The following is a 57,671-nucleotide window of genomic DNA, read 5'->3' on the forward strand; positions in this document are numbered from 1 at the left end:
AAGACGGTGACGACCGGCGTCATGGCCGCGCGCATGCCGTGCTTGGCGACGACCGTCCGCTCGTGCAGGCCCTTGGCGCGGGCCGTCCTGATGTACGGCTCGGCCATCGTCTCGATCATCTGCGCCCGGGTGAGCCGGGCGTACATGGCGGCGTAGAGCGCGGCCAGCGTGACCCAGGGCAGGATCAGGTTGCCGGCCCAGGCGGCGGGGTCGTCGGTGAGCGGCACGTACGCGGGGTACGGCAGCAGCCCGGTCACCCGTACCGCCAGCAGGAGCAGCACCATCGCCACGAAGTAGACCGGCAGGGACGCGCTGGTCAGCGTGGCGATCATCAGCGTCCGGTCCAGGGCGCTCCCCCGGCGCAGCGCCGACACCACCCCGACCGTGACGCCCACGGCCAGCCACAGCAGGGCCGCGCCGACGGCCAGGGACGCGCTGGCGCCGAGCCGGTCGATCAGCAGGTCCCAGACCGGCAGCGCGTTCTGGTAGGAGAAGCCGAGGCAGGGCACGTGGCAGCCGGGGCGCCCGGCGACGATGCCCGCGACGTAGCCGCCGAACTGCTCCCACAGCGGCCGGTCCAGCCCCATCTGCGCGCGCACCTCGGCGACCCGCTCGGGCGTGCAGGTCTTGCCGCACGCCTGGACCGCCGGGTCGGACGGCAGCACGTAGAAGATCACGAAGGTCACCGCACAGATCACCAGCAGCACGCCGGCGACCGCGAGGGCCCGTCTGGCCAGGTACGACGTCATTGTGCCGCCCCCTTCGGGTCGACGGCGTCGCGCAGGGCGTCACCGAGGAGGGTGAAGGCGAGCACGGTCAGGAACAGGCAGGTGCCGGGGACGAGAAGGTACATCGGGTCGACCTCGTACCAGAGCATCGCCTCCTGGATCATCTGCCCCCAGGACGCGGTCGGCGGGCGCACCCCGACGCCGAGGAACGACAGCGCCGCCTCGGTGCCGATGTTGGCGGGCACCGCGAGCGTGGCGTACACGAGGATCGGCGCGGTGATGTTGGGCATGATCTCGCGGAAGACGATGACGCCGTTCAGCGCGCCGCCGACCCGGGCGGCGTCCACGTACTCGCGGTGCTTGACGGAGATCGCCTGCCCCCGGACGATCCGCCCGATGTACGGCCAGCCGAACCCGCCCATCACACACACCAGCAGGACCATCCGGTCGCCGTCGGGCATGACCGAGATGAGGGCGATCATGAAGATCAGGCTCGGGAACGACATGAGCAGGTCCATGGTCCGGCTGATCACCGCGTCCGCCCAGCCGCCGAGGTAGCCGGCCAGCAGCCCGAGCACGGTGCCGAGCAGCACCGACACCAGCGTGGCCAGGGTGGAGACCATCAGCGAGACGCGGGCGCCGTAGACGACGCGGCTGAACACGTCGCGGCCGTTGACGGGCTCGACGCCGAGCCAGTGCTCGCCGCTGACGCCGCCCAGCGCCCCCTTGGGCACGCCCGCCAGCTCCTGGTCGATCGCGGAGGGGTCGAAGGCGTCCGGCGGCCAGCCGTTCAGCTTGGTGAGCAGCGGCGCGGCGAGCGCGACCAGCACCAGGACCGTCACCACGACCAGCGCGAAGCGGGTGGCGGCGCCGCCCAGCAGGCGCTTCCTGACCAGCCGGGCGGGCGGGCCCGCCGTGACGACCGTCGCCGTCATGTCCGGCTCCGCCGGTATCCGGGGTAGCCGTTCCTCACTTCTGCCTCACCCCCAGGACGGCGAAGTCGAGCTGCCCGGACCAGACGGGATGGCCCACCGCGCCGGAGACGTCCTTGCCGACCAGGATCGGCTTGCGGTCCCACGCGTACGGCACCGCCGGCGAGGACTGCATGACCTGCCGGTCGAGGTCGACCCAGGCGGCTTCGGCGGCCTTCGGATCGCTCATGGCCTGGATCTCGTCGATGCGCTTCTGCACCGCCTCGTCGCGGAACTGCCAGACGTTGCCGGAGTTGCCCTTCTCGACGATCGTGCGCCCGTCGAACAGCAGCGGCAGGAACGTCGCCCCGGACGGGTAGTCGGGGCACCAGCCGTAGGTGAACAGGTCGGGCGTCTTGGCGGTGTCGCCGACGGTGTCGTAGTAGACCGAGGGATCGACCGGCGTGAGCACGACCTCGACGCCCGCCCGCTTCAGCGACGCCTGCACGGCCTCGCCGAGCGCCTTGTCGCCGGTCGAGATCGTCATCCGCACGTTCAGCGCCTTGCCGCCCAGCAGGGCCTTGGCCTTCTCGACGTCCCCGGTCGGCGGGAGGTGGAACACGTCCTGCGGCGTGCCGCCCGACAGGGCCGGCGGCAGGTAGGAGGTGGCGATCGAGGTCATGGCCGGGCCGCCGGCGGCGGTCTGGAGCGCCTGCTTGTCCAGGGCGAAGTGCACCGCCTGCCGGGCCTTCAGGTCGTCGAAGGGCGGCTTGGAGGTGTTGAAGCCGATCATGTCGGTGCATCCCGACATGGCGTTGACCAACCGGGACTTCACGTCCGGCCGGGGCAGGATCTTGGCCAGGCTGGCGGCGCTGACGTCGGTGTAGGCGATCGAGGTGGCGTCCTCGCCCCTGCTCTCGATGAGCCGGTCGTCGATCACGCCCTGCCGCAGGCCCTGCTTGACCACGATGCGGTCGGGCGCGGCCTTGCGCACCGGGTCGGTGGCCGCCGACCAGTGCGGGTTGCGCACCAGGACCATCTCCTTGCCCCGGTCGTAGCGCTCGATCTTGTACGGCCCGGAGGAGAAGGGCCGGTTGTCGTACTGCGCGCCGGTCTCCTTCGCGGCCGGCACCGGCGCGAACGTCGGCAGCGTCACCGTGGAGGAGAACTCGGCGACCGGCCGCTTGAGGCGGAAGACGATGGTCCGGTCGTCCGGGGTCTCGATCGAGTCCAGGTGCCGGCCCTTCAGCGGGCCCTTGTAGCCGTCGGCGCCGGCCAGGTAGAGCTGGGCGTAGTTGGGGCCGCCGGGCAGTTCGGGGGCGAAGGAACGCTCCACGTTGTACTTGATGTCCTTCGCGGTGACGGGGGTGCCGTCCTCGTACTTGACGCCGTCCTTGAGGGTGAAGGTCCACACCTTGCCGCCCTCGGAGGCGGTGCCCAGGTCGGTGGCCAGATCCGGGACGATCTCGTGGCTGCCCGCCTTGAAGGTGGTGAGGGTGCGGTAGAGCAGCCGGATGCCGAAGTCCATCTGGGGCATCGTCCAGTTGCGGGCCGGGTCCAGGTGGGAGAAGTCCTGGTTGGACAGGATCGTCAGGGTCCCGCCCCCGGCCGCCGTCGCCGGGGTGGCGGCCTTGCCGCCGCCGCAGGCCGCCACGCCGAGCAGGAGCCCCGCGGCCAGCACGTTACGGAGAGTCACGGATCACTCCAGTGAGGTGAGAGGGCCCGGGCCGGGACCGGCGGGAGAGGGTTCGCCGGCCCCGGCGCCCGGGCGGTCTAGTACTCGGTCTTGACGCTCGCGCCCGAGAAGGTCTGCGCGGCGTGGAGGCTGATGTAGTTGTAGCCGGCGGGCGGGTTGTTGATCACCAGGGTCTCGGCGTTGCCCGACGCGGTGGAGCGCTGGGTGTAGGCCGAGGTGGTGGCCCAGGTGGCGGCGTTGTAGTAGAGGTCGGCGTTCCCGGTGCCGCCGGAGGCGGTGATGGTCAGCCTGGCCGTCCCGGCGGGCAGGTAGATGTAGAGGTAGGCGTAGTTGCCCTGGGTGGCCGACAGGTTGCTGCGCTTGCAGTTCTTGTCGAGCCTGCGGGTGTCGGAGGCGGTGCACTCCGGCGTCGAGCCGCCGCCGGTCGACACCGTGACCTGCTTCGACGTCGTCGCGGTGGCGCCGCCGTCGTCGGTGACGGTCAGCGTGACGGTGTACGTGCCCTGCGCCGCGTAGGCGTGCGACGGGTTGGCCGCGGTGGAGGTGGCGCCGTCGCCGAAGTCCCAGCGGCGGGCGGCGATGGTGCCGTCGGAGTCGGTGGAGGTGTCGGTGAAGGCGGCCGTCAGCCCGCTGGCCGTGGAGGTGAAGTTCGCGGTGGGCGCCTGGTTGCCGGTGCCGCCCCCGGAGCACGCCCCGGCCGCGCAGGCGGCGAGCCAGGTGTACCAGTCGGAGTCGTAGCGGCTGCCGAGCGTGCCGGTCAGGAACGACCGGGCGGTGCTCCACGCGCCGGTCCGGTACGAGCCGAGCAGCGTCGCGATGTCGGCCGGGTGCTTGTCGAACATGTAGCGGACGGCCAGGTAGCCCCACCGGTAGATGCGGGTGGTGTCATGGTCGTAGGTGGTGTTCCACAGCGTGCTCAGCGCGTACGTGCGCTTGCCCGCCTCGGTGATCGCCGCGTCGTAGACGACCTTGCGGTAGGAGTAGGAGACGTACTCGGCGAAGCCCTCGATCCACCAGATGGTCGGCGTGCTCACCCCGGCGTTGAAGTCGCCGTACATGTCGAACCGGCCGTCGAGGTAGTGGGTGTACTCGTGGTTGAGGTTCCAGATCTGGAAGTCGGGGCGCAGCCACTCGGCCTCGTAGGCGATGAACCTGGGCTGGTTGCCCGCGGCGGCGGGGTCGCCCTCCAGGTACATGCCGCCGTTGTTGGTGTCGATGCCGAACATCGCGCCGGCGTAGGTCTGGTAGTCGGTGCTGGAGTCGAAGACCACCACCTCCAGCGTGGTGTTGTTGTCGCTCGCGACCGGGCCGTTGTCCTTGACCAGGTTGTGGAAGAAGGCGTCCTGGTTGGCCAGGCTGGCGCAGGTGGCGGCGAGCTGGCTTGAGGTGACCTCCTGGGCCCGGATCCTGATGCTGGCGCTGCAGGTGTGGGTGATCGGCAGCACGGCGGCCGTCAGGCGGGCGGCCAGGTCGCAGGTGCCGTAGTAGGAGCAGTTGGCCTTGTCGTAGGAGTCGGTCATCTCGGCCACGCCCACCCACAGCGGCGCGGTGGCGCCGGTCATGGCGCTGCGGCCGAGCAGGTTCTTGGCCAGCGGCCGGACGACGGCCTGCAACGTCGTGTGCTGCAGGAAGCGGCCCAGCTCGCGCCCGGCGTTGGAGACGAGGTAGGAGCGGTCGGTGCCGAGCATGCTGAGGTGGTTCGTGGCGAAGGCGTTCAGGGAGTCCAGGACGCTGCGGTCGGCCTGCACGGCGCTGACGAACGCGGGCACCTGGTGGCCGCGGAACAGCACGGTGTAGACGTTGTTGACCGCGTTGAGCATCCACCACGACGCGTCGTAGGAGCTGTTGTAGCCGTCGAGCAGGCGCTTGACCACGTACAGGTAGCGGTCGTTCTGCTCGGCGCTGTCGATGAGGGTGACGGCCTCGCTCAGCACCTCCCCGTTGGCGTCGCTGACGGTCGAGGACCGGGAGTTGCCGAAGAAGGCGTCCAGGCCGGACCGGATCGCGGTGGTGAGCGCCTGGCCGTACGAGCCGACGTCGCCGGAGTTGTACCAGTGGACGTAGTAGCCGGCCCGCAGGTAGAGGACGAGCTGGGCGGTGCCGGTGGTGTTGTCGCCCGGGTAGTTCGCCGAGTCGTCGCGCAGGGCGTAGGCGACGGTCGTCATCTGCGCCTCGCGGAAGGCGTTGTAGGCGTCCGCGCCGGTCAGGTTGAACAGGGTGTTGACGCAGTCGGTGGCGCTGGCCTTGATCTGCTGGACCAGGGCGCTGCCGGTGCGGCTGGTGAAGTCGGAGACGTTGCAGGCGGCGGCCGCGGCGACGCTCTTGCGCGCCGACGGCCTGGCGTGCTCCGGCCGGGTGGCGGGTTCGTCGTAGTCGCGGCGGAGGGCGTCCTTGGCCGCGGGCTGGGGCGCCCGGTCACGGGTGTCGAGCCGGGACTTGGCGACGTGCGGGGCGTCGTCGGCCGGGACCGCGAGGCGGGCGGCCGGGGGCGGTTCGGCCGCCGCGCTCGCCGGTGTCGCGGCGAACGGCGGGAGTAGGGCTAATGCGGCCAGGGGGACGATCATCCGCCAGCCGTGCAGGACCTTGCGCACAAGAACCTCCGGGGGGTATCCGCATGGATGCGAGGTCGGGTACGAGTGTGCGGTCCGTCCGGAGGGCGTGGTCATACGACGCCGCATAAGTGTTGCCTATGGGCGTTCCCAATCCGTCGCCAAGAGCCATCACATGTCACATAATCCTGAGCTATGGACCTGGATCTCCGGCATCTCCGAATGGTCTGTACGATCGCCGAGGCCGGCAGCGTGACCAAAGCGGCCGCACGCCTCGGGCTGTCCCAACCGGCGATCACCACCCAGCTCCGCAGGATCGAGGAGATGGTGGGCGGTGAGCTGTTCACCCGCAGCCGGAACGGCGTCGAACCCACCCAGCTCGGACGTCAGGTCATCGCCCGCGCCCGGATCGTCCTGTCGGAGATCGACTCGCTCTTCGGCGACCTGCACGACGCGAACCCGGCCGTCACCGGGCTGCGGCTCGGGTGCAGCCACCTGGCGTGCGTGGCCAGCGTGGTGGACCGGGTCGGCGAGGCGTTACCCGGCCGGTCGATCTCCCTGCGCATCGAGCCGTCCAGCGTGCAGCTCGCCGACGCGCTCACCCACGGCCAGCTCGACGCCGCGCTCATGGGCATGATCGAGGGGTTCGACGTCCCGCTCACGCCACCGGTCGTCACCCGCACGCTGGTGCCCAGGTATCCCATCTTCGTGGCCATGGCCGCCGGGCACCCGCTGGCCGAGCAGCCCGAGGTGCGCCTGTCCGACCTCAGGAACGAGCGCTGGATCAGCCCGCCCGGCGCCGACGACGGCTCGCTCGCCGCCCTGCGCGCCTCCTGCCGGGCCGCCGGCTTCGAGCCGGACGTGCGCTACGACGCCCCGAGCGGCGCCGGCCGCCCGCTGGTCGCCGCCGGGCTGGGCGTACGCCTGGTGGACCCGACCTGGCCGGTGCCCGAGGGCACCGCCGTACGGCCGCTGGCGGGCGAGCCGCAGGTTGGGCACCTGGTCATGGCCTGGCGCAGGGACCTGATCGGCGCGGACGCGGCGGCGGCCATCTACCGCGGGCTCGCCGCCGCCTTCGAGGACCACATCGACGACAACCCCCTCTTCCGCCGGTGGTGGGACGAGCACCCGGGCGCCCATCCCCTCCGCTGACGGCCCCGACCGGCGCGCGTGGGCCTCACTCCGCCGTGCGCAGCGGGAAGTGGCAGGCCACCTGGTGCTCGCCGCCCGCCAGCGGCGGCTCGGTCTCGCAGATCTCCTGGGCGAGCGGGCAGCGCGTCCTGAACCGGCAGCCCGAGGGCGGGTTCTGCGCGCTGGGCAGCTCGCCCTTGATGGCGACGCTCGTGCGCGGCGCCACGCCCGGCTCGGCCGAGGGCACGGCCTCGATCAGCGCCTGCGTGTACGGGTGCCGGGCCTTCCTGACGACGTCGCGGGCCGGCCCGACCTCGACGAGCTTGCCCAGGTACATGACGCCGATCCGGTCCGACATGTAGTCCACGACGGACAGGTCGTGGCTGATGAACACGTACGACAGGCCCAGCTCGCGCTGCAGGTCGCGCATGAGGTTGAGCACCTGGGCCTGGATGGACACGTCGAGCGCGCTCACCGGCTCGTCGCACACGATCAGCCGCGGCTCCAGGGCCAGCGACCTGGCCAGCCCGATGCGCTGGAGCTGGCCGCCGGAGAACTCGTGCGGGTAGCGGTCGAGCACCCGTCGCGGCAGGCCCACCTGGTCCAGCAGGGTGCCGATGCGGGAGCGGCGGCCGGCCCGGTCGCCGGCCTGCTGGATCTCCAGGGGCTCGGCCAGGATGGAGTCGATGCGCATGCGCGGGTTCATCGCCGCGTAGCTGTCCTGGAACATGAGCTGGACCCGCCGGTGCATGGCGCGGCGGGCGCGCCGGTCGAGCGTGGCGATGTCGGCGCCGTCCACCACGATCTGGCCGGAGGTGGGCTCCTCCAGGCCGACGATCAGCCGGCCCACGGTCGACTTGCCGCAGCCCGACTCGCCCACGAGCCCGAACGTCTCGCCGGGGCGCACGTCGAAGCCGACCCCCGCGACGGCGCTGACCTGCGGCGCCTTGCGGCCCAGGGAGCCCGTGCCGTCGTAGTTCTTGACCAGGTCGCGGACGGACAGGATCGGCGCGGCCCCGGCCTGCGGCCCGGCCCGGTCGGGCCGCGGCCCGGCGGCCTCGGCGCGCGCCCGCGGCTGGAGCACCGGGTGCAGGCAGGCGTGCTGGTGCTCGCCGCCGGACAGGGTCACGTCGGTGGTGCGGCACTCCTCGGTCGCGAAGCGGCAGCGGGGGGCGAACCGGCAGCCGGTCATCGGCCGGGACAGGTCCGGCGGCAGGCCGGGGATGCTGTAGAGCGCGCCGTCGTCGTGCTCGGCCGCGCCGGGCAGCGACTCCATGAGGGCCTCGGTGTAGCGGTGGCGCGGCTGCCGGAACAGCTCGGCGGTGGTCGCGGCCTCCACCACGCGGCCGGCGTACATGACGGCGACCCGGTCGGCGCGGCTGGCGATCACGCCCAGGTCGTGGGTGACCAGGATGACCGCCATCTGGAACTCCTCGCGCAGGTCGTCGATGAGTTCCAGGATCTGGCGCTGGGTGGTGACGTCGAGGGCGGTGGTCGGCTCGTCGGCGATGAGCAGCCGGGGCGAGCAGACCAGGGCCATGGCGATGACCACGCGCTGGCGCATGCCGCCGGAGAGCTGGTGGGGGTAGGCGTCGGCGATCTTGTCGGGACGCGGCATGCCGACCCGGCGCAGGATCTCCACGGCCCGCTCGCGCGCCTCGGCCTTGCCGACGCCCTGGTGGACCCGGAGCGGCTCGGCGACCTGGGCGCCGATGCGCATGGTGGGGTTGAGCGAGGTGAGCGGGTCCTGGAACACCATGCCCATCTCGACGCCGCGGATCCTGCGCATCTCGGCGGGCGGCAGGGACAGCAGGTCGCGGCCCTCGAACAGGATCTCGCCGCCGACGACGCGGCCGCCGGACGGCAGCAGGCCCATGATCGACAGGGCGGTCATGGTCTTGCCGCTGCCCGACTCGCCGACGATGCCGAGCGTCTCGCCCTGCCGCACCTCCAGGTTGACGTGGTCGAGGGCGTGCACGACGCCCTGACGCAGCGGGATGTCGGTGCTGACGTCGCGCAGGCGCAGCAAAGGGCTCATGTTCCGTTCCTCCTAGCGCCGCCGGAGGCGGACCTCGAAGACGTCCCTCAGCCCGTCGCCGATGAAGTTGAAGGCGAGGACGATGAGGATGATGGCGATCCCGGGCGGGTACAGCAGCCACCAGTAGCCGCTGTAGGTGTTGGCGAGGCCGTCGGAGAGCATCCCGCCCCAGTTCGCCGCGGGCGGCGGCACGCCGAGGCCGAGGAAGGACAGGTAGGCGACGTACAGGATGGCGTCGGCGACCTGGAAGGTGGCGTTGACGATCACGGTGCCGATGGCGTTGGGGATGATGTGCCGCCGTACGGCCCGGCCGCCGGTGCCGCCCATCGACCGCATGGCCTGCACGTACTCGCGCGAGCGCAGGGTCAGCGCCTCGCCGCGGACCAGCCGGGCCGGGCCCAGCCAGGCGAAGGCGCCGATGATGAGGATGAGCATCGGCACGGTCGGCGTGACGATGGTCGCCATCAGCATGAACAGGAACAACGAGGGGATCGACATCATCGCGTCGACCACCCGCATCATGGCCGCGTCCACCCAGCCGCTGGTGAAGCCGGCGATGGCGCCCCAGATCGTGCCCACGACCGTGGCCAGCACGCCGGCGGCCAGCCCGACGACGATGGACGTCTGCCCGCCGAGCAGCAGGCGGCCGAGCTGGTCGTAGCCGACGCCGTCGGTGCCCAGCGGGTGGCCCGGGGTGCCGGGGGCCAGGTAGACCGAGGCGAGGTCGGTGTGCACCTGGTCGGTCCGGTAGAACAGCGGGCCGAGGAAGCACAGGCCGCCCAGCACGATGAAGATGATCAGCCCCAGCAGGGCGAGGCGGTTCTCGGCGAAGACGGTCAGCGCCTGGCGCCACTGGCCGCGTACGGGCGCCTCTTCGGCGGGGACCGGCGTGCCGGCCGCCTCGGCGGGCGCGGTCATGAGCGGGCCGCCGTCCTGAGCCGGACGCGCGGATCGACGGCGGCGTACAGCAGGTCGGCGAGCAGGGCGCCGAGCACGGTCGCGATCGCGATGATCAGCGTGACGCCGAACAGGATCGGGAAGTCCCGCTTCAGCGCCGCCTGCCAGAACAGCTGGCCCATGCCGGGGTAGTTGAACAGGGCCTCGACAACCAGGGCGCCGCTGAACAGCGCGGGCAGGTACATCCCGAGCAGGGTGATGACCGGGAACAGGCCGTTGCGCAGCGTGTGCCGGGCGACGACGCGCGCCTCCGACAGGCCCTTGCTGCGGGCGGTGCGCACGTAGTTCTCGTTGAGGTTGTCGACCATCGAGGAGCGCACGTACCGCGAGTAGACGGCGACGGTCACGATGGCGAGCGTGACGGTGGGCAGGACGAGCCCGGCCGGGTCGGCCAGCACCTCACCGAGGGTGAACCCCTGCGAGGCCTCCGGCGGCAGGATCGGCCAGACCTGCGAGAAGAGAATGATCATCATGAGACCCATGAAGAAGATCGGCGTGGCGTAGGCCAGCAGCGACAGGGTGGTGATCGTGTAGTCGGGCCACCGGTTGCGCCGCATCGCCTGGACCACGCCGAGCGGGATGGCGACGACGACGGCCAGCATCGTCGAGAACAACGACAACACCATGGTCTTGGGCAGCCGCTGGCCGATGGCCTCGGCCACCGACTGGTTGAGCTGGAAGGAGTAGCCGAGGTCGCCGCGCAGGAGGCGGCCGATGAACATGACGTACTGCTGGATCCAGGGGCGGTCGTAGCCCATTTCGTGGTCGAACGCCGCCAGCTGGGCCAGCGTCGCGTCCTTGCCCAGGGTGGCCCGCGCCGCGCCGCCCGGCAGGAGATGCAGGATGACGAACGTGATCATCGTGACCAGCACGACGATGATCAGGGCCTGGCCCAAGCGGGTGATCAGATACCGGGCCACGCGGGGCCCCTCCTTGTTCCAGGGACCCCGGCGACCCCCGCACGGGCCGCCGGAGTCGGGGACGGTCTCAGTTCTTCCAGGACCAGTCCTGGAAGAACATGTTGTTCATCGGGTCCTGCGTGACGCCCTGGAGCCCGGCGCGGTACGCCGAGATCTGGTAGACGGGGTTCGGCATCCACAACACCGGCAGGTCCTGGGCCAGCCGGTCGTTGTACGCCTTGAGCGTCGCCTCGTCGTCGGCGAACTGGGTGGCCTCGATGAGCTTGTCGGCCTCGGGGTCGCTGTAGCTGCCCAGGTTGACTGGGGCGTCGGTGGCGAACAGCCGCTCGCCGCTGGGGAAGGCCGGGTAGTACCAGCTGCCCTGCGAGCCGAAGAACGACATGTCCCACGAGCAGTTGGAGTCCGACGGCTTGCACGCCGGGGTGACCGCGACCGAGTCCGGCACTTCCTTGATGGTGAGCTGGATGCCCAGCTTGGACATCTGCGACTTGATCTCGGCGAACATCTTGGTCGTCGCGGCGAAGCCGGTCTGGCTGGTGACGGTGAAGGCCAGCTTCGCGCCGGACTTGACGCCCTCGCCGCACTGGTCGGCGCCGGTGCCCGGCTTCTGGCAGGTCGTCTGCCCGTCGGGGGTCACCTGCCAGCCGTGGCTCTCCAGGAGCTGCTTGGCCTTGGCCGGGTCGAAGGGGTAGGCGCAGCCTTCGCTGGAGCCGTTCGTGCCGGGCTTGGCCGGGACGGGCCCACAGGTCGGGGCCGCCATGCCGGACCAGATGGCCTTGCTGATGGTCGGCTGGTCGATGAGCGACTGGAGGGCCTGGCGCAGGTAGAGCTGCTTGAACAGGGGGCCGGAGTCGGGGTTGTTGAAGTTGAGCTGGAGGTAGGTGATGGACCAGCCGTACCAGGGGGCGATCTGGTAGCCCTTCGACTCCAGGTACTTCTGCTGCGACAGGTTGGCCGGCGGCACGTAGCCGTAGTCGATCTGGCCGGCGCGCAGCACGTTGAACTCGGCGTCGTCGCTGGTGAAGGGGCGCAGCGTGACCGACTTGAGCTTCGGCTTGTCGCTGCCGGAGTAGTTCGCGCGGGCGGTGAGGACGACCTCGCCGTTCGGCACGTACTTCTCCAGCTTCCACGGGCCGCTGTTGACCTGCCACAGCTCGTTGGTCGCGTACGTCTTGGGGTCCTTCGACGCGGCGGTGAGGAAGTCGAAGACCTTCTTGGCGCCCTCGGGGGTGGTGTCGAGGTCGCTCACCTTGCCGGTGGCCGAGTCCTTGTCCCAGACGTGCTGGGGCAGCGGCACGATGCGGTTGAGCTGGTTGCCGACGAACCACCCGGTGTTGTACGTCTTCGTGGTCGTCAGGGAGAAGGTCTTGTCGTCCTTCACCTTGAACTCGGCGATGTTGTCCGGGAAGCCGCCCTCCCGGTAGGACGCCCACTTGTCCTTGTTCGCGGTGACGAGATTCCACCAGAACTGGATGTCACGGGTGGTGACGGGCTTGCCGTCGGACCACGTGTTGTCCTTCAGCGTGATCGTCAGCGTCTTGCCGCCGTTGCTCACCTCGGGCGGTTCGGCCATCGAGCGCCCGGGGTCGATGTTGTACTTCGCCGAGCCGTCCAGCAGGTACTCGTACAGGTGACGGTACTGGGCGGAGCCGAAGATGACGTTCTCGCCCTGGGTGAAGCCGGGTGCCGAGATCGGCAGGATCCAGTTCGGGGTCCTGAGGGCGACGGTCACGCCGTCCTTGCTCTGGCCCCCGCTCTGGGCGCCCTTCTGCGCGCCGCCGGCGGACCCGCTGCACGCGGTCAGCGCCAGCCCGAGGGCCAGCACGCCCGCCAGGGCGCCGGTGCCGCGGAGCCCGCGCCGGTGGAATCTGCTCCCCATGGGATCTCCTCGGTTGACGTCGCACGGCGCCCTGCGCTTACCGGGGGGCCTGGTGCGTTCGATGCGGAGAATGTATAGATGGTCCCGCATGAAGTCAACGGAACTAATTCGCTTTGTTCGCTGACTTCTTTCGGTTTAGAGTCGAAGTCGCCGGTGCCTCATGATGGGGCTCTGTTGCGACGACGGGCCTGCCGGGGAACCGGCCTGAAAGAGGAGCGGCATGCCGGAGCCATCGAGTCCCGCCAACCTGCGTGAGCAGGCGCTCAGCCTCTTGGCCAGCGGTGCGGCGACGTCGCGCGCCGATCTGGTGGAGACCCTCCAGGTGGCTCCGTCCACGGTCTCCAGCGTGGTCCGGCGGCTGCTGGAGGAGGGCGCCATCCTGGAGGAGGGCGTCGGCCGCTCCACCGGCGGGCGGCGGCCGCGGATCCTGCGGCTGCGCGACGTCCCGGGCGCCTTCGCGGTGTCCGAGCTGGGCGCCCAGCACGCGCGCGTGGGGCTGTGCGCGCCCGACGGCCGACTGCTGGCCGTACGGGAGATCGCCACCGACATAGCCGAAGGGCCCGGCCAGGTCTTCGACGCCATCTGGCGGGCGTACGAGCAGCTCAGCACGGCCAATGCCCCCGGCCAGACGCTGCTCGGCATCGGCCTCGCGCTGCCCGGCCCGGTCGAGTACCCGCACGGCCGGCTGATCGGCCCGGCCCGGATGCCCGGCTGGAACGGCTTCGACGCCCAGACCCACCTGAGAGAGCGCTTCGGCGTGCCCGCGGTCGTCGACAACGACGCCAAGGCCGCCGCCATCGGCGAGTACGTCAGCCGGGGCCGCGACCCCGGCGACATGATCTACGTCAAGGCCGGCACCGGCATCGGCGGCTGCCTGGTCAGCGGCGGCCAGATCTACCGCGGCGGCCGCGGCCTCAGCGGCGACGTCACCCACGTGCGGGTGGCCGACAGCGGCGAGCGCGAGTGCTCCTGCGGCAGCCGCGGCTGCCTGGAGACGGTGGCCAGCGGCGCGGCCCTGGTCCGCCAGCTCAAGGACCGCGGCCTGCGGGTCAGCACGCCGCGCGACGTCGTCGCCGCCACCGTCGACGCCGAGCCGTCCGTCGTGACCCTGGTGCGCCACGCCGGCGAGCTGCTCGGGGTCGCCCTGTCCGGCCTGGTCAACTTCCTCAACCCCGACGCCGTCGTCATCGGCGGCGCGCTGTCCAGCCTCGACGTCTACGTGGCCGCCGCCCGGAGCATGCTCTACAAGCGCTGCCTGCCGTCCATGACCCAGTCACTGTCCATCGAGGCCAGCGCCGCCGGCCCGGACGCCGCCCTGATCGGCCTCGGGCACCTCGTGCGCGCCTCGGCCGACGTCCGTCCCTCCTAGGCAAGGAGTCCCCCGCCCGTGTCCCGTCCCCTCCGCGTCGCCGTCGGCGGCGTGCACATCGAGTCCAGCACCTTCTCCCCGCACCTGAGCACCGCCGCCGACTTCGAGGTCACCCGCGGTGACGCCCTGCTGGCGCGGTACGGCTGGCTCGCCGAGCCGTGGGCGGCCGACGTCGAGTGGATCCCGCTCGTGCACGCCCGCGCCCTGCCCGGCGGGGCCGTGGCCAGGGAGACCTACGACGCCTGGGCCGCCGAGATCGCCGCCGGGCTGGCCTCCGCGGGCCCGGTGGACGGCGTCCTGCTCGACATCCACGGCGCGATGAGCGTGGTCGGGCTGGAGGACGCCGAGGGCGACCTGATCACGGTGGTCCGCTCGGTGACCGGCGGGCAGCCGTTCGTGTCGGCGGCCATGGACCTGCACGGCAACGTCTCCCACCGGTTCTTCGCCGGCTGCGACCTGCTCACCTGCTACCGCACCGCCCCGCACGTCGACGTCTGGGAGACCCGCGAGCGCGCCGCGCGCAACCTGGTGGCGGCCCTGCGCCGCGGGCAGCGTCCGCACAAGGCCCTCGTGCACGTGCCGATCCTGCTGCCCGGCGAGATGACCAGCACGCGCGTCGAGCCGGCCAAGGGCCTCTACGCCCGCGTCCCCGAGATCGAGGCCAGGGACGGCGTCATCGACGCGGCCATCTGGATCGGCTTCGCCTGGGCCGACGAGCCCCGCTGCCGCGGCGCGGTGGTCGCCACCGGCACCGACGCCGCCGCCACCGCCGCGGCCGCCCGCGAGCTGGGCGAGCAGTTCTGGGCGGCGCGCGACGCCTTCACCTTCGTCGCGCCCACCGGTTCCATGGACGAATGCCTCGACCAGGCGCTGATCGCGGTCAAGGACCCGGCCCGGCGCCCGTTCTTCATCAGCGACTCGGGCGACAACCCCGGCGCGGGCGGCGCCGACGACGTCACCTTCGCGCTCGAACGCATGCTGGCCCGTCCCGAGATCGCCGGCGGCTCGGTCCGCGCGGTGTACGCCTCGCTGGTCGATCCGGAGGCCGTGGCCCAGGTCGCCGGCCGCGCGCCGGGCTCGCCGGTCAGCCTGCGCGTCGGCGGCCGGATCGACGCCCGCGAGCCGGGGCCGCTGCCGATCGAGGGTGTGCTGGAGGCGGTCGCCGACGACCCCGACGGCGGGTTGTGCGTCAGCGTGCGGGTGGGCGGTCTGAGCGTGTTCGTCACCTCCCGGCGCATGCAGTACCGCGAGCTGGCCTCCTACGCCCGGCTGGGCGTCCAGGTGGACGACGTCGACCTGGTGACGGTCAAGATCGGCTATCTGGAGCCCGAGTTGTTCGACGCGGCCGGCGACTGGCTGCTCGCGCTCACGCCGGGCGGTGTCGACCAGGACCTGCAGCGCCTGCCGTACGAGCGCCTGGCCCGGCCGGTCTTCCCCCTCGACCGCGACTTCGACGCCGACCTCACCGTGATCACCGGCTCATAGACGCACTGACGCGCCGGCCCCCTCCGGCACCCGACCTGGCAGGGCTTGGAGGGGGCTCCCAGTCGGCTCCAAGCCAGGAACAAGAGGGCTAACTCATCATTTCCGCCTGTGAGCGGATATTTCAGGAAAAGGCTGATGAGGGTCGCCGCGGGTGCGGCGGTCGTCGCGGCGGTCATGCTGCCCGCGCTGCCGGCGGCCGCCGACGGCACCCCCGACGAGCGGCCCGACATCCCGGTGGGCACCTGGCTGGCGGCGCGTACGCAGCCCGCGGTGCAGCTGACCAGCTTCACCTACACGGCGACGGTGTCCGTCCCGTCCAACACGATCAACGAGGCGGCCTACAACCAGATCGTCCAGGAGGCCGTCGCCGCCGTCCAGTCCGGCAAGATCTCCTCCGACGAGCGCAGCATCGGCAAGTGGGTCTTCCAGCAGATCGCCGCCAACGTGGACACCTACGTGTCCTCGACCACGCCGATGCGTACGGTCGAGGCGGAGGTCGGCGGCATGTGCACCGGCTGGTGGGTCACCCCCGACGGCTACATGGTCACCGGCGCGCACTGCGTCCAGGTCGGCGAGACCGAGCTCAGCCAGCTCTTCGCCCAGCAGGCGCTGGCCAAGTTCAACAAGCAGGACGCCAAGGAGATCATCAGCGGCCTGGGCGACCTCAAGAACGACGAGGAGATCCTCAAGCTCGCCCAGCAGATCTACGTCACGTTCAACTCGACCCACATGCAGCTCAGCAACCTCAAGCAGAGCCTGTCGGTCATGCAGAGCCTGCCCGGCGGCGGGGTGGACAAGACGGCCAAGGCGGTCCCGGCCGAGCTGGTGTCGGTCGGCGAGAGCTACCCGGGCAAGGACTTCGCGCTGCTCAAGGTGAACGGCCAGCAGAACCTGCCGACCGTGCCGCTCGGCGACGACGCCGACGTGCGCACCGGTGACACGCTCTACATCAGCGGCTTCCCCGGCCTGGTCACCAACACGCCGTTCTTCAGCCTGGAGTCGAAGCTGGAGCCGGCCCTGACCGAGGGCCCGTACAACGCCAAGCGCACCACGCAGACCGGCGTGCCGTACATCCAGACGCAGGCGCCGTCCTACCACGGCAACTCCGGCGGGCCGGTGTTCAGCAAGGACGGCAAGGTCGTCGGCATGCTGATCGCGGGCACGGTGAGCGAGGGCGGCGAGGCGTCGGAGAGCGAGAGCTTCGTCCTGCCGGTCGGCATCATCAAGGAGAAGCTCGGCGAGAAGAACGTCAAGCCCGCCCAGGCCGTCACGACGACCCGGTACAACGAGGCGCTCAACGACTTCTTCCGGCACTACTACTCCGACGCCCTGCCGAAGTTCCGCGAGGTGCAGGCGCTGTTCCCGAACCACCCGTACGTGGCCAAGTACATCAGCGACTCCCAGCAGGCGATCTCCGCGGGCAAGGACGAGACGCCCAAGCCGATCCTCATGTGGGTGCTGATCGCCGGCGGCGTGCTGCTGCTCCTGGTGCTGGTCGCGGTCGTGGTCAAGGTCCTGCGCGGACGCCGGCGGCCCCAGCCGGCCGTCGTCTCGCCCCAGCCCGGGTACGGCGCGGTGCCGCCGCCCCCGTGGCAGCAGCTGCCCGCGGCCCAGGCCCAGCTCTCGCCGCCGGTGCAGCCGATGCACCAGGCCCAGAGCCCGTACGGCCACGGCGGCGACGGCTACGGCCCCGGCGGGTACGGCGCGAACGGCCACGCCGCGAGCCCGTACGGCTCGGCCCCGGACGCCCACTTCCACCAGCCCCCTCACCAGCAGCCCTCCTACGAGCAGCCCGGCGGCGACCAGACCAGGTCCGTGCGCTACGGCCAGTTCAGCCCGCCCGCGGACCCCAGGTCCGGGCAGGTCGCCGACCTGGAACGGCAGATCGCCGACCTCCAGCGCCGGCTCGGCGACCAGCCCCCGAACGCCTGACGGGCCCGCGTGAGCCGAGTCCCGCCAGACACGTCAGGATGCGTGGCCCCGGAACCCCATGACGGGTTCCGGGGCCACGACGCGTGCCCGCCGGATCCGGGCCGCAGCGCCCGCCGCGGCCTACGATGACCTCGTGGACGTGCTGAGCAGCCGCGTGCTCCTGCGGCCGACCGACCCCGCCCGGACCCGCCGCTTCTACGCCGACACCCTCGGCCTGGCGGTCTACCGCGAGTTCGGCCCCGACGACGATCCCGGCGTGGTGTTCTTCCTCGGCCAGGGATTCCTTGAGGTCGCAGGGCGTTCCGACGGCCCCGCGACCGGCGGCACGCTGTCGATCTGGTTGCAGGTGCGCGACGTCGGGCGCGAGGAGGAGCGCCTGCGGCAGGCGGGCGTCACGGTGCTGCGCGAGCCGCGGCTGGAGCCGTGGGGCCTGGTCGAGATGTGGATCGCCGACCCCGACGGCCATCGCATCGTCCTGGTGGAGGTGCCGCCCGGCCATCCGCTGCGCCGCGACCCGCGGTGAACCGTCCCGCGCTTGCCTCCGGAGCAGATCGTGTGCTAGCTTTAATCCCGTTGCAGTTGTGGTACCCATAAAAGACTTTGTGCGCACCTGACCTAGCTGGACTTTCAGGTGCGTTTTTGTTTTCCGGTCATCTCCGGGATGGGCTCATCGCGGCGACACGGGGATCCGCACGGTGCGGATCCCGTCTCTGCACGTCATCTGAAGGAGATCGTTATGGCTACCGGTACCGTGAAGTGGTTCAACTCGGAAAAGGGCTTCGGCTTCATCGCGCAGGACGGCGGCGGCGCCGACGTCTTCGCCCACTACTCCAACATCGTCTCCAACGGTGGCTACCGTGAGCTGACCGAGGGCCAGAAGGTGGCCTTCGACGTCGTGCAGGGCCAGAAGGGCCCGCAGGCCGAGAACATCGTTCCCGCCTGACCTCACGCAGCCCGTGTCTGGGCCCGCACCCTCTCCGGGGTGCGGGCCCAGACCGCTTTCAGGGGCATTTGATCGGGTATGGACCGATCGGCTTCGCGCGGTTATGTTGCGAGAGCGTCAGGCACGTTGTCAGACGACGCCGGGGAGCACCACCAGGACTGCGTCTGAGAGGACCCTCGCATGTGCGGCATCGCCGGATGGGTGGACTTCGACCGCGACCTGACCGGCGAACGGGCCACCGCCCTCGCCATGACCGCGACCATGAGCTGCCGGGGCCCCGACGACCAGGGCCTGCACCTCGAACCGCACGCCGCGCTCGGCAACCGCAGGCTCGCCGTCATCGACGTCGAGGGCGGCCACATGCCGATCGAGGCCGAGGGCCTGGCCGTCATCACCTACAGCGGCGAGGTCTACAACTTCCGCGAGCTGCGCGAGGAGCTGGCCGCCAAGGGCCACCGCTTCCGCACCAGAAGCGACACCGAGGTCGTGCTGCGCGGCTACCTGGAATGGGGAGAGGGCGTCGCCGACCGCATCAACGGCATGTACGCCTTCGCCGTCTGGGACGAGCGCGCGCAGGAGCTCGTGCTGATCCGCGACCGCATGGGCATCAAGCCCCTGTTCTACTACCCCCTGCCCAACGGCGTGCTGTTCGGCTCCGAGCCCAAGGCGATCCTGGCCAACCCGCTGGCCCCGCCCGTGGTCGACCTCGACGGCCTGCGCCAGCTCCTCAGCATGGCCACCGTCCGGCAGCGGTCGGTCTACAAGGGCCTGTGCGAGCTGCCGCCCGGCCACCTGCTGCGCGTGGGCCGGCAGGGCGCGCGGCTGCGCCGCTACTGGTCGCTGGAGGGCCGCGAGCACACCGACGACCTGGACACGACCGTACGCACGGTGCGCGAGCTGCTCGACGACATCGTCGGCCGGCAGCTGATCTCCGACGTGCCGCTCTGCACGCTGCTCTCCGGCGGCCTCGACTCCAGCGTCGTCACCGCGCTGGCCAGGACGCACGGCCCGATCCGCTCCTTCGCCGTGGACTACGCCGGTTACGCCGAGCACTTCCGGGCCGACGAGTACCGCGGCGACCCCGACCGGCCGTTCGTGCGGATGCTGGCCGAGCACGTCGGCTCCGAGCACACCGACATCGTCCTCGGGCCGGCGGAGCTGGCCGACCCCGGGCTGCGGGCCTCGGTCGTCCGGGCCTGGGACGCGCCGAGCTTCCTGGGCGACATGAACTCCTCCCTCTACATGCTGTTCCGCGCCATCCGCGAGCATTCGACCGTGGCGCTGTCCGGCGAGTCCGCCGACGAGATCTTCGGCGGGTACGCCTGGTTCCACCTGCCGCAGACGGTCGAGGCCGACACCTTCCCGTGGCTGGCGATGGTGATGCGCGAGCAGCAGCCGACCGACATGCTCGACAAGTCGCTGATCCGGCAGCTCGACCTGGACGCCTACACCGCCGACGGCTACCGTACGGCGCTGGCCGAGGTGCCCCACGTGGCCGGGCAGGACGCCCGCGAGCGGCGCATGCGCGAGATCTGCTACCTGCACCTCACCCGCTTCCTGCCCTTCCTGCTCGACCGCAAGGACCGGATGAGCATGGCCGTCGGGCTGGAGGTGCGCGTGCCGTTCTGCGACCACCGGCTGGTCGACTACGTGTTCAACACGCCCTGGTCGATGAAGACGTTCGACGGCAGGGAGAAGAGCCTGCTGCGGGCGGCCGGGGCCGACCTGCTGCCCGAGCCCATCGTGCGCCGGGTCAAGGCCCCGTACCCGGTGACCCAGGACGTGGGCTACGAGCAGGCGCTCCGGGACGCGCTGCGCGAGCTGGCCGCCGACAAGGACGCCCCGGTGCTGCAGCTGCTCGACGCCGACGCCGTCCGCGAGGCCGCCTTCGCGCCGGCCGAGAAGGTGACGACCACGATGAGCAGGTACGGCCTGGAGCTGGCGCTGGATCTGAACGTCTGGCTGACCTCCTACGGCGTGCGCCTGGAGGTGTAGCGGGCACACTGGGCGGATGACGTCCACTGATCATCTGCCGGTCACGCCGTTCGAGGAACAGTTGTGGGCGGCCCACCAGGACGGGCAGACCGCCCTGTGCCTGGGCCTGCTCCGCGACGCCGACCTGGCGTTGCCGATCACCGCCGCCGCCGCGGCCGGGACCGAGCCGCCCGCCTGGGCGACGGCCACGGACTCCGGCCGTACGTGGGTGCTCGCCTTCACCTCGGTCGAGGCGATGGTGACCGCGACCGGCGGTCTGGCCACGCACTGCCGGATCGTCTCGCCCGCCGAGCTGGCGGCCGGCTGGCCGGACCCGCGATGGGGCCTGGCGGTCAACCCGGGCCTCGGGGCCTCGTTCCTGCTGGAGCCCGGGACGCTGGCCAGGCTGGCGGTGCCCACGCTCGTCCAGGACCTGCGGCTCGCGCCCGGGTCGGGGGTGCCGGTGGTGCAGAAGCTGCTGTCCCCGGCCGACATCGCCGACCTGCTGGCGACGGCCGAGCCGCGCGTCTCCGGTTACTGCCACCACGCCCTCGACGTCTCGCACATCGCCACGCCCACGGTGCTGGCCGACGCGCTGAAGCAGCCCGGCATGCTGACCGAGAGCGGCTCGCTGAACATCCTGCGCTGGCATCCCGTCGGCCTCGACCTCTACCGCACCCCGTACGGCGGGCTCGACGAGCAGGGCCGGGACGCGGTGGCCGGCTGGGTGGTCGAGGAGCCGCCGTTCGTGGGCATGGGCCTGGTGCCCAACGTCGACCAGGTCATCCGCGAGTACAAGGTGTACGGCGTCGGCCTGCCGCACGGCGCGGAGATCTGGGAGCTCACCCACGAGGGCACCGAGCACCGGCGCGCGCTCTACCACGGCGACCTGCGGCGATGGCTGCTGATCGGCCGGGAGGCGGCGGCATGACCTGGCACTTCTACCGCGCCCACTGGCAGGGCGCCGACTACGTGGCCAGCCCCGAGCCGCACCCCCTGGAGCTGTGGGTGCGCCTGCGCCTCCCCGAGCCGGCCGACGGCTTCGAGGAGGTCGAGCCCGGCTGTCACGTGCGCACGGTGCCGTTCGCCGAGTGCGCGTCCCTGCAGTTCGTCACCACGGAGTGCACCTGGCGGGGCGAGCGGTTCCAGGTGCACGACGAGCGGGACGGCCTGCTCCTGCTCGAATACCTGGGCGGTTCCGCGCCCGCGGCGCTCGCGCTGGGGCTGGAGCGCGTCGAACGGGGGGTGTACCGGGCGTGGGCCCCGCGGACGGAGATCACCGAGCTCCGCGAGGAAGTTGTGGCGATAAGTCCACAGGATGGGCCTTTTTGAAGATTGGCTCTTGTCTCCTGTTGTTCATGTGACAGAAACTGACCTGAAAGGTGCATGTGACGTAAGAAACACGCGGCATGGGGGCGGGGGTGTCATGGATTCTCCTGACGTGGCGGGGATGCGGGCATACGGCGACGAGCTGCGCGACATGTTCCGCCAGATCCAGGACGTGGGCATGGAGCTGCACCAGCAGGCCAAGGCCGTCCAGGTGACCGAGACCTCGAAGGACGGCCTGGTGTCGGTCACCGTCGGCTCGCGCGGCGAGCTGATCCGGCTCGACCTCGACCCGCGCATCTACCGCCGCCCCGACGCCCGTCAGCTCGCCGACACCATCGCCGAGACCACCCGGCTGGCCGCCGAGCGCGCCCAGGAGCGCGTCACCGAGATCTTCGAGCCGGTGATCCCGCGCGAGGACTTCCAGGCGCATCTGAGCGGCGATCTCGAAACCGTCATGGCCCGGCTCGCCGACCGCATGGGAGGCAGCCGATGAGGCCCTGGGACGGCACCCAGATCATCAAGCCCGTCGTGGACTCGGGCATCTCCCAGTGGACCACCGTGGCCGAGGACTGGGAGAAGGAGTCCGAGCGGCTGGTCGCCGCGGTCGTCGAGGCGCTGGCCGCCGCGCCCTGGGGCAACGGCGCCGAGGGCCAGGCGTTCATGAACTCCCATTTCCGCGACGACGGCCCCAACCGCATGCTCCACCAGTGCGTCGAGCTGTCCAAGCAGATGATGGACGCGTGCGGCAGGCTGCGCGCGAGCATCGACAACACCCTCGGCGTGGACGCCGCCATCGAGCAAGACCTCAAAGCGCGAGAGGTCTGACGCGTGACGCACAGCGCGACCGGCCCCCAGGGGCCGACTTCCCACGGTTCGTCGGGTGTGCCCACCATCCAGCCCCCGGTCCGCATCGACCGGGACGTGGAGCCGGTCTGGGAGACCGAGGTGCTGCCCGACTGGGTGGTCAACTGGTTGATCCCGATGTTGTCGGCCGGTCAGAAGTGGCCGGAGGCGAGCGAGAGCGGGATGTCCAAGCTCGCCCACGCCTACCACGCGCTGGCCGCCGGAGCGATCGGCACCGCGCCGCGCGCCGGCTCGGCCGTGCGCACCGTGGCGACCGGCTGGTCCTCGCCGGCCAGCGCCGACTTCGTCTCCCGCGCCAAGTACCTGTACGGCCACGGCGCCGGCATGGCGGGCGCGGCCGGCCAGTCGCAGAACTACCTGAGCCAGTCGGAGAACTTCGCGGTCGAGACCCAGTACTCCAAGCTGTCCGTCAACGTGGCGTTCTGGGTCACGGTCGTCGCCATCGCCATCGCGCTCTTCGCCGCCTTCTTCACCGCCGGCTCCGCGACGGCGATCATCGGGCCGTACGCGGCCGCGGGCCGCGCGGCGATCAGCCGGATCCTGGTCCGGCTCGCCATGATCGGCGCCAGGGAGGTGGGCGCCGGCAAGCTGGCCCGGGTGACCGCGCTCAGCGGCGCCACCGGGCGCGGTCTCATCGCCCGGCTGCTCGGCTCCGCGATCGGCAAGGAGCTGATCGAGGAGATCGGCGAAGAGTTCTTCATCGACGCCGGCGCCCAGTACCAGCAGATCCAGATGGGCACCAGGAAGGAATGGGACTGGAAGAAGTCCCAGGCCGCGATCATCGGCGCCGGCGGCGGCGCGCTCGCCGGCACCGCGCTGTCCGGGCCCATCTCCAAAGTCACCCGGCACATGCCGGGCTTCCCCGGCCGCGCGATGACCACCGGCCTGACCAACACGATCGCCTCCCCGGTCGGCAGCTTCTTCGCCAACGGCCTGGTGTACGGCCAGTGGGACAACCCGTTCACGGCCGACGCCATCATGGGCGGCTTCATGGGCGGCGCGGGGCGTACCGGGTCGATCAGCCCGTTCAACCCCGAGGTGTACACGACGCTGGCCAACCCGGTCACCGCCCTGGCCTCGGCCTACGACACCGCCGCCCGTACCGACGCCGCCCGCGCGGGTGGCGGCGACCCCAACGCCGGGGGCGGGAACCCGCCGGCCGGCAGCCCGGCCCCTTCGGGCGGCGGGCCCGTCGTCCCCGCCGGGGCGGCGCAGGCCGGCGGGCCCTCCTCCAGCCAGAACGACGACGTCAGGCGCGGCACGTCCGCCGCCCCCGACTCCGACGCCGGCCCGCGCCGCGGCTCCAGCTCGCGGGACGACCGGCAGAACACCGACCGCGAGCCCCGGGCCGAGACCACCGACGACACCACCGACGACACCACCGACGACTCGGCGGCGGACTCCGACACGACGCCGCAGGCCCCGGACCCGAAGGCGAAGACCAGCTCCGCACCGGCTCCGCAGACCACCGCCGCCCCCCAGACCCAGGACGACTCCCAGACCCAGGACGACTCGCAGGACGCCCAGCAGGACGACCAGCAGCAACCGGCCCCCCAGCAGGACGCCCAGCCAGCCCCGGCGGCCCAGCCGGACACCCAGGCGGACGCCCAGACGGACACCCAGCCGAACGCCCAGCCGGACGCACAACAGGGCGCCCAGCAGAACGCCCAACAGGACAACCAGCAGGACAACCAGCAGAGCCCGCAGCAGGACGACCAGCAGGGGCCGATCGCGCAGCAGGGCGACCAGCAGGGAGCGGCCGCCCCGCAGAACGACGACACCCCCGCCACCACGTCGGCCGCCGCCCCCGACGACGCGCCGCCGCCCACGCCCGTCCTGGCGACCGTCCGGGCCCGTAACGCGCTGATGAACTCGCTCACCGTGGACTTCCCCGGCGCGGTCGTCGGCCCGAACGGCGACCTCCTCATCCCCTCCCCCGACGGCAGCGTACGGGTGATCCGCGCCGCCACCATGAGACGCGTGCGCGCCGCCCTGGACACCCGCGCCGACGAGGTCACCGACGCCGACGAGCTGCAGGCCGAGGCCACCGCGCTGGTGCTGCTGGCCCAGGAGACGGGCGAGACCCGGCAGCCCGCCACGAGCAGGCCGGGCACGGTCACGTCGAGGCCGGTCCCGGGCACCCGGCACGTCCCCGACGCCCGGCCGGGCACCTCGCTGCAGCCCGACGAGGTCCAGGAGGGCGCCGACGCCCTGCGGACGTCCCACTTCCTCAACCAGGACGTGCAGGACATCACCTGGTCGGCCGACGGCACGCTCGTCGTCCGGACCAGGAACAACGGCACCCACCACTTCCGCCCGGTCGTCGGCGAGATGACCGAGGGGCTCATGGGCGAGACCGAGCTCTCGACCGGCGAGGACGCCCAGCACGCCCACGTCGTGCACTTCGCCCCCGGCATGAACCCCAGCCAGGTCTCCCGGGTCTGGCTGCACGAGATCACCGACACCCTGCAGAAGCTCCAGGAGGACACCGCCCCCAAGCGGCGGGGCTTCCTGCGCCGCAAGCCGGCGACCAGCGAGCCCACGCAGGACATGTGCGCCCAGGCCCAGCTCAACGAGCTGGCGTTCCTGGCCGAGCAGTGGCACGCCGCGCAGACGCCGCAGGAGCAGCGGCTGCTCGCCCTCGACATCGACGGCGTGTCCCGCCAGCTCACCGACCGCGGCCACACCCCGCCGCTGCCACCGTGGGCCCCCAAGCCGGGGTCCCGGCCCACCCACGCGCCGCCGGTGCCGCAGGGCCGCCCCGCGCGCGAGGAGCTGCCGGCCGTCATCGACGCGCTGCAGCGGGCCGAGCAGGCGCTCAAGGAGCAGATCGCGGCGAAGCGGAAGAGCGCCGAGGAGGCCAAGGAGGCGATCCGCAAGGCGCGGCAGGAGGCACGGAAGGCTGACCGGCAGCACGACCAGGGCCACGCGGAGCGAGCGCGCAAGGCGCGGCAGGAGAGCCGTACCCATCGCGCCACCCGGGAACGGCACACCAGGATCGCCGACGCGTACGAGGTCGCGCTGCGCGAGGCGACCCGGACCCGGCAGACGTACCAGCAGCTGCTCACGGCGTTGAACGAGATCGAGAACCCGAGCGCGCCCGCCGGGCCGGTCGGCATGCGGCCCGTCGCCGAGCGGCTGGCCAACCAGGTCCTGCAGCAGCACGCCGCGTACCTGGACGCGCTGGCCGCCGCGCTGCCCCAGGAGATCAACCTGGCCGCGGCCCAGCCGACGGGCCGGCTGGCCCACATCTCCGCCCTCACCACCGCCGTCAACGACCTGCTGGCCGACAACGGCATCGGCCACAGGTTCACGACGCACGAGCTGGAGGGGGCGATCCGGGCGGACTTCCACAAGGCCGTCTCCGCCGACGGCCTCGTCGTGCAGGTGGGGCACCACGGCAAGGCGGCCGAGGTGCGCATCAAGCTGACGCTCGCCGACCTGGTCGAGGTGCTCGATCCGGCCATCAAGGGGTCGGAGATGATGGTGGGCCTGTTCCACCAGGCCGGCCGTACGGCCTCGGTCACCCAGGCGGGCAGCGGCGGGCTGTCGATGGGCTTCAACACCGGCGTCCTGGCCCAGTTCCTGCCCGAGGACCACGTGGCCAGGATGATGACGGAACTGCTGGGCGTCGGCCTCGGCGCCTCGATCGGGCGCAACTGGTCGAACACCGGCGGAGCCGGCATGTTCGCCCAGACGGGCTCGGTCACCGACAACCGGAGCGAGTCGCTGCTGTTCGACGCCGCCGCCACCTGGACGGCCGAGATCCGCACCGGCCAGGACGAGAACTGGCGGGGCACCGTCACGGTCGACTCCGGCGCTCCCGGCGACTCGTCGAGCCAGCGGTTGTGGTTCTCGCACTCCGCCACCGACCAGCCGCCGCGCAAGCTGGAGTGGATCGACAGGGCCAAGCGCCGCAAGGAGATGCCCAACGTCGTCGTCCAGAGCATGAGCGACCTGGAAAGCGCCGTCGACATGCTCGCGGACGTGCTCGGCGGCGACTACGCCGAGATCGGCACCTCGGCCCGCGACGCGCTGCGCGGGTTCGTCACCCATAACCTGCCCCACAACCTGCGGACCGCGGTCAACGAGGGGCTGGAGCGCGTCTTCACCAAGAACGGCGAGCCGCAGGTCCGGGTACGCGCCGAGAGCCGGGTCGTGGTGGAGCTCTCCCAGCCGGTCGGCGGCTCGACCTCCGAGGAGTGGGAGGAGGAGGTGCTGGTCGACTTCGTCGCGACACCCGCGGGCGCGTCCTCGGGCGCCTCGCTCGAAGGCAACGCCTCGGCCGGGTTCAACGCCCCCGGGCTGGCGGCCGTGGATCTCGGCGGGTACCAGCCCGCGATCGGCCCCAAGGCCAACGGGGCGAGAGGGGCGTCGCGGTCGTACTCGGCCACGGCCAACAAGCAGGCGATCCACCCCAGCGTGCGCCGCATGACCCACCCCAAGCAGAGCTACCGGCTCGTGGTGGTCACCACGTTCACCGTGGAGCGGTTCGGCGAGCCGCCCGTCACGTTGACGCCGGTGCGCAGCACGGCGCTGGCCGACATGCGCGAGAAGGCCGCCTTCCATTTCGGCCTGCCCGTGGACAGCGCCGCGCTGGTCCGCAAGAACGGACAGCCGGTCACCGACGCCAACGGCGTGCCTGTCCTGCGCGGCGACCCCAACCCCGCCCCGCCGCCCGGCCGCAAGCCGGAGCTGCCCATATGGCTGGGCGAGGGGCCGGGGAAGATGCGCGGCGCGGGCCCGGCGCTGGTGGAGGAGATCGAGGGGCTGGCGGAGTTCCGGGAGAAGGTCCTGGAGGAGCTGGCCGAGCGGGGGGTCATCCCCAAGGTCGTGAACGGCGTGCCGGAGTACGCCACCAACGATCTCGCCCGCGCCAGCCAGATCCTCAACCGGCAGGAGCTCCTGGAGCAACTGTCGGAGCAGCGGATCCGCGCCGCCTACGACTCCCTGGCTCAGGACGGCATCGTCCTCGACCTGACGCTGCACGGTCTCAACGCCGCCCCCGAGCACTACATGCTGCACCTGTCGCTGCAGCAGGACTTCGACGACGTGACCTACGTCGGTCACACCGACACCCAGACGGTGGTCAACCTCGACATCGGCTCCGACACCTCGGCCCGCGGCATCAGCAGGTCCAGGACGTACAGCGGCGGCGCGTCGGTCAGCGAGAGCGACGGCCCGGACAAGGGGCACGACGGCCTCACGCACGAGGTGGGCGTCAACGGCGGCGGCAACCGCACCCGTACGGCGGGCTCCAGCGCCGGCGGCACGACCAACATCGTGGGCCTGGCTGAGAGCAGCGGCCCGGTCGCGATCCTGAAGCTGGGCCACCACATGACCGCCGCCCTGCTGCACAATGGCACGACGACGACGATCGCGACCACCGAGGGCTCGGCCCAGCTCGTCTTCGCCGCCGACCTGCTCCCGTCGACGAAGGAGACGCCGCCCGCGCCGATCGGGCGGATGTCCCCGAAGCTCAGGTCCATCGCACAGTTGCTGCACGTGGACGTGGGCCGTCCCCTGGACGCGGCCCGCCAGGTGCTGCCACGCGGCACGACCGCCGACTCCGTGGCCCTCCAGCACCTCATGACGTTCCTGAACGTGCGCAACCTGGTCGCCCATCCGAAGCTGCTGAACCGGCCGTTCACCACGGACGGCGCGATCCGGCCGAACGGCGGCCCCACGCGCTCGTCGCTGTCGGTGTCCGGCGAGATCGGCGAGACCGAGGTGCTGGGCATCATCGACCCCGTCACGGGCGTGATCAAGTTCGGGCTCGGCAGCGCGGGGATCTCGTGGGGCGGCTCGTCCGGTCTGTCCGCGGGGATGTCGACGAGCGCCTCCGACCTCGACGACGGCGGCACGACCAGCGACGGCGGCTCGCTCTCGCTGCCCTCCCGGTCCGGCGGCACGTCCGAGTCCACCGCGCTCACGGACATCTGGGGCAGCGAGGAACTGCTGATCAAGTATGGCCGCCACTACGCGCTGCGCAGCACCGTCGATCTCACCCTCACCGGCTCCGAGAGCGCCGAGCACGGGGTGCCGACCGGCGACCGCATCACCGTCAGCGGGTCCAGGACGGAGACCGTCTCCGGCACCGCGCTGTTCGCGGTGCCCGAGGACGACGCGCTGCTGATGTACGGGGAAGGCGACCTCGACCTGCCGCTCCACCTGGTCGGCGACGCGGTCGAACGGTTCCTCAACGGCAGCCTGACCCTCGACCGGAGCATCGCGGTCCCGCTGGTGCAGCGCTACGTCAAGGACATGGCGCAGTCGGGGGTCACCAACGAGTACACCGAGCGCCACACCCCGCAAGCCCTGCTGACCAAGCTCAAGGAGGTCGCCGACCTCGGCTCCCCCGCCCCGGGAAGCCCGCAGGAGAAGCTCGACCAAGCCCTGGACGACGCCGCCGAGCAGCTCGAACGCTCCAGGGACGTGGTGCTCGCAGCGCCGTACGACCGGTCGGTGGGCCCGAGCGCGACCGAGTCGCTGACCCTGACGGACGAGAACGGCGACCCGGTCGACGTGATCGACGCGGTCCGGAGCGCCGTGCAGGACGCCGTGCCCGGGGCGCTGGACGAGAGCACCACCCTCGCCGAAGAGCTGAACGTCGACTTCTCCGAGGACGCCGCGGTGATCCACGTCGCCGACATGTGGTCGTCGAGGGGCTTCGAACGCAGCTACCACGTCCAGCAGGGCGCGCAGGTGACGCAGGCCGAGGAGGTGACGGTCAGGGTACGCCTCGAACCCGTCGGCGACCCGCGCGCGGCCAGGATGCTCAGTCAGACGTCGCAGGCCGGTCTGATCGTCCAGCACTACCGGTACACCGACCAGACGCATTCGGAGTCGTACAACGGGTCCTATTCGGCCGGCCTCGACTCGTCCACCGGCGACCCGGCCGGCGGCCAGGGCGGCGGCCTGTCCACCGACCGCGGACGCGGGTACTCGGGCTCCACCAACCACCAGAACACGCGACTGCAGCGGATCGGCCTGTTCAACGGGCTGACCCAGGTGGAGCAGCAGATGCGGGTCGTCATCGAGGTGGAGCGCCGTCCCGTGCGGGGAGGCAGGATCCCGGCCGGCGCCAAGAAGGCCGCCGACACGCTCCAGCGCAAGCCGCGCGCCACGCCGCCGGTCGTCTACAACGCCACGCTGGTGCGGCGCATCCCGACCGGCATGACCAGGCCCGTCGGCGAGGATCCGGGGCCGGTCGTCATGAACACCGACCCCCGGCAGGCCGAGCTGCATCCCGGCTTCTTCCCGGCGGCGCTGTGGGAGAGCCCGGCCAAGCCCAGCCTGTACGAGGTCGTCACCGCCCAGCTCACCAAGATGCTGGGCGCGGCGGCGGTGCAGGAACGCCGCCCCGAGCTGATCAGGCGGCTGGCGCCGTCGGCGCTGCTGACCGCGTTCGAACGGATGACGGACCCCTCCGGCGAGCCGATCGTCCCGGTGTCCAGGCAGAAGTTCAAGGACCAGGGCGTGACGGTCACCGCCCACGCCCGCCTGTCCGACCTGACGATCGTGGCCGGGCCGTACGACGGGGAGAAGGGCCAGGTCGACCGCCAGGCCGACGCCCAGAACGTGACCGTCTCCCGCGGGCGGACGACCCCGCTGGGCTGGGGCGTCAACGGGTCGGACAAGTCGACCGGCGTCAACGGCGGCGTCAAGGGCGGCGAGCAGACGTCCGAGAGCGTCAGCGACCACCACGGGGCGCGCCGCGAGCGCAGCATGTTCGAGAAGGGCAAGCTCTACACCGTACGTCTGCGGGTGGACTACGACCTCGGCTTCCAGTACATGGCGCGGCTGCGCGACGGCAACGAGCACCCGGTCGGCGACCCCGTCCACCTGCCGTCCGCCTCAACCGGCGAGGTGGACGTGATCATGTTCGGGGAGGAGATCGAGGAGCTGCGCGAGCGCATGGCGGCGGGCGTACGGCTCGGGCCGCCGCGTCCCGGCGGCCCGCCGCCCGCGACGTTCACCTTCGTGCCCGCCTCCGAGAACCAGAACCCGATCCAGACCCTCCAGGAGGCCCGCCTGGCCGCCCGCGACCGCGGCGAGGTCGCCCGGGTGGCGGTCTGGGAGGCCGACGGCCTCCACCGCTACCGCGTCATGCCCGACGGCTCGCTGTACAGCGAGACCCTGGACGGCGGCTTCGCCGAGTCGATCGCCGGCCTCACGCCCGACCTGCTGGATGCGGCCCGCGGCGTCGGCCTCGACCTGCGCGACGTCTTCATGAACCCGGCCACGGCCGGCACCTTCACCGAGCAGGTCCAGACCGCGCTCGCCGCCCTCGACGCCCTTCCCGCGCCCGCCCCGCCGCCCGCCTGGCCCGCTCCCGCCACCGCCGAGCACGCGAACCCGGTGGGCGGCAGCGTGGCGCAGGGCGTGACGCCGGCCGCCGGGATGCCGTCCCCCGCGATCGAGAACACGCCGTTCAGCAGGTCGTCGCGCCCAGAAGGGGTGCCCGACCTGAGCCTGGACGAGCTGCGCGGCCAGCCCCTGTCCGCCGTCGACCTCGGCGGCGCCGCCGCCCACGTGGGCTGGACCGGGGACGACGTCCTGACCGTCCAGGTGCCGGGCGCGCCCGACCAGCACGTCCGCGTGGAGGTCGGCGAGCCGGGCGAGGGCCTTAACGCGCTCACCGTGCCGCGCGCGGGCACGGCCGAGGAGCCGCACCTGCTGCGGATCTGGGGACGCGTGCATCCCGACCTGGTGTCGTCGGTCCTGGTCCACGATCTCTCGCACGTCGTCCAGGCGGCGACCGCGGCGGCGGCCGGCATGCCGCAGGGCGTGCTCAGGACGTCGCCGCAGGGCGAGCAGACCGAGGGCACCGACCTGTGCCTGCTCCCCCGCATGGACGAGCACGCCCACCTGTCCGACAAGTGGCACGCCACCACCGACCCGGCCCGGCGCGAGCGCCTGGCGGCGGCGATCGACGCCGTCGCCGAGGACATCCGCCGGCGCGGCCACACGCCGCCGGCCCCGCCGTGGGGCACCGGGCCCCGCGCGCCGGCCGCCCCCGAGCCGCAGAGCCGGATCGCCCGTCTGCTCAACGGCGGCTCGGCCACCGGCCTGGACACCTCGCCGCCGGGCCTGGGCAAACTGGCCGCGATCGCCGGCGTGCCCGCCATCACCCCGGGAGCCGCTCCCGCCAACGGCGCCGCCCCGCACGTGGGGCCGGCGGACACGTTCACGGTGACCACCGCCGGCGGCGAGTTCACGCTGACCCTGGCCGAGGCCGCGCCCGGCGCGGACGGGGTGACCGTCGAGTCGAGCGCTCCCGGCCACCTGACGCTGCGGGTGCCCGCCGACGCCGGCTCCAAGGCCACGGCTGCCGTCGCCGAGCACGTCGCGGCCCACGCCGCCACGCTCGCCGACGACCCCGCCACCGGCCGTCCGGCGCAGGCCCGTCCCGCCGAGGGCGGGCGGCCCGGTCCGGCCGAGGCGGCGGCGCTGGCCCGGCTGCGCGGGCTGGCGCGGGCGGTCGCCGAGGCGGGCCCGATCCGCTCGCGCGCCGAACGGGCGGCACTCCAGGAGGAGGCCCGGCGGCTGGGGCTGACCGGCGACCAGCAGGGCGCGCCGTCCAGGCTGGCGGAGCTGTCCCGCTCGGGCGACCTCACGCCCGCTGACGTCACGGCGATCCGCGGCCACGCGACGCTCCCCGAGACGGCCGCCGCCGGAGCCGTCGTACGGGCCGCCGCCCTCATGGGCGGGCGCGTCGTGATCCACGGCCCCGGCCTGCTCGACATCGTGCTGCCCGGCCGGGCGCCCATCACCGTCGAGGTCCGGCGGCCCGGGTCCGGCGAGCCCGACCCCGGCGTGCTGACCTACGACGTGGACCCGGCCCGCACGATCGGCGCGAACGAGCGGGCCGCCGCCGGGACGGCCGCCGCCGCCGTCGCCCGCGCGCTGGGCCTGCCGCCCGCCGACAGCCAGGAGCTGGCCGAGCTGCACGAGGCCGTGCGCCAGGTGCGTGCGGCCAACATCAGGCAGCGCCTGGGCCGCCTGGGCGTGCTGTTCGACCTGATCACCGGGGCCCGCCCGGAGATCCTGCGGCTGCTTCCGCCGCAGGTGGCCGACGAGCTGGCCACCCTGGCGGACGGCCGCCGCCCTCGCGACTGGTCCGCGATCCTGGACCAGGTCCGCGCGCTGGCGAACACGACCGGCTGGAACCCGCCCGAGGGCGAGTGCGTGTGCCCGGACGACGGCCCGTGCGTGTGCGGCCTCCGGCTGAACGACACCCCGCTGGTGACGCCGGACCCCGAGGCGGTGGCGGTGTGACAGGCGGGACGTCGGGCATCATGGGAACCCCGAGGAGAGGACGGCTATGACTTTCGCGGTGGCGCGGACGAGGGACGAGGCGCATCTCTACCTCGACCTCAACCCCTGCGCCTGCGGGTCCACCGACACGACCTGGCGCAACGGGCTGGTCGACGTCGAGGGCGAGCTGGTCAACCGCTACTTCGGCCCGTGCGAGGAGTGCGGCACGCCGCGCGAGTTCGTGTTCGGGCTGCCGGAGCGTCCGGTGCTGCCCGCCGGGTTCCCGACGTTCGGCGGCCCCGAGCCGTCGGAGCTGCTCGACGCGGGCGAGTGGTTGTGGGTGGCCGACCTGACGGCCAGCGACGTGCCGGTGGCCGACCGGGCCGAGGCCCTGCGCACGCTGAGGATCGCCGCCGCGGCGGTGGAGGAGGTCGTCAAGTTCGTGCCGGCGGGCGCGGACGCGGTGCCCGACGACGGGTTCTGGTCCGAACGCGGACAGGGGGTGCGCGCGGCCGAGCCCGGCAGGTTCCAGCTCGACCGGCTGCTGGTCGTCCGCGACACCTACCAGGCGCTGGCGGGTGAGTATGCCTGAGCAGGGTCTGGGCCGCTCGCTCGTCGAGGCGTACGTCTACATCGACCTGGTGGCCCACTCCGGCACGCCGGGCGCCTCGCGCGAGGCCACCGTCGACCAGGACGCCGAGAGCCTGCGGGTGCGGCTCGGCGACGTGGAGGTCGAGGTCCCCGTCGAGGCCGAGCGGGCGGCCAGGGAGACCGGCGCGACGTTCGGCACCGGCCTGTCGGAGCTGCTCGACCCCGGCCAGTGGGTGCTGATCGCCACCACGTACGCGAGCCGGGCCCTGGAGGAGGGCCTGTTCTACGCCGCCGGCCCGGCCTCCCCCGAGCGGTACGACGCCGTGGCGACCGGCTGGCGCTTCGCCGCCGACGCCCTGGCCGAGGCGCTGAAGTTCTTCCCGCCGGAGGCCACCGAGCTGCCGCCCGACGCCTTCTGGAGCGACCTGGGCCGGACCGTGCGCGAGACCGAGCCGCAGCGCCTGACCCGGGCGAAGCTGGAGGACGACCTGGCCTTCTACCGCAAGAGCCTCGACGACTTCGAAAGCCTGCACACAAGGCCCTGACCGGCAGAGTGCGCCCCCCGGAGGGTAAGGCTCTCATTACCGATTGGCTACTCTACTTTTAGTAGCTGAATAACTACTTTCGGTAATGTCCTGCTCCTCCTCAGGGAAGAGGCGCGCCATGCCCCAGTACGCCGCGGTCCCGCGGCTCCCGACCGGCCCCACCGGCCTCGGAACCTCCGCGCTCCACCTTCCGATCCCCGCTCCACCCTCTGCGCCCAGGCAGTTGCCGGTCCAGATCCCGTATGTCGAGCGGGAGTGGGGTGACGGCTCCTACCCGCCGCTCTACTGCCCCGAGACGGTCCGCGACGACCCGGCGCTCGGCGCGGAGGTCGACCGGCGGCTCGTGGCGTGGGCCGAGAAGGTGGGCCTGCACGCCGGGCGGATGGACGAGTTCGCCGCCACCGGGTTCGGCCGGCTGGCGATGCTCGCCCACCCCGACAGCGACGACCCCGACCTGCTGCTGATCGCGGCGCAGATGAACACCGCCTGGTGGGCGGCCGACGACTACTACGCCGACGAGACCGAGCTCGGCGCGAGCCCCACCGAGCTGCCGCCGCGCCTGGCGCTCGTCATGTCGGCCATGGACCCGCCCCCGCCCGCGGGCGTGTACACCGAGCAGCTCGAAGAGGCGATCGAGGCCGACCCCGTGCTGGTCGCCCTGCGCTCGGCCACCGGCCACCTGTCCCGCCACGGCACCCCGTCGCAGGTCATGCGGGCCTGCAACACCACCTTCCAGATGTACGTGAGCTGGACCGCCTACGCCGCCTGGCGCTACCTGGAGACCCCGCCGCCCGTCTGGCGCTACCTCGCGGCCCGGCAGCACGACAGCTTCTACACCTCCATGACCCTCATCGACGTCGTCGCCGCCTACGAGCTGCCCGCCAACCTGTTCTACGACCGGCGCTTCCACACCGCGCTCATGCAGGCCGGCACGGCCAGCGTCATCGTCAACGACCTCCACTCCGTCGCGCGGGAGGCGGCCGACGAGCTGCCCGACTCCAACGTCGTCCTGCTCATCGCGGGCGAGGAGAAGTGCTCCACGCGCGAGGCCACCGAACGCGCCGTCGCGCTGCACAACGACTTCGTCAAAGGCTTCGAGACCAGCCAGCGCGAGCTCGCCGCCGTTCCCTCCGTGGAACTGCAGCGATTCCTGCGCGGCGCCCAGGGCTGGATGGCCGGTTGCCTCGAATGGCACGGCAGCAGCAGCCGCTACCACTCATGACGACCGGCCGCCCCCGGCCGGGAAGGAGCTCTTCCCAGGTGACCGTCAACACCCAGTCCCCCGTCCTCACGAGCCACTACCAGCACTCCGTCGCCAGCTACTGGAACGCCGAGAAGAACCCGGTCAACCTGCGCCTGGGCGACGTCGACGGCCTGTACCACCACCACTACGGCATCGGCGAGGTGAACTGGACGGTACTCGACGGCCCCGAGGACACCCGCGAGGACCGCATCGTCAAGGAGCTCCACCGCCTGGAGACCGCCCAGGCCGACCTGCTGATCAGCCATCTCGGCCCGCTCGAACCCCACCACCGGGTGCTCGACGCCGGCTCCGGCCGCGGCGGCAGCAGCCTGCTGGTCAACATGCGGTACGGCTGCGAGGTCGACGGCGTGTCCATCTCCGAGTCGCAGGTCGCCTTCGCCAACGACCAGGCCAAGAAGCGCGGCGTCGACGACAAGGTGCGCTTCCACTTCCGCAACATGCTGGAGACCGGCTTCGAGACTGGATCGTTCCAGGCGAGCTGGAACAACGAGAGCACCATGTACGTCGAGCTGTCCCTGCTGTTCGCCGAGCACGCCCGGCTGCTGCGCCGGGGCGGCCGGTACGTCTGCGTCACCGGCTGCTACAACGACGCCTACGGCCTGCCGTCCCGGGCGGTCAGCCAGATCAACGCCCACTACATCTGCGACATCCACCCCCGCAGCACGTACTTCGAGCAGATGGCGGCCAACCGGCTGGTCCCGGTCAGCGTCGTCGACCTGACGGCGGCCACGATCCCGTACTGGGAGCTGCGCGCCCGCACCCACCTGGCCACGGGCATCGAGCAGTCCTTCCTCGACGCCTACAAGAACGGCAGCTTCCAGTACCTGCTCATCGCGGCCGACCGCGTCTGATCAACCGGCCACCGCGGCGGCCAGCTCCCACGGGTCGTGGGCCGAGAAGACGCTCACCTGGTCGCCGTGGTCCCGTACCAGCTCCCGCAGCCTGGCCTGGGTGCCGAGCCGCAGGTCGTGATGGACCTCCGAGCGGGTCTGCACGACGTCCATCAGCGGGTGCGGATGCGGGTCCGGCTGCAGCTCGCGGTGGTAGTAGTAGGCGTCGCCGCAGTGCAGCAGCCAGCGGTCCCCCTTGCGGACGGCGACGCCGGTGTGCCCGGCGGTGTGCCCGCCGAGGGGGACCAGCCTGATGTCCTCGGGCAGCCCGTCGGGCTTGATCGAGGCGAAGCCGAACCAGTCGTCGTTCGCCTCCGGGGTGTAGGTCACCCAGTCGGGGCCGTGCGCCCAGTGGGCCGGGCGGTAGCGGTAGCTCGGGGCCTCGGCGAGCGCCGCCTCCAGCTCGGCGGCCAGCAGGTGCACCCGCGCGCCGGGGAAGTCGGGCAGCCCGCCGCAGTGGTCGACGTCGAGGTGGGTGACGATGACGTGGCGCACGTCGTCCGGGCGGTAGCCGAGCCGGGCGACCTGGCGTACGGCGGTCTCCTCCTCCTCCAGCGCGGGCTCGGCCATGGCCACCCAGTCGGCGCCCAGCGTGCCGGCCGGGTCGCGCACATTGCCGAGCCCGAGGCCCGTCTCGACCAGCACGAGCCCGTCGGCCGGGGTCTCCACCAGCAGGCAGTGGTTCACGGCGGGGGCGGCGGGCGGGCCGTCGTAGGTGGCTTCGATCGTCCGTACGGATCCGCAGTTCAGGTGATGAATCCTCATGGGGACGATCGTCATGCTTGAACCGCGGTTCAAGTCAACTCGTCAGCCGCCCGCCATCATGTCGCCGAAGGCGCGGGCCGCCGGGCCCGAGGTGAACAGCCGGTCGAGCCGCGCCCTGGCCAGCCGGCGGCGGAACGGCCCGGCCAGCGTCTCGTCGCCGGCCTCGTGGGTCATCTCCGTCATCCAGCGGGAGAACTCCTGGTGGTGCCACACCCGTTCCAGGCAGGTGGCGGAGTAGGCGGCCAGCGGCTCCTCGTCGCCCTCGCGCAGGGCGGCGCGCAGCGCGCGGGCCAGCACGTCGGCGTCGGCGACCGCCAGGTTCATGCCCTTGCCGCCCATCGGCGTGATGATGTGGGCCGCGTCGCCCACCAGGAAGAGCCGGCCGTAGCGCATCGGGTCGACGACGTGGCTGCGCATCTCGACGAACGCCTTCTCCCCGATCGGGCCGTCCGGCAGGTCGTCGTCGGCCAGGCGCAGCCGCAACTGGGCCCAGATCCGCTCGTCGGGCCAGTCGGCGGCGGTGGCGTCGGGGGTGCACTGGAGGTAGAAGCGGCTGGCCCGCGGGCCGCGCGGGAAGTGGGCGGCGAACCCGTGGGCCGTGATCGCCATCAGCGGGTAGCCCGGCGGCGGGACGTCGGCGAGCACCGTCAGCCAGCCGATGCCGTAGTCGTGGGAGTAGGTGGTGAGGGCGTGCGCGGGCACGCCGGCCCGGCTGACGCCGTGGTGGCCGTCGCAGCCGGCGACGTAGGAGCAGGCGATCTCGTGCGTGACGCCGCCGGCGTCGCGGTAGGCGACCGTCGGCGCGGCCCCCTCGACGCCGCGCGGGGTCACCTCGGCCGCCTCGAACCGCAGGTCGCCGCCGGATTCGAGGAGGCGCGCCAGCAGCCTGCCGACGAGCACCTGCTGCGGCACGAGCCGGCCCGTCCGGCCCTCGGTGATCGCGGGGACGTCGAGGAAGCGCCGCTCGCCGTCGACGCGGAACTCGAACCTGGTCTCCTGCGGCATGCCCGCCAGGACGGTGTCGGCCAGGCCCCACTCCTCGAAGACGCGAGCGCCGTGGTGGTCGAGGATGCCCGCGCGCTGGCGCTGCTCGACGTACGGGCGGCTCTGCCGTTCGAGCACCACGCACTCGACGCCGGCCTGGCGGAGCAGGCTCGCCAGGGTCAGCCCGGCCGGACCGGCTCCGATGACGACGACCTCGGTGTGCTCTCGCCTGCTGGTCTCCCCGGACATGGCGGTCCTTTCGCCTCGGTGACGCGCAGTGGTACCCGGCCAGGATGATCACGATGATAGTCCGTGCGGTCACCACCGCACCGGGAGACTGAGCACCCCGTGGATGTCGGTGCCGGCGCGCACCGGCACCTCCTCGGGCGCGACGGCCAGGCGCAGGCCGGGGAAGCGGGTGACCAGCGCGGGAAGGGCCGTGCGCAGCTCCACCCGGGCGAGCTGCTGGCCGAGACACTGATGGACGCCGTGGCCGAAGGACAGGTGGCCGGTCGCGTCGCGGCGCAGGTCGAGGCGGTCGGGGTCGGCGTACCTGCGGGGGTCGCGGTTGGCGGCCGAGAGGGACACGACGACCGACTCGCCCGCCCGGATCAGCCGGCCGGCCAGCTCGACGTCCTCCAGCGCGGCCCGTACGCCGGTGTGGGCGATGGTGAGGTGGCGCAGCAGCTCCTCCACGGCCTGGGCCGCCCGCTCCGGCTCCGTCCGCAGCACGTCGAGCTGGACGGGGTCGCTGAGCAGCGCGTATGTGCCGAGCGCCAGCATGTTCGCGGTCGTGTCGAGCCCGGCGGCGAGCAGGAAGGTGCCGACGCCGGCCAGCTCCTCGTCGGTGAGGGCGGTGGCGGTCAGGTCGCCGAGCAGGTCGTCGGCGGGCCGGGCGCGCTTGGCCTGGACCAGGCCGTCCATGTACCGCTGGAGCTCGGCGTAGGCGGCCAGCTGCTCCTGCTCGTCGGTGTCCACCCCGGCCAGCGCGGCGGCGTGGTGCTGGAAGGCGTCGCGGTCGGCGTACGGGACGCCCAGCAGCTCGCAGATCATCAGCGCGGGGATGGGCTGGGCGAAGACGCGTACCAGGTCGGCGGGCGGGCCGAGGCGTTCCATGGCGTCCAGGTGGTCGGCGGTGATCTGCCGCACGCGTTCGGTCAGCAGGTTCATCCTGCGGACAGTGAACCTGCCGGTGAGCAGCCTGCGGTAGCGGGTGTGCTCGGGCGCGTCGAGGCCGGTGAGGTCGCCGGGCGGGGCGGCCAGCGGCGGGCCCATCGCGACCGTCGGGTGGTGCAGGAACTCGTAGCGCGAGCTGAACCGCCGGTCCGCCAGCACCGCCCTGACCTCGGCGTGGCCGGTCACCAGCCAGCCGCGGTGGCCGTCGGGGAAGTCCAGCGGGGTGACGGGCGCCTGCTCGCGCAGCTCCGCCAGGCCCGCGGGCGGGTCGAAGGGGCAGCCCGCGGGGCGGGTGACCGGAAGCGTGACGGGGGCGTCGTTCATGAGGATCTTCCTTTCAGTGGGTCGCGGTGAGGGACGGTTCCTGCGCCGGCTTGCGTTCGCCGCGCATCACGACCAGCGCCAGGACGGCGGCGGCGACCACCCCGGCCGCGCTGATCGCGAAGGCGGCCGACATGGCCGAGGTGAACGCCTCGCGGGCCACCTGGGCGAGACCGGCGTCGCCGAGGGCGAGCGCGTCGCCGATCGAGCGCCGGGCCGCCTCGGGCGCGCCCGCCGGCATCCCCCGGGTGTAGGCCCCGGCCAGGACGCTGCCGAGGACGGCCACGCCGAGCGCCGCGCCCGCCTGCTGGATGGTGTCGTTGAGCGCCGAGCCGACGCCGGCGTGCTCGGGCGGGATGGTGCCCATCAGCGCGGCGATGGCCGCGGGCATCGCCAGGCCGCCGCCCGCGCCCATCACGAACAGGGCCGTGCCGGTGAGCAGGATGCCGCTGCCGGAGGAGACCATGGCGAGCAGGCCGAACCCGGCGGCGCAGACGGCCAGCCCGGTGACGATCATCGGACGGTTGCCGAGCCGGGCGCCGAGGCTCGCGCCCAGGCCGTTGAAGAGCAGCGAGGCGACCGCCATCGGCAGGAACGCCAGCCCGGCCGCGGTGGGCGTGTAGCCGAGCACGTACTGCAGGTACTGGGTGAGCACGAGCAGCAGCCCGCCGTTGCCGATCTGGACGAGGGTCAGGGAGAAGCTGCCGCCGCTGAACGTGCGGTCGCGGAACAGGGCGAGCGGGACCATCGGGTGCGGCGTGCGCAGCTCCCAGATCACGAAGCCGGCCAGGGAGAGCACGGTGAGGGCCAGGGCAGGCCAGTTGACGCCGTGCGGCAGCTCGATGATCGTCCACACCAGGGCGGACATGCCGGTCGCCGACAGGATCACGCCCAGCGGGTCGGGCTTGGTCCAGGGGCCCTTCGACTCGGGCATGAGCAGCAGGGAGGCGACGATGGCGAGCAGCGCGACCGGCACGTTGATCAGGAAGACCGCGCCCCACCAGAACCAGGCGATCAGCGCGCCGCCCAGGACCGGGCCGCCGATCATGCCGATCATGGCCACCGCGCTCCAGACGGCCATTGCCTTGCGGCGCTCGGCCTCGTCGAACACGGTGATCAGGATCGACAGCGTGCTCGGCATGATCAGCGCGCCGCCGACGCCCATCGCGGCGCGGGCCGCCACGAGCTGCGCCGGATCGGCGGCGTAGGCCGCCAGCAGGGACGCGCCGCCGAAGAGGGCCAGGCCGATGATCATCACCCGGCGCCGGCCGTAGCGGTCGGACAGGCTGCCCGCGGTCAGCAGCAGGCCGGCGAAGACCAGGATGTAGGAGTCGAGGATCCATTGCAGGTCCTGGGCGTCGGCGCCCAGGTCGGCCGCCAGGGGCGGGACCGCCACCGTCAGCACCATGTTGTCCACGACCAGCACCAATGTGCTGAGGCACAACACCACCAGGATCCACCAGCGGCGGTTCATGGGTTCTCCCCTTCGACTTGCGTACGTCGCTCTCGGAATGCGCACACTGTACGCATACGAAAGAGATGTACGCAAGCAGGTGTTCGCGGATGCGCACACTGTGCGCTAGGCTCGGGTCATGCCAGCATCGCAGCCGCCCGTCCCGTCGGTCTGGGTCCGTCAGCGCCGGCAGCGGGAGCGGCCCGCGCTCAGCCTCGACCGGATCGTGTCCGAGGCCGTCCAGCTGCTCGACGAGGAGGGGCTGGAGGCGCTGAGCATGCGCAGCCTCGGCACCCGGCTCGACGCGGGCGCGACCTCCCTCTACCGCCACGTCGCCAACAAGGACGAGCTGATCGAGCTGGTCGTAGACGAGGTCTACGGCGAGCTGCGCGTGCCGTCCGTGGAGGAGGCGGGCGGCTGGCGTGACGGGCTCGCCGTGTCCGCCCACAGCCTGCGGGCGGTGATCCTGCGCCACCCGTGGATGGCGTCCGTGCTCGGCCAGGTCGGGCTCACCAGCCTGGGGCCCAACGTGATGCGGCGCTCGGAGGAGCTGCTGGCGCTGGCGCACTCGGCCGGGTTCGTCCCCGGCGAGGCCGACCGGGCGGTCAACACCGTGCTGGCGTACGTGATCGGCGTGGCCATCGCCGAGGCGGCGTACCTGTCGACGCTGGCCCGCAGCGGCCGTACCGAGCAGGAGTGGATCGACGCCGTGCGGCCGACCGCCGAGCAGGCGTTCGAGGACCACCCGTGGATGCGGGCGGAGTACGCGGCCAAGGGGTTCGACGACCCCGAGCGCGTCCGGGAGGAGGACTTCCGCTACGGCCTCGACCGGGTGCTCGACGGCCTGCAGGCCCGGCTCGACTCATCGGCCGGCTGACCCGCGCCGGGCGCCCCGGCGTGAGAGCCTCGGCGTCATGGAAATCTGGATCAACCCCGACTGTTCCAAGTGCCGTTCGGCCCTGTCGATCCTCGACGCCGAATCGGCCGACTACAAGGTCCGCCGCTACCTGGAGGACCCGCCGTCGCCGGACGAGCTGCGCGCCGTCCTGGCCCGGCTCGGGCTGGAGCCGTGGGACATCACCCGTGCGGGCGAGCCGGTCGCGGCCGAGCTGGGCCTCGACGCCTGGCCGCGCGACCCGGACGCCCGCGAGCGCTGGATCGCCGCGCTGTCCGCGCACCCGATCCTGATCCAGCGGCCGATCATCACCGCCGACGACGGGCGCGCCGTGATCGGCCGCACCGAGGACGCCGTGCGCGGCACGCTGCCCGGGTGAGCGGTCAGTCGTTCATGCGGCCCTCCTGCTGGCCGAAGCGCTCGGGCCCGGACATGCTGGAGCCGCCGGCCGGCACGTCGACGCTGCCCGGGGAGTAGTAGCGGCGCAGCCACTCGGCCAGCCCGTCGAGGCCGGGCAGCAGCACCCGTTCGGTGATCCCGGCCTGGTCGAGCCGCCGCCGGATCTCGACCTTGACCCCGGCCGGGATCGACCAGCCCCGCCACAGCCCGGGATGCTCGGCCAGCCAGTCGTCGAGCTGGTACCTCGCCCCCGACATCGCCGACAACACCGACGACTGGTTGACCATGCGCTCGTCCAGCGACGGCGGCTCGAAGAAGGCGACGAACGGGCGGTCGCGGCCGAGCGCGTCGAAGCCGGCCAGACCGGCGGCGCGTTCGGCGAGCATCTCGGTGCTGAACAGCAGCGCGCCCTCGCCGTCGAGCACCTCGCGCAGCGGCTCGGGCAGCAGGCGGTGCGCGCCCGCGCAGTCGACGGCCAGCAGCACGGCGTCGTCCCCGGGCCAGGACGCCGTGGCGAAGTGCAGGGCGACCAGCGGGGAGAACGTCCAGTCCAGGAGGCGGGTGGGCAGGCCGTGGTGCTGGCCGAGGGCCAGCCAGTCCCAGACGGAAGGGCCAGGGGCGGCTCTGTGCGCGTATTTCCTAAAATTTCGTATCAAGTGGGTTTCTAGGGTGGCGTAGTCGCCCGCCAGCCGCGCCAGGCTGTGCACGTGCGAGTACGTGTTCTTCGCCAGGCCGCGGAAGACCAGCGTCGAGTGCGCCTGGGCCGGGCCTCCGGCGTGGCCGGCCGCGCTGATCGCGTCGTCCAGCTCGCGCCAGGACGACACCGTCACCATCCCCATCCGCCTCCGGTGCCCCTGGACGCCACTGTCACACCTGCCGCCGAGCCCTTGAGGTGGAGTGGACTCCAGGTCCTAGAGTCGCGGACTATGACAATGCGCTACCGCGTACTCGGCGGCACCGGCATCGAGGTGAGCGTCCACTGCCTTGGGGCGATGATGTTCGGCGCCGTCGGCAACCCCGACCACGACGACTGCGCCCGCATCATCCACGCCGCGCTCGACCAGGGCGTCAACTTCGTGGACACGGCGGACATGTACTCCGCGGGCGAGTCCGAGGAGATCGTCGGCAAGGCTCTGAAGGGCCGCCGCGACGACGTCGTACTGGCCACCAAGGTGCACTTCCGGATGGGCGAGGGCCCGAACCGGTCCGGGAACTCGCGCTTGTGGATCATGAAGGAGGTCGAGCAGAGCCTCCGGCGGCTCGGCACCGACTGGATCGACCTCTACCAGATCCACCGGCCCGACCACACGACCGACATCGAGGAGACGTTGTCGGCGCTGACCGACCTCGTGCGGCAGGGCAAGATCCGCGCGTTCGGCTGCTCGACGTTCCCGGCCGCGGAGATCGTCGAGGCTCACCAGGTGTCGGAGCGGCGGGCGCTGCACCGGTTCAGGACCGAGCAGCCGCCGTACTCGCTGTTCGCCCGCGGCATCGAGAGGGACCTGCTGCCCGTCTGCCGCCGGTACGGCATGGGCGTCCTGACCTGGAGCCCGCTCGCGTCGGGCTTCCTGAGCGGCCGCTACCGCAAGAACGGCGACATCGACCTGACCACCGGCCGGGCCGCGCTGACCCCCCACCGCTTCGACCCGTCGATCCCGGAGAACGCCGCCAAGCTCGACGCCGTCGAGCAGCTGGTCGAGCTCGCGGACGACCTCGGCTGCACGCTCCCCCAGCTCGCCGTGGCCTTCGCCGCCGCGCACCCGGCGGTCACCTCGGTGATCACCGGGCCGCGCACGATGGCGCAGCTCGACGACCTGCTGAAGGGCGCCGCGCTCACCCTCGACGACGCCGCGCTCGACCGGATCGACGAGATCGTCCCGCCGGGCCGTGACATGTACCAGCCGGACGGCGCGTGGCGTCCCGCGTCACTGACCGACCCGGCGCTGCGCCGCCGCCCGCTCGCCGAGCGCGCCGCGGCCGGCTAGACCCACAGGCTGTGGACGACGGCGGCCACCCGCCGGCCCTGCTCGCGGCCGGCGTGGGCCGCCGGTGACCGTACGGCGGGGTCGAGCGGGTTGGCGCCCATGGCCGCGACGGCCCCCTCGTCCGGGCTGACGACCTCGACCGCGGAGCCCTCCTTGCGCAGCAGGGCCACCTCCTGTTCGAGCGACGTCCAGGGAGAGGCGGGGGCGCCGGGCGGCTGGGGCGAGACCACCAGCACCCGTTCGAAGCCCGCCGCCAGGTCGGCGTTGTCGCTGGACCGCACGCCGCCGTCGATGTAGCGGCGGCCCTCGATGGTGACCGGCGGCCAGACCCCGGGCACGGCGCAACTGGCCGTCACCGCGTCCACCAGGCCCACCCCGGACGCCCGGTCGAACAGGCGGGTCTCTCCGGTCGCCGCGTCGAGCGCGACCAGCACGAGCGGGCGCTCCGGCCAGTCGGTCTCGGGCAGCCGCGAGGCCACCGCCGCACGCCGTTCCGGCTCGCCGACCGTGGGGGCCTCCAGCGCCCAGGCGCCGATGCGCCGGTGCAGCTCGTCCCGGTCGTGGGCGCCGGTCAGGATGCCCTGGAGGGCGGCCGCGAAGGAGGCCGCGTCGAACACCGCGGGGATCTCCCTGGCCTGCAGCGCGGGATCGACCTGCCGCTGGAACAGCTCCTCGACGGTGAGCCGGCTGCGGGCCTGGGCGCCGACCGCCGAGCCGGCCGAGGTGCCCACGATCAGGTCGGCGTCCCGTACGTCCACGCCCTCGTCGGACAGCCCGGCCAGCACGCCGGTCGCCCAGGCGATGCCGGCCACGCCGCCGCCCCCGAGCACCAGGGCCCGGCGGCGGTCAGAAGCTTCGATTCGGTCCATGAGCATCATCATTCCTCTATAAGGAACAAAGCGCGCGTTTCATGCGGGCCGTCCGTGTGTATGGTGAGCCTGTGGAACGTACTCATGATTTTGGGTACAACCCCGCCGTCGAGAGCCTGCGACTCATCGATCACGGGCTGCCGAGGTCCCTTCCCGGCAACCTGAGCGGACGCTTCCGCTTCACCCCTGCCTCCCTGTACGTGGGCGACCGGATCGCGGCGACCGCCTTCGCCCGCCTGGACGGCTTCGGCCTGTCCTGGGTGGACGTCTGGCTGCTGTCGTTCCGGCGCGGACGCTGGGCACTGCGCGCCGGCGACAGCATGTCCGCCGCGCGCAGCGACGACCTGCTGGCCCACCGCCAGGGCGTCTCGGTGCTCAAGGAGCACGGGCTGACCGACGAGAACGGGCGGTTCGACACCAACGCGGGTCGCTGGTTCCCCCGGCCGAAACGGTGGGTGGCCTACGGGCTGCTGCGGCTGTCGGCCGAGGTGGAGACGGTCAGGCTGGGCGGGCGGGAGGTCCCGGTGCCGGGACACGGCCTCCAGGCGCTCGCCTGGCGGCTGCAGACCGGCCCGGTGGTCGCCGACCTGCTCGACGACATGGGCGAGACGATCGCGGCGGTGAGCCTGACCGCGTAGGCGCGCCACGACCTCTTGGGCGCACCCTCTCTTGGCGCCCCACCTCTTGGGCGCACCCTCTCTTGGCGCCCCACCTCTTGGGCGCGCCTCCTCTTGGCGCGCCCCCGAGCGTCACAGTGGCGCGGGCTTCAGGCCGCGAGGAAGTCCGGGGCGTGGTCGCGGGCCCAGGAGCGGAACGTGCGCGCGGGTCGGCCCAGCAGCTCCGGCACCGTGCCGGTCACGCGTTCCGGGGTGTGCGTGAACGACTCCCACGCCCTGAGCCGCGCCTCGACGAACGCCGGATCCCCCCAGGCGGCCGTCAGCTGCTCGCGGGCGATCTCCGGCGGCAGGTCCTCCCAGCGCACCTCGCGGCCGATCTCCTCGCCGACGGTCCGCGCCAGCTCCTCCTGAGTGATCGACTCGGGGCCGGTGATCAGGTACTTGGCGCCGTCGTGGCCGGGGGTGGTGAGCACGTGGGCGACGACGTCCGCGATGTCCCGCTCGTGGATCAGCGATCTGGCGGCCTTTCCGTACGGGAGCCGGACCACTCCTTGCCGGATCTGGGCGGCCCAGGCCAGCGTGTTCGTGGCGAAGTCGATGGCCCGGACGAACGTCCACCGCGTCCCGGACGTCCTGATCAGCCGTTCGATCTCCTGGTGGTAGATCGTGGCGGGCTCGCCGTCCGCCAGGTCGGGCACGTCCGCCGACAGGTACACGACGTGCTCGGCCCGTCCGGCCACCGTGGTCACCACCCGGGGGTCCACGGGGATGCCGGGCCACATCAGGTACACCCGGTCGACGCCGCGCAGGGCGGGCTCAAGGCTGCCGGGGTCGGCCAGGTCGCCGCGTACGGGCTCGACGCCGTCCGGGAGCACCACCCGGGCCGGGTCGCGGACCAGCGCCCGCACCTCGTGTCCGGCCTCCGCCAGGGAGGAGACGACATGCCTGCCCACGTTGCCGGTCGCGCCGGTCACCAGAATTCCGCTCATGAAAGGCAGCCTAGAACCTCAACCACAGTCAAGGTCTAGTCATAGAACCTACTCGGCCAAGTGATAAGCCGCACATTCCGGGTAGCGGCAGGAACGGTGATCGCGCTTCAAGGGATGGGAAGGGCTCGGCTGCGGCCGGGCCCTTCCGCTGTTCCCGTGGCCTCCTGCGCGTCAGAAGCGCGTCAGATGCGCGTCACAAGCACGTCCTCATGCGCGTCACAAGCGGTCCTCAGACAAACCTCATGCACGACCGGCATCGTTTCCGGCATGCACCCGACCGGTCCGACCGTGACGCCCGGATCCGCGCGCGACTCGTACGCCGTCCTCGTCGTGGACGAGCGCCCGCTGGGCGCGTCCCTCTCCCGCGCGATGCGCCGCTGGGACGTGCGCAGCCTGGGCGGCGGCGAGGCGGTCAGGGCCGTGCGCGGGTTCCGTCCGGGGGCGATCGTCCTGGACGTCAAGGGCGGCGGCCGCTTCCTGCCCCCGTTGCGGGCCGCGCTGCCCGGCGTGCCGGTCCTCCTCCTGACCGCGCCGGACGCCCTGCCCGACCCGTCGCTCGGACTGCGCGCGGGCGCCGACGACTACGTGATGCGGCCGTTCGGCGTGGACGAGGTCGTGATCAGGCTGCACGGCCTGCTGCGCCGCTCGGCCGACGCCCTGTCCGTCGGCGACCTCACCCTGGACCAGGAGACCCGCGAGGTACGACGGGCCGGCCAGGAGGTCAGGCTCACCCCGACCGAGTTCGAGCTGCTGCGGCTGCTCATGCGCCATCCGGGACGCGCGCTCAGCAAGGCGCACATCCTCGACCGGGTGTGGGCCTACGACTTCGCCGGCCAGGGCAACATCGTCGAGCTGTACATCTCCTACCTGCGCCGCAAGATCGACGCGGACCGCCGTCCGATGATCCACACCCTGCGCGGCGTCGGCTACGTGCTCAGACCGGCCGCCTGACGTCCCGCTAGATCCCGTCTAGCGGACGTCTGGCGGCCGTCTCGCGCCTCCTTGGTGAGAGCCCGGAACGGGCCGAGGGAGGTGGACGATGACGGGCAGGGACGACACCGCCGGCGGGAGCGCCGCACCGCTCCGCCTCGCGGTGATCATCGCGAGCACCCGCGTCGGGCGCATGGGCGAGACGGTGGCGAAGTGGTTCGCCGGCCGCGCCCGCGACCGTCCCGACCTGGCGGTCGACCTCCTCGACCTGGCCGACTACGCCTTCCCCGACCGCTACCCGGAGCGCAGCACCCCCTCGATGCGCCGCTTCACCGCGGCCGTCGGCGAGGCCGACGCCTTCGCCGTCGTCACCCCCGAGTACAACCGCAGCTTCCCGGCCTCGCTCAAGCAGGCCATCGACTACGCCTACGACGAATGGCAGGCCAAGCCGGCCGGTTTCGTCGCCTACGGCTCGGGATCTTCCGGTCTGTACGCGGTCGAGCAGCTCCGTACCGTCTTCTCCGCCTTGCACGTCGTGACGATGCGCGACTGGGTCGGCCTCGACCTGCTGGGGGACGACGTGGCCGGAAGCGGCGAACCGTACGACACCGACGACCGCGCGCGTGCGGTCGCGGCCATGCTCGACCAGCTCACCTGGTGGGGCCGGGCGTTGCGCGACGCCCGGCGCGCCCAGCCGTACTGCTCATGAGAGGAACACCCATGCGAGACCTGGCGATACAGACCTCCGGCCTGGTCAAGGTCTTCGGCGACAACCGCGCCGTGGACGGCCTCGACCTGGAGGTGCCGGCCGGCACCGTCTACGGCGTGCTCGGCCCCAACGGCGCGGGCAAGACCACCGCCGTCCGCATGCTGGCCACGCTGCTGCGGCCGGACGGCGGCGAGGCCACCGTGTTCGGGCACGACGTGGTGCGCGAGGCCGACGCCGTGCGCGGCCGCGTCAGCCTGACCGGCCAGTACGCCTCCGTCGACGAGGACATGACCGGCGCCGAGAACCTGGTCCTGCTCGGCCGCCTGCTCGGCCACCGCAAGCCGGCCGCCCGGGAGCGGGCGACGCAGCTCCTGGAGGCGTTCGGCCTGACGGAGGCCGCGGGACGGCAGGTCAAGACGTACTCGGGCGGCATGCGGCGGCGCATCGACATCGCCGCCAGCATCCTCAACACGCCTGACCTGCTCTTCCTCGACGAGCCGACGACCGGCCTCGACCCGCGCAGCCGCAACCAGGTCTGGGACATCGTCCGCATCGTCGTCGCCCACGGCACCACCGTGCTGCTCACCACCCAGTACCTGGAGGAGGCCGACCGCCTGGCCGGCCGCATCGCGGTCATCGACCACGGCAGGGTCATCGCCGAGGGCACGCCGGGCGAGCTCAAGTCGTCCGTCGGCGCCGGCTCGGTCCACGTGCGGCTGCGCGATCCCGGCACCCGTCCCGAGGCCGAACGGCTGCTGTCCCAGATCCTCGATGCGCCCGTCTACCTGGACGCCGACCCCGTGTCGCTCACCGCCCGCATCACCGGCCACGGCCGCGAGGCCGCCGCCGCCGAGCAGGCCTCGCGCGCGCTCGGCCGCCTGGCCGAGGCCGGGATCGTCGTCGACGACTTCTCCCTCGGCCAGCCCAGCCTGGACGAGGTCTTCCTCGCCCTGACCGACCACCCCGCCACCGAGACCGCCGAGTCCGCGACCGCGCAGGAGGCCGCAGCATGACCGCCACCACCGAGACCGCCACGACCTACTCCCCCGCCGCCGACGTGCTCGGCACCGTCCTGGCCCCCGGGGTGAAGCCGCCCCGGCCGAGCGCGTGGTCGGCGTCGGTCACGTTCGGCTGGCGGGCCATCCTGAAGATCAAGCACGTGCCCGAGCAGCTGTTCGACGTGACCGCGTTCCCGCTCATGATGACGCTGATGTTCACGTACCTGTTCGGCGGCGCCCTGGCCGGCTCCCCGACCGACTACCTGCAGTTCCTGCTGCCCGGCATCATGGTCAGCAGCGTCGTGATGATCACCATGTACACCGGGGTGGAGGTCAACAAGGACATCGAGAAGGGGGTGTTCGACCGCTTCCGCACCCTGCCGATCTGGCGTCCCTCGACCATGGTGGGCTACCTGCTCGGCGACGTCCTGCGCTACACCCTGGCCTCTACGGTCATCCTCGCCGTCGGCCTGGTCCTGGGGTTCCGTCCGCAGGGGGGCGTCACGGGCGTGCTGGCCGGGATCGTGCTGCTGCTCGGCTTCTCCTTCGCCTTCTCGTGGGTGTGGACGATGTTCGGCCTGCTCATGCGGAGCGAGAAGTCGGTGATGGGCGTGAGCATGCTCGTCCTGTTCCCGCTGACCTTCCTCAGCAACGTGTACGTCGACCCGGCCACGATGCCCGGCTGGCTGCAGATCTTCGTCAACGTCAACCCGATCACCCGTCTGGTGGCCGCCGTCCGCTCGCTGATGGCCGGCACCCCGGACATGGGCGAACTGACCTGGGTGCTGATCGCGTCCGTCCTCCTCATCGCAATCTTCGGCACCCTGACCATGCGCCTCTACAACCGCAAATAACCGGCAACCGCACGGACCGGGCGCGTAGGGCAGGCATCCCCTGCCCTGCGCGCCCGATTCGTGCTGCGCCGGCAAGGGCGGTTCGGGCGGTGCGGTGAGGCGCGCCTGGTCCACGAGACCCTCCTCGCTCCTGCGATAGACGGCCACACCATCCGGTCAGAGGTGCCAGGTGATGGGGGTGGTGGGCTGGTAGCGGCAGGTGGCGCCGGTGGAGATGGTGGCGCGGAGGTGGGTGGCGAGTTCGGGGTGGGTCTGGGTGAGTTTGCGGAGGGTGTCGCGGATTCTGGCGGTCACCGTCTTGCGGGCCCGTTCGGCTTCGTCGCCCAGACGGCGGGAGCGGCCGCCCAGCCCGGCGGCCGTGCGGAGCTCCTCCAGCAGGGCAGCCCTTTCGCGGTCGTACTCGGCCGCCCGGTCGTCGTCGCCACGGCCGGTGGCCCGGTCGATCTCGTCGTCGAGGACGGACAGGCGGCGGCGGTAGTCGGCCTTGGCCTCCTCGTCGAGCACGGCGTCGCCGCCCATCGCGCGGGCGGCCAGCACGACGTCGCCGCCCTCCGGGGCGAGCAGGGCCACGGCGGGGATGTCGGCGCCGGGGTGGCCGAGCAGGTGATGCAGGTCGCGCAGGCCCTTGGCGTCGGGCATGTGGGCCAGCCGCCCGGCGAACCGGAGGGCCCAGACCTCGCCGTCCTTGCGGAAGTGGCCCGTGGCCGGCTCGGGGCCCTCGTCGCGTGCGGGGGCCTGCGGGGGCGCGGGCTCGGCGGCGGCGCTCTCCTGCGGCGGGAGGGTGTCGAGGACGTGGTGCATGCCGAGCTCGGCCGCCTCGCGCCGGACCGCCGCCAGCACGGGACCGGCCCCGACGGTGTCGCCGCCGGCCAGGAGGGCTTCGGCCAGGCGGGCACGGGCCAGGACCGACCACGGGCGGGCCCGCATCCGGTCGGCCGACCGGTACGCCCGCGCGAACCCCTCGGCCGCCTCCGCCCACCGCCCCTCGGCCAGGTCGAGCACGGCGATCCACAGGTCGTAGGGGCCGCTGATGTCCCAGCCGTAGTAGGACACCGCCCACCGCCCCCGGTGCGGCAGCAACGCGGCCCGCGCCCCGGCGGCGAGCTCGCGGTCGTGGGTGGCGGCGGCCAGCTCCGCCTGGAAACGCAGCCACAGCGGCTCGGCCATGCGCCCCACCCGCGCGCCGGCCGCGTGGTGGCGCAGCGCGGTGCCGACGTCGCCGGCCTGCAGGGCGGTCAGCGCCTCCAGCAGGCCGCGGTCGGGGTGGCGGCCCGCCCTGAGCCTGCGCAGGACGTCTTCCTGCTCCTCCACCCTGCCCTGGAGCCAGCGGATCGCCCAGCGGTGGTGGTCGAGCATGACGTCGAAGTCGTGGTCCTTGCCGTCGAGGGACAGCCCCGTCATCAGCGACTCGGCCTCGGCGAAGCGGCCGGCGAGCGCGGCGACGATGCTGGCGTCGACGGACGTGGTGAGGTTGAGGTGGGCGTCGTCGGTGCTGCGGCCCTTGGCCGCGTAGTCGTGGAAGCGGTCGAGGTAGCGGGGGTCGCCCTCCTCGATCATGGCCACCCAGCGCAGGGCGCCGGCGAAGTGTTCGAGCTCGCGGTCGGAGGTGCGCCGGGCGATGTCGAGCAGCTCGCCGGTCAGGGCCACCCGCTCGCCCGCCGTGCCGGGGCCCCAGATGATGTCGTGGTGGGCCCACAGGCTGAAGGCCAGGACGTCGTCGTCGCCGCCCTGGCGGGCCTGGGCGGTGAGGTGGAGGACCAGGTCGAGGGCCAGGCGGTCGTCGGGGGCCGGCTCGCCGACGAGCGCGGCGTGGGCCCGGCGCAGCCGGTCGAGGGAGTCGTCGTGGCCGTAGTGGGAGCGGAAGACCAGCGCGACGCGGGCGGTCAGCTCGGGGTCGCCGAGATCGGCGGCGACGGCGCCGGCCTCCTCGAACAGCCGGCGGCCCGCGTCACGCTCGCCGCGGTGGTGCAGCTCGCGGCCGAGGTCGAGGCAGATCAGCACGCGCCGGCGGGGCGCGGCGGCGGCGCTCAGCTCGTGGGCGCGGCGCAGGTGGCCGAGCTCCTCCTCGCCGGCGAGCCGGCTGCGGGCGGCACGGGCGGCGGCCTGGAGCAGGTCGATCGCGCGCTCGGGGTCGACGCGGTCGCCGGCGAGGTAGGCGTGCCGGGCCAGGTCGCTCGGCAGCATACGGCGGGCCAGGTCGGGGGCGCCGTCGAGGGCGCGCACCACGGCGGCGTGCAGGTCGCGCACGTCGGGGACGGCGTCGTAGAGGGTCTCGCGGACGAGGTCGTGGGCGAAGGCGAACCGGCCGCCGCCCTTGGTCACCACCAGCCTGGCGATCACGGCGGTGTCGAGGAGACGGTCGACGTGCGCGACGGGGGCGGCCACGGTGGCGGCCAGCACCTGGCGGTGGAACTCGCGCCCGAGCACGGCCGCGGCGGGCAGCAGCTCCGACACCGGACGCGGCAGCAGGGACAGCCGGCGCAGCAGCGCGTCGCGGACGCCGGGCGCCACGGCCGTGGCCGAGCCGCCACTGCGCCACAACCGGGCCGTCTGCTCGACGAAGAACGGGTTTCCGCCCGTGCGCACGTGGACCTCGGCGACCAGGTCGGCGGGCGGGTCGAGCCCGGCGGTGCGGGCCATGAGGGCGCCCACCCCGGCCTGGTCGAGGCCGGTGAGCGTGATGGTGGTGGCCTTGGCGACGAGCGGCGACAGCAGGTCGCGCAGCGGGTGGTCGACCGGCTCGACCTCGGCGTCGCGGTAGGTGCCGACGAGGAGCAGGCGCTCGAACCAGGTCTGGCGGGCCGCGAACTCAAGGAGCCGCAGCGAGGCCGGGTCGGCCGCGTGGAGGTCGTCGATGACGATCACGAGCGGGTGGTGCTGCGAGAGCGACACCAGGGCGGTGGTGACCGCGTCGTAGATCTGGAACGCCGAGGCGGGGTCGGCGTCGGCGGCGGTGACCTCCAGGTGTGGCTGGGCGAGCGCCGCCGCCTCGCCGAGCAGGGCGGCCAGGCTGCCGCCGGCCGACTGCTCGGCCTCGGCCCACTCGTGGGGGGCGGCCGAGCGGCGCAGGGCGCGGATGACCTGGACCCAGGGCCAGTAGCCGGGGGCGCTGCCGGAATCCCAGCAGGCGCCGCCGACCACGAGCGCGCCCCTGCGCCTGGCCTCGGCGGCGGCGCTGGTGACGAGCGTGGTCTTGCCGATGCCGGCCTCGCCGGTGACGAGGACCAGGCCGCCGTGGCTGTCGACCACCCGCGCGACCTCGGCGCGCAGCAGCGCGGCGGGGTGGTCCCTGCCGATCAGCTCGTGTGGCCTGGCTTCGGTTGGCATGACACCCGCACGTTATCCGCCGCCGCCGACAAAATCCGCGTGCGCGCCGCTACCAGGCGACCTCCAGCTCGGTCAGGCCGTAGACGACGTTGAAGGAGCGGAACTCCGGCGTGGAATCGGTCGGGCGCAGGCCGGGGAAACGCTCGAAGAGCGCGGGGAAGGCGATCTTCATCTCCATGCGGGCGAGCGGCGCGCCCAGGCAGTGGTGGACGCCGTGGCCGAAGGCGACGTGGCCGGGGGCGCCGCGGGTGATGTCGAGGGTGTCGGGGTCGGCGATGAAGCCGGGGTCGCGGTTGGCGGCGGGCAGCGAGCACATGATCATCTCCCCCGCGCCGATGGTCCGCCCGGCCAGCTCGACCTCCCTGGACGTGATCTTGATCGTCCCGGAGTGGACGATGCTGAGCCAGCGCAGCAGCTCCTCGACCGTCGCGTCGATGCGCTCGGGCTCCTTGCGCAGGAGTTCGAGCTGCCCGGGGTTGCGCAGCAGGGCGAGCGTGCCGAGCGAGAGCATGTTGGAGGTGGTCTCGTGCCCGGCGAGCAGCAGCAGGTTGCCGATGCCGACGAGCTCGCTGGTGGTCAGGTCGTCGCCGTGCTCGCGGATGAGCATGCCGAGCAGGTCCTCGCCCGGCTCGGTGCGCATGCGGGTGACCAGTTCGCGCATGTACGCCCGCGACTCGAAGTTGGCCGCCACCCGCTGCTCGACCGGCAGCGACAGGTCCAGCATGCGGCCGGACCGCCGCTGGAAGTCGGCGCGGTCCTCGTACGGCACGCCCAGCAGCTCGCAGATCACCAGCGACGGGATCGGCAGCGCGAACGACGACACCAGGTCGGCCGGGGAGCCCGCGGCCTCCATGGCGTCGAGGTGCTCGTGCACGATGTCCCTGATGCGGGGCTCCAGCCGCTTCATCCGGCGGATCGTGAACTCGGGCGTCAGCATCCGGCGCAGCCGGGTGTGCTCGGGCGGGTCCTGGCCCAGCAGGTTGCCCGCGCGCAGCTCGGCGAGCTGCTCCTCGGTCAGCTCGGGCGCTCCGGGCATGCGGGCGGAGCCCTGCCTGGCGAGCCTGAACCGGTCGGCGTCGCCCAGGACCTCGCGGACGTCGGCGTACCGGGTCACCACCCACGCCTCCAGGCCGAGGAGGGTGTCGATGCGCTTGATCCGTTCCTGGTCGCGCACCTCGCCCAGCTCGGGGGCCGGATCGAACTCCACCCGCCGCATGTGCAGCGGCACCGCCGAGGACTCAGTCATGGAACGACCGTAACAAGTCCGACGGCCGTCCTCTAGATCGTTTCCGATCGGTGATCCGGCCAGGGTTTCGGCCCGAGCTTGACGTGGGACGCGCGGCGCTTGGAGTATGCCGATGATCACCATGACGAATGGGAGCAAGGCGTGCGCCAGACCGACATACCGGTACTGATCGCCGGAGGCGGGCCCGTCGGGCTGGCGACGGCCGTGGAGCTGGCCCATCACGGCGTGCGCAGCATGGTCGTCGAGCCGCGTGAGAGCGTGTCGTGGCTGCGTCCGCGCGCCAAGACCACGTCGGCCCGGTCGATGGAGCTGCTGCGCAGGTGGGGGCTGGCCGAGACAGTGCGCGCCCGCGCGCCGCTCGCGGTCTCCTGGTCGGACGAGGCGGTCTTCACGACCGGCCTGCTCGGCCGCGAGATCACCAGGATCGGCGGCTGCTTCGGCCTCGACCTGACCGGCTCCGACCTGGCCGCCGAGCCGGGCCAGCAGGTGCCGCAGCCGATCGTCGAGGAGGTGCTGCGCGAGGCCGCCGGTGACGCGCTGCTCACCGGCTGGCGGGTGACCGGCCTGCGCGAGGACGCCGACGGCGTCACCGCCGACCTGGCCGCCGCGGACGGCGAAACCCGCCAGGTGCGCGCCGCGTACGTCGTCGGCTGCGACGGCGCCCGCAGCGTGACGCGCCCGGCCATCGGCGCCCGCTACGAGGGCCGCCAGGACGCCAGGCCCAACTTCAACGTCGTCTTCCGCGCGCCCGGCCTGGCCGAACGGGTGCCCCACGGCCCCGCCGTGCACTACTGGGTGCTGAACCCGGCCCAGCCCGGCATGCTCGGCCGGCTCGACCTGGAGGACCTGTGGTGGTGCATCGCCCAGGGCGTCCCGGCGGAGGGGACCGACCCGGTGCGCCTGGTCCGCAACCTGGTCGGGGCCGACGTCGAGGTCGAGATCCTGGCCACCGACCCGTGGACCGCGCGCATGCTGCTGGCCGACCGGTACGCCGGCGAGCGGGTGTTCCTGGCGGGCGACGCCGCGCACCAGAACCCGCCCTACGGCGGCCACGGCTTCAACACCGGCCTCGGGGACGCCGTCAACCTCGGCTGGAAGCTGGCCGCCGTCCTGAACGGATGGGCGCCCACGACCCTGCTGAACAGCTACGAGGCCGAGCGCCGGCCGGTCGCGGCGGCCACGATCGAGGCCGCCGCCGCCAACATGGCCACGCTCGCGCCCGAACTGGCCGATCCCGCGCTGATGGGCTCGGACGCCGACTTCGAGCGGGTGCGTCCGGCCGTCGCGGAGGCGGTGCGGCGGACCAAGGACAGCGAGTTCCACAGCCTGGACCTGGTGCTGGGGTACACGTACGCGGGGTCGCCGGTGGTGGCCGGCGGGTGCGGCGAGCGGCTGCCGCACCGGTGGCTCGCTCCGGGCGAGTCACTCTACGACCGGCTCGGGCCCGGGTTCAGCCTGGTGGGCGACCTGTCGTCGCCGGAGGCCAAGGTGCTGGTGGAGCGGGCGGCCGAGCTGGGCGTGCCGCTGCGGGAGGTGGACCTGCCGGACGCGGCCGGCACACTGGCCCTGGTCCGCCCCGACCAGCACGTGGCCTGGCGCCCGACGCCGGGCCAGGACGCGGCCCACGCGCTGGACCTGGCGATCGGGCGCTCCGCCTGATCCGCCCCCTGAACCTGGCGATCGGGCGGCCTGCCTGATCGCCTCCGGGCCCGGCGATCGGGGGTCCGGTTCGAGCCGGTCTAGGGTGGGTGCATGCGCGTAGTGGTGATCGGGGCGAGTGGGCACATCGGCACCTATCTGGTCCCGCGCCTGGTGGACGCGGGCCACGACGTGGTCGCGGTGAGCCGGGGCAAGCGGGAGCCGTACACGCCGCACGGCGCGTGGGAGCGGGTCGCCACCGTGGTCGCCGACCGGGAGGCCGAGGAGGCCGCGGGCACGTTCGGGCGGCGGATCGCCGAGCTGGAGGCCGACGTGGTCATCGACCTCATCTGCTTCACCGAGGCGAGCGCCCGCCATCTGGCCGGGGCGCTGGCCGGCCGGGTCCGGCAGTTCCTGCACTGCGGCACGATCTGGGTGCACGGCCCGAGCACCCGCGTCCCGACGACAGAAGACCGCCCGAAGCGCCCCATCGGCGAGTACGGCCGGCAGAAGGCCGCGATCGAGGCGTACCTGCTCGACCTGGCCGCGCGGGAGGGGTTCCCGGCCACGGTCGTCCATCCCGGGCACATCACCGGCCCGGGCTGGATCCCGGTCAACCCGGCCGGCAACCTCGACCCGGCCGTGTTCCAGGCGCTGGCCGACGGTGCGGAGGTGCGGCTGCCCAACCTGGGCATGGAGACCGTGCAGCACGTCCACGCCGACGACGTCGCCCGGCTGTTCGTGGACGCCATGAACAACCCGGCCGCCGCCAGGGGCGAGAGCTTCCACTCGGTGGCCGTGACCGCGCTGACGCTGCGCGGCTACGCCGAGGCGGTGGCGGGCTGGTCCGGCCGGGAGGCGCGGCTGTCGTACCTGCCGTGGGAGCAGTGGCGGGAGACCGTGCCGGAGCACCACGCCCGCGTCACCCACGACCACATCGCGCACAGCCCTCACTGCAGCATGGAGAAGGCCGGACGGCTGCTCGGCCACCGCCCCCGGCACACCTCGCTGGAGGCGGTCGCGGAGGCGGTCGACTGGCTGGTCCGGGCGGGCACCCTCACCCGCTGACCCCCACCTGACCAGCGAGCGCACCAGGGCCACGCACTAGAGTCACCCGCCATGACACCTTGGGAGATGGCCGCGGTCTTCGCGGCGGGCGTCGGAGCGGGAGGCATCAACGCCGTCGTCGGCTCCGGGTCGCTGATCACGTTCCCGACGCTGCTGGCCGTCGGCCTGCCGCCGGTCACCGCCAACGTCTCGA

Annotated in this window: 43 protein-coding genes and 1 pseudogene (2 of these 44 only partly in view); 27 read left to right on the top strand and 17 right to left on the bottom strand. The window is 72.4% G+C overall.

Translation table 11 applies throughout. The features are described 5' to 3' along the window. The 4 genes from ACFYUV_RS47055 to ACFYUV_RS47070 form a co-directional block, all read right to left on the bottom strand. On the bottom strand, nucleotides 1-749 hold the 5' portion of the coding sequence (locus ACFYUV_RS47055; protein WP_358296429.1) for an ABC transporter permease. The gene continues 217 nt to the left of window position 1, outside the view; only the first 749 of its 966 coding nucleotides appear in the window; its start codon is at nucleotides 747-749; its stop codon lies off the left edge, out of view. Continuing rightward, nucleotides 746-1,663 (bottom strand): ABC transporter permease, encoded by a 918-nt coding sequence (locus ACFYUV_RS47060; RefSeq protein WP_387681642.1) that lies wholly within the window; start codon nucleotides 1,661-1,663, stop codon nucleotides 746-748. The genes ACFYUV_RS47055 and ACFYUV_RS47060 overlap by 4 nt, the downstream gene beginning before the upstream one ends. A gap of 34 nt (nucleotides 1,664-1,697) precedes the next feature. Beyond that, the gene (locus ACFYUV_RS47065) at nucleotides 1,698-3,335 is read right to left on the bottom strand and encodes an ABC transporter substrate-binding protein (RefSeq protein ID WP_387681645.1); all 1,638 of its coding nucleotides are present in this window, start codon (nucleotides 3,333-3,335) and stop codon (nucleotides 1,698-1,700) included. A 77-nt stretch (nucleotides 3,336-3,412) separates the two neighbouring features. Further along, entirely contained in the window at nucleotides 3,413-5,926 is a 2,514-nt protein-coding gene (locus tag ACFYUV_RS47070; protein ID WP_387681648.1) for a collagenase, read from the bottom strand. Between the two features lie 153 nt (nucleotides 5,927-6,079). Between ACFYUV_RS47070 and ACFYUV_RS47075 the strand changes: the two genes are divergently transcribed. Further along, on the top strand, nucleotides 6,080-7,036 hold the full coding sequence (locus ACFYUV_RS47075; RefSeq protein ID WP_364341531.1) for a LysR family transcriptional regulator: 957 nt from the start codon (nucleotides 6,080-6,082) through the stop codon (nucleotides 7,034-7,036). Between the two features lie 25 nt (nucleotides 7,037-7,061). Here the strand turns inward: ACFYUV_RS47075 and ACFYUV_RS47080 are convergent, their stop codons facing one another. The 4 genes from ACFYUV_RS47080 to ACFYUV_RS47095 form a co-directional block, all read right to left on the bottom strand. Next, nucleotides 7,062-9,053 carry a dipeptide ABC transporter ATP-binding protein gene (locus ACFYUV_RS47080; RefSeq protein ID WP_387681651.1) on the bottom strand — a complete coding sequence of 664 codons (1,992 nt, stop codon included), beginning with the start codon at nucleotides 9,051-9,053 and terminating at the stop codon, nucleotides 7,062-7,064. Nucleotides 9,054-9,065: 12 nt separating this feature from the next. Continuing rightward, entirely contained in the window at nucleotides 9,066-9,971 is a 906-nt protein-coding gene (locus tag ACFYUV_RS47085) for an ABC transporter permease (RefSeq protein WP_387681654.1), read from the bottom strand. Then, the gene (locus tag ACFYUV_RS47090; protein WP_357983673.1) at nucleotides 9,968-10,930 is read right to left on the bottom strand and encodes an ABC transporter permease; all 963 of its coding nucleotides are present in this window, start codon (nucleotides 10,928-10,930) and stop codon (nucleotides 9,968-9,970) included. Before ACFYUV_RS47090 ends, ACFYUV_RS47085 begins: the two co-directional genes overlap by 4 nt. 67 nt (nucleotides 10,931-10,997) lie before the next feature. Further along, entirely contained in the window at nucleotides 10,998-12,809 is a 1,812-nt protein-coding gene (locus ACFYUV_RS47095) for a peptide ABC transporter substrate-binding protein (RefSeq protein WP_387681658.1), read from the bottom strand. A gap of 220 nt (nucleotides 12,810-13,029) precedes the next feature. Between ACFYUV_RS47095 and ACFYUV_RS47100 the strand changes: the two genes are divergently transcribed. From ACFYUV_RS47100 to ACFYUV_RS47170, 15 genes are all read left to right on the top strand, one after another. Further along, the gene (locus ACFYUV_RS47100; protein ID WP_352324116.1) at nucleotides 13,030-14,178 is read left to right on the top strand and encodes an ROK family transcriptional regulator; all 1,149 of its coding nucleotides are present in this window, start codon (nucleotides 13,030-13,032) and stop codon (nucleotides 14,176-14,178) included. Between the two features lie 18 nt (nucleotides 14,179-14,196). After that, on the top strand, nucleotides 14,197-15,663 hold the full coding sequence (locus tag ACFYUV_RS47105; RefSeq protein WP_387681661.1) for a M81 family metallopeptidase: 1,467 nt from the start codon (nucleotides 14,197-14,199) through the stop codon (nucleotides 15,661-15,663). Between the two features lie 135 nt (nucleotides 15,664-15,798). After that, complete coding sequence (locus ACFYUV_RS47110; RefSeq protein ID WP_387681664.1) at nucleotides 15,799-17,595, top strand: trypsin-like peptidase domain-containing protein; 1,797 nt, start codon at nucleotides 15,799-15,801, stop codon at nucleotides 17,593-17,595. Nucleotides 17,596-17,728: 133 nt separating this feature from the next. Next, complete coding sequence (locus tag ACFYUV_RS47115) at nucleotides 17,729-18,118, top strand: VOC family protein (RefSeq protein WP_352320544.1); 390 nt, start codon at nucleotides 17,729-17,731, stop codon at nucleotides 18,116-18,118. A 213-nt stretch (nucleotides 18,119-18,331) separates the two neighbouring features. Next, on the top strand, nucleotides 18,332-18,538 hold the full coding sequence (locus ACFYUV_RS47120) for a cold-shock protein (protein WP_055509312.1): 207 nt from the start codon (nucleotides 18,332-18,334) through the stop codon (nucleotides 18,536-18,538). A 180-nt stretch (nucleotides 18,539-18,718) separates the two neighbouring features. After that, complete coding sequence (gene asnB, locus ACFYUV_RS47125) at nucleotides 18,719-20,533, top strand: asparagine synthase (glutamine-hydrolyzing) (protein ID WP_364341516.1); 1,815 nt, start codon at nucleotides 18,719-18,721, stop codon at nucleotides 20,531-20,533. A gap of 16 nt (nucleotides 20,534-20,549) precedes the next feature. Further along, nucleotides 20,550-21,443 carry an SseB family protein gene (locus ACFYUV_RS47130; protein ID WP_387681668.1) on the top strand — a complete coding sequence of 298 codons (894 nt, stop codon included), beginning with the start codon at nucleotides 20,550-20,552 and terminating at the stop codon, nucleotides 21,441-21,443. Next, the gene (locus ACFYUV_RS47135; protein ID WP_387681671.1) at nucleotides 21,440-21,844 is read left to right on the top strand and encodes a hypothetical protein; all 405 of its coding nucleotides are present in this window, start codon (nucleotides 21,440-21,442) and stop codon (nucleotides 21,842-21,844) included. The genes ACFYUV_RS47130 and ACFYUV_RS47135 overlap by 4 nt, the downstream gene beginning before the upstream one ends. A gap of 94 nt (nucleotides 21,845-21,938) precedes the next feature. Continuing rightward, on the top strand, nucleotides 21,939-22,334 hold the full coding sequence (locus ACFYUV_RS47140; RefSeq protein WP_352360836.1) for a YbaB/EbfC family nucleoid-associated protein: 396 nt from the start codon (nucleotides 21,939-21,941) through the stop codon (nucleotides 22,332-22,334). Continuing rightward, nucleotides 22,331-22,666, top strand: coding sequence for a hypothetical protein (locus tag ACFYUV_RS47145; protein ID WP_387681674.1), 336 nt, complete (start codon nucleotides 22,331-22,333; stop codon nucleotides 22,664-22,666). Before ACFYUV_RS47140 ends, ACFYUV_RS47145 begins: the two co-directional genes overlap by 4 nt. Before the next feature lie 57 nt (nucleotides 22,667-22,723). Next, a complete protein-coding gene (locus tag ACFYUV_RS47150; protein WP_387681677.1) occupies nucleotides 22,724-32,986 on the top strand; it encodes a hypothetical protein in 10,263 nt (3,420 codons plus the stop codon). Nucleotides 32,987-33,032: 46 nt separating this feature from the next. Further along, the gene (locus ACFYUV_RS47155) at nucleotides 33,033-33,557 is read left to right on the top strand and encodes a hypothetical protein (protein ID WP_387681680.1); all 525 of its coding nucleotides are present in this window, start codon (nucleotides 33,033-33,035) and stop codon (nucleotides 33,555-33,557) included. Then, nucleotides 33,550-34,101: a hypothetical protein gene (locus ACFYUV_RS47160; protein ID WP_387681683.1), complete on the top strand. Its 552-nt coding sequence runs from the start codon at nucleotides 33,550-33,552 to the stop codon at nucleotides 34,099-34,101. The genes ACFYUV_RS47155 and ACFYUV_RS47160 overlap by 8 nt, the downstream gene beginning before the upstream one ends. Before the next feature lie 118 nt (nucleotides 34,102-34,219). Next, complete coding sequence (locus ACFYUV_RS47165; RefSeq protein ID WP_387681686.1) at nucleotides 34,220-35,323, top strand: family 2 encapsulin nanocompartment cargo protein terpene cyclase; 1,104 nt, start codon at nucleotides 34,220-34,222, stop codon at nucleotides 35,321-35,323. Beyond that, complete coding sequence (locus ACFYUV_RS47170; RefSeq protein WP_387681689.1) at nucleotides 35,320-36,216, top strand: geranyl diphosphate 2-C-methyltransferase; 897 nt, start codon at nucleotides 35,320-35,322, stop codon at nucleotides 36,214-36,216. The genes ACFYUV_RS47165 and ACFYUV_RS47170 overlap by 4 nt, the downstream gene beginning before the upstream one ends. Here ACFYUV_RS47170 and ACFYUV_RS47175 read toward each other — a convergent pair whose 3' ends face one another. The 4 genes and pseudogenes from ACFYUV_RS47175 to ACFYUV_RS47190 all read right to left on the bottom strand — a co-directional run bounded on the left by ACFYUV_RS47175 (nucleotide 36,217) and on the right by ACFYUV_RS47190 (nucleotide 40,975). Then, nucleotides 36,217-37,020 (bottom strand): MBL fold metallo-hydrolase, encoded by an 804-nt coding sequence (locus ACFYUV_RS47175; RefSeq protein ID WP_387681691.1) that lies wholly within the window; start codon nucleotides 37,018-37,020, stop codon nucleotides 36,217-36,219. It lies immediately after the preceding gene. 42 nt (nucleotides 37,021-37,062) lie between these two features. Further along, nucleotides 37,063-38,280: pseudogene (locus ACFYUV_RS47180) on the bottom strand (4-hydroxybenzoate 3-monooxygenase); the annotation flags it as partial. Nucleotides 38,281-38,322: 42 nt separating this feature from the next. Further along, nucleotides 38,323-39,504: a cytochrome P450 gene (locus ACFYUV_RS47185; protein WP_387681694.1), complete on the bottom strand. Its 1,182-nt coding sequence runs from the start codon at nucleotides 39,502-39,504 to the stop codon at nucleotides 38,323-38,325. 13 nt (nucleotides 39,505-39,517) lie between these two features. After that, nucleotides 39,518-40,975, bottom strand: a complete 1,458-nt coding sequence (locus tag ACFYUV_RS47190) for an MFS transporter (protein ID WP_387681696.1) — start codon at nucleotides 40,973-40,975, stop codon at nucleotides 39,518-39,520. 118 nt (nucleotides 40,976-41,093) lie between these two features. On the opposite strand from ACFYUV_RS47190, the gene ACFYUV_RS47195 reads away from it, so the two are divergent. Together ACFYUV_RS47195 and ACFYUV_RS47200 are read left to right on the top strand one after the other, a co-directional pair. Then, nucleotides 41,094-41,831: a TetR/AcrR family transcriptional regulator gene (locus ACFYUV_RS47195; RefSeq protein ID WP_387681699.1), complete on the top strand. Its 738-nt coding sequence runs from the start codon at nucleotides 41,094-41,096 to the stop codon at nucleotides 41,829-41,831. Nucleotides 41,832-41,868: 37 nt separating this feature from the next. Continuing rightward, complete coding sequence (locus ACFYUV_RS47200) at nucleotides 41,869-42,228, top strand: arsenate reductase family protein (RefSeq protein ID WP_387681702.1); 360 nt, start codon at nucleotides 41,869-41,871, stop codon at nucleotides 42,226-42,228. 4 nt (nucleotides 42,229-42,232) lie between these two features. Here the strand turns inward: ACFYUV_RS47200 and ACFYUV_RS47205 are convergent, their stop codons facing one another. Continuing rightward, a complete protein-coding gene (locus ACFYUV_RS47205) occupies nucleotides 42,233-43,087 on the bottom strand; it encodes an FRG domain-containing protein (protein WP_387681704.1) in 855 nt (284 codons plus the stop codon). Nucleotides 43,088-43,174: 87 nt separating this feature from the next. On the opposite strand from ACFYUV_RS47205, the gene ACFYUV_RS47210 reads away from it, so the two are divergent. Further along, on the top strand, nucleotides 43,175-44,233 hold the full coding sequence (locus ACFYUV_RS47210) for an aldo/keto reductase (RefSeq protein ID WP_387681706.1): 1,059 nt from the start codon (nucleotides 43,175-43,177) through the stop codon (nucleotides 44,231-44,233). On the opposite strand, the gene ACFYUV_RS47215 is transcribed toward ACFYUV_RS47210, so the two are convergent. Further along, nucleotides 44,230-45,102 carry a patatin-like phospholipase family protein gene (locus tag ACFYUV_RS47215; RefSeq protein WP_387681709.1) on the bottom strand — a complete coding sequence of 291 codons (873 nt, stop codon included), beginning with the start codon at nucleotides 45,100-45,102 and terminating at the stop codon, nucleotides 44,230-44,232. The two genes, ACFYUV_RS47210 and ACFYUV_RS47215, sit on opposite strands and share 4 nt — an antisense overlap. A 71-nt stretch (nucleotides 45,103-45,173) precedes the next feature. On the opposite strand from ACFYUV_RS47215, the gene ACFYUV_RS47220 reads away from it, so the two are divergent. Continuing rightward, nucleotides 45,174-45,740: a hypothetical protein gene (locus tag ACFYUV_RS47220; RefSeq protein WP_387681711.1), complete on the top strand. Its 567-nt coding sequence runs from the start codon at nucleotides 45,174-45,176 to the stop codon at nucleotides 45,738-45,740. A gap of 128 nt (nucleotides 45,741-45,868) precedes the next feature. Here the strand turns inward: ACFYUV_RS47220 and ACFYUV_RS47225 are convergent, their stop codons facing one another. Further along, nucleotides 45,869-46,708: an NmrA family NAD(P)-binding protein gene (locus ACFYUV_RS47225; RefSeq protein ID WP_387681714.1), complete on the bottom strand. Its 840-nt coding sequence runs from the start codon at nucleotides 46,706-46,708 to the stop codon at nucleotides 45,869-45,871. Between the two features lie 267 nt (nucleotides 46,709-46,975). Between ACFYUV_RS47225 and ACFYUV_RS47230 the strand changes: the two genes are divergently transcribed. From ACFYUV_RS47230 to ACFYUV_RS47245, 4 genes are all read left to right on the top strand, one after another. Continuing rightward, a complete protein-coding gene (locus ACFYUV_RS47230) occupies nucleotides 46,976-47,659 on the top strand; it encodes a response regulator transcription factor (protein ID WP_387681717.1) in 684 nt (227 codons plus the stop codon). Between the two features lie 88 nt (nucleotides 47,660-47,747). After that, complete coding sequence (locus tag ACFYUV_RS47235) at nucleotides 47,748-48,347, top strand: NAD(P)H-dependent oxidoreductase (RefSeq protein WP_357983749.1); 600 nt, start codon at nucleotides 47,748-47,750, stop codon at nucleotides 48,345-48,347. Between the two features lie 11 nt (nucleotides 48,348-48,358). Next, the gene (locus tag ACFYUV_RS47240; RefSeq protein ID WP_387681721.1) at nucleotides 48,359-49,360 is read left to right on the top strand and encodes an ATP-binding cassette domain-containing protein; all 1,002 of its coding nucleotides are present in this window, start codon (nucleotides 48,359-48,361) and stop codon (nucleotides 49,358-49,360) included. Further along, the gene (locus ACFYUV_RS47245; RefSeq protein WP_387681723.1) at nucleotides 49,357-50,199 is read left to right on the top strand and encodes an ABC transporter permease; all 843 of its coding nucleotides are present in this window, start codon (nucleotides 49,357-49,359) and stop codon (nucleotides 50,197-50,199) included. Before ACFYUV_RS47240 ends, ACFYUV_RS47245 begins: the two co-directional genes overlap by 4 nt. Nucleotides 50,200-50,355: 156 nt before the next feature. Here ACFYUV_RS47245 and ACFYUV_RS47250 read toward each other — a convergent pair whose 3' ends face one another. Both ACFYUV_RS47250 and ACFYUV_RS47255 read right to left on the bottom strand, forming a co-directional pair. Next, a complete protein-coding gene (locus tag ACFYUV_RS47250; RefSeq protein ID WP_387681726.1) occupies nucleotides 50,356-53,526 on the bottom strand; it encodes an AAA family ATPase in 3,171 nt (1,056 codons plus the stop codon). A gap of 49 nt (nucleotides 53,527-53,575) precedes the next feature. Next, nucleotides 53,576-54,772 (bottom strand): cytochrome P450, encoded by a 1,197-nt coding sequence (locus ACFYUV_RS47255; RefSeq protein ID WP_387681729.1) that lies wholly within the window; start codon nucleotides 54,770-54,772, stop codon nucleotides 53,576-53,578. Between the two features lie 141 nt (nucleotides 54,773-54,913). Between ACFYUV_RS47255 and ACFYUV_RS47260 the strand changes: the two genes are divergently transcribed. From ACFYUV_RS47260 to ACFYUV_RS47270, 3 genes are all read left to right on the top strand, one after another. Further along, complete coding sequence (locus ACFYUV_RS47260; protein WP_387681732.1) at nucleotides 54,914-56,431, top strand: FAD-dependent monooxygenase; 1,518 nt, start codon at nucleotides 54,914-54,916, stop codon at nucleotides 56,429-56,431. Nucleotides 56,432-56,524: 93 nt separating this feature from the next. Beyond that, nucleotides 56,525-57,478 (top strand): NAD-dependent epimerase/dehydratase family protein, encoded by a 954-nt coding sequence (locus ACFYUV_RS47265; protein WP_387681735.1) that lies wholly within the window; start codon nucleotides 56,525-56,527, stop codon nucleotides 57,476-57,478. Between the two features lie 51 nt (nucleotides 57,479-57,529). After that, nucleotides 57,530-57,671, top strand: partial view of a sulfite exporter TauE/SafE family protein gene (locus tag ACFYUV_RS47270; protein WP_352360786.1) — the beginning only. Its footprint extends 608 nt past the window's final position; 142 of the gene's 750 nt are visible here — the first part of the coding sequence; the start codon lies at nucleotides 57,530-57,532; its stop codon lies off the right edge, out of view.

This window comes from Nonomuraea sp. NPDC003560 (assembly GCF_042878785.1).
GTDB lineage: Bacteria > Actinomycetota > Actinomycetes > Streptosporangiales > Streptosporangiaceae > Nonomuraea.

Bases quoted from the DNA above. Each gene is read 5' to 3' on its own strand.
- ACFYUV_RS47060 (WP_387681642.1), bottom strand. From the start codon at position 1,663: ATGACGGCGACGGTCGTCACGGCGGGCCCGCCCGCCCGGCTGGTCAGG.
- ACFYUV_RS47075 (WP_364341531.1), top strand. From the start codon at position 6,080: ATGGACCTGGATCTCCGGCATCTCCGAATGGTCTGTACGATCGCCGAG.
- ACFYUV_RS47080 (WP_387681651.1), bottom strand. From the start codon at position 9,053: ATGAGCCCTTTGCTGCGCCTGCGCGACGTCAGCACCGACATCCCGCTG.
- ACFYUV_RS47085 (WP_387681654.1), bottom strand. From the start codon at position 9,971: ATGACCGCGCCCGCCGAGGCGGCCGGCACGCCGGTCCCCGCCGAAGAG.
- ACFYUV_RS47095 (WP_387681658.1), bottom strand. From the start codon at position 12,809: ATGGGGAGCAGATTCCACCGGCGCGGGCTCCGCGGCACCGGCGCCCTG.
- ACFYUV_RS47100 (WP_352324116.1), top strand. From the start codon at position 13,030: ATGCCGGAGCCATCGAGTCCCGCCAACCTGCGTGAGCAGGCGCTCAGC.
- ACFYUV_RS47110 (WP_387681664.1), top strand. From the start codon at position 15,799: ATGAGGGTCGCCGCGGGTGCGGCGGTCGTCGCGGCGGTCATGCTGCCC.
- ACFYUV_RS47120 (WP_055509312.1), top strand. From the start codon at position 18,332: ATGGCTACCGGTACCGTGAAGTGGTTCAACTCGGAAAAGGGCTTCGGC.
- asnB (WP_364341516.1), top strand. From the start codon at position 18,719: ATGTGCGGCATCGCCGGATGGGTGGACTTCGACCGCGACCTGACCGGC.
- ACFYUV_RS47130 (WP_387681668.1), top strand. From the start codon at position 20,550: ATGACGTCCACTGATCATCTGCCGGTCACGCCGTTCGAGGAACAGTTG.
- ACFYUV_RS47135 (WP_387681671.1), top strand. From the start codon at position 21,440: ATGACCTGGCACTTCTACCGCGCCCACTGGCAGGGCGCCGACTACGTG.
- ACFYUV_RS47140 (WP_352360836.1), top strand. From the start codon at position 21,939: ATGGATTCTCCTGACGTGGCGGGGATGCGGGCATACGGCGACGAGCTG.
- ACFYUV_RS47145 (WP_387681674.1), top strand. From the start codon at position 22,331: ATGAGGCCCTGGGACGGCACCCAGATCATCAAGCCCGTCGTGGACTCG.
- ACFYUV_RS47155 (WP_387681680.1), top strand. From the start codon at position 33,033: ATGACTTTCGCGGTGGCGCGGACGAGGGACGAGGCGCATCTCTACCTC.
- ACFYUV_RS47160 (WP_387681683.1), top strand. From the start codon at position 33,550: ATGCCTGAGCAGGGTCTGGGCCGCTCGCTCGTCGAGGCGTACGTCTAC.
- ACFYUV_RS47165 (WP_387681686.1), top strand. From the start codon at position 34,220: ATGCCCCAGTACGCCGCGGTCCCGCGGCTCCCGACCGGCCCCACCGGC.
- ACFYUV_RS47170 (WP_387681689.1), top strand. From the start codon at position 35,320: ATGACGACCGGCCGCCCCCGGCCGGGAAGGAGCTCTTCCCAGGTGACC.
- ACFYUV_RS47175 (WP_387681691.1), bottom strand. From the start codon at position 37,020: ATGAGGATTCATCACCTGAACTGCGGATCCGTACGGACGATCGAAGCC.
- ACFYUV_RS47185 (WP_387681694.1), bottom strand. From the start codon at position 39,504: ATGAACGACGCCCCCGTCACGCTTCCGGTCACCCGCCCCGCGGGCTGC.
- ACFYUV_RS47190 (WP_387681696.1), bottom strand. From the start codon at position 40,975: ATGAACCGCCGCTGGTGGATCCTGGTGGTGTTGTGCCTCAGCACATTG.
- ACFYUV_RS47195 (WP_387681699.1), top strand. From the start codon at position 41,094: ATGCCAGCATCGCAGCCGCCCGTCCCGTCGGTCTGGGTCCGTCAGCGC.
- ACFYUV_RS47200 (WP_387681702.1), top strand. From the start codon at position 41,869: ATGGAAATCTGGATCAACCCCGACTGTTCCAAGTGCCGTTCGGCCCTG.
- ACFYUV_RS47205 (WP_387681704.1), bottom strand. From the start codon at position 43,087: ATGGGGATGGTGACGGTGTCGTCCTGGCGCGAGCTGGACGACGCGATC.
- ACFYUV_RS47210 (WP_387681706.1), top strand. From the start codon at position 43,175: ATGACAATGCGCTACCGCGTACTCGGCGGCACCGGCATCGAGGTGAGC.
- ACFYUV_RS47215 (WP_387681709.1), bottom strand. From the start codon at position 45,102: ATGGACCGAATCGAAGCTTCTGACCGCCGCCGGGCCCTGGTGCTCGGG.
- ACFYUV_RS47225 (WP_387681714.1), bottom strand. From the start codon at position 46,708: ATGAGCGGAATTCTGGTGACCGGCGCGACCGGCAACGTGGGCAGGCAT.
- ACFYUV_RS47230 (WP_387681717.1), top strand. From the start codon at position 46,976: ATGCACCCGACCGGTCCGACCGTGACGCCCGGATCCGCGCGCGACTCG.
- ACFYUV_RS47235 (WP_357983749.1), top strand. From the start codon at position 47,748: ATGACGGGCAGGGACGACACCGCCGGCGGGAGCGCCGCACCGCTCCGC.
- ACFYUV_RS47240 (WP_387681721.1), top strand. From the start codon at position 48,359: ATGCGAGACCTGGCGATACAGACCTCCGGCCTGGTCAAGGTCTTCGGC.
- ACFYUV_RS47245 (WP_387681723.1), top strand. From the start codon at position 49,357: ATGACCGCCACCACCGAGACCGCCACGACCTACTCCCCCGCCGCCGAC.
- ACFYUV_RS47250 (WP_387681726.1), bottom strand. From the start codon at position 53,526: ATGCCAACCGAAGCCAGGCCACACGAGCTGATCGGCAGGGACCACCCC.
- ACFYUV_RS47255 (WP_387681729.1), bottom strand. From the start codon at position 54,772: ATGACTGAGTCCTCGGCGGTGCCGCTGCACATGCGGCGGGTGGAGTTC.
- ACFYUV_RS47265 (WP_387681735.1), top strand. From the start codon at position 56,525: ATGCGCGTAGTGGTGATCGGGGCGAGTGGGCACATCGGCACCTATCTG.